The sequence below is a fragment of the Brevundimonas sp. Leaf168 genome, from assembly GCF_001423685.1.
Taxonomy (GTDB): Bacteria; Pseudomonadota; Alphaproteobacteria; order Caulobacterales; family Caulobacteraceae; genus Brevundimonas; species Brevundimonas vesicularis_C.
The window spans coordinates 1-56,108 of record NZ_LMOY01000014.1 but is presented as its reverse complement, the minus strand read 5'-3'; the positions used below and the strand labels follow the sequence as shown (position 1 = coordinate 56,108).

General features: G+C 65.4%; 54 protein-coding genes, 1 tRNA gene and 1 pseudogene. 21 read left to right on the top strand and 35 right to left on the bottom strand.

Going from position 1 to position 56,108, the window contains the following annotated elements; translation table 11 throughout:
• Positions 1-49 precede the first annotated feature (49 nt).
• Positions 50-502 carry a ribonuclease HI gene (gene rnhA, locus ASF81_RS14560; protein WP_039247494.1) on the top strand — a complete coding sequence of 151 codons (453 nt, stop codon included), beginning with the start codon at positions 50-52 and terminating at the stop codon, positions 500-502.
• Here the strand turns inward: rnhA and ASF81_RS14555 are convergent.
• From ASF81_RS14555 to kdsA, 7 genes are all read right to left on the bottom strand, one after another.
• Positions 499-1,896, bottom strand: a complete 1,398-nt coding sequence (locus tag ASF81_RS14555) for an MFS transporter (protein WP_055810003.1) — start codon at positions 1,894-1,896, stop codon at positions 499-501. The two genes, rnhA and ASF81_RS14555, sit on opposite strands and share 4 nt — an antisense overlap.
• 30 nt (positions 1,897-1,926) lie before the next feature.
• Positions 1,927-2,385 (bottom strand): NfeD family protein, encoded by a 459-nt coding sequence (locus ASF81_RS14550; protein ID WP_055809999.1) that lies wholly within the window; start codon positions 2,383-2,385, stop codon positions 1,927-1,929.
• Between the two features lie 17 nt (positions 2,386-2,402).
• Positions 2,403-3,392 (bottom strand): SPFH domain-containing protein, encoded by a 990-nt coding sequence (locus ASF81_RS14545; RefSeq protein ID WP_055809997.1) that lies wholly within the window; start codon positions 3,390-3,392, stop codon positions 2,403-2,405.
• Positions 3,393-3,467: 75 nt separating this feature from the next.
• Positions 3,468-4,559 (bottom strand): DUF3089 domain-containing protein, encoded by a 1,092-nt coding sequence (locus tag ASF81_RS14540; RefSeq protein WP_055809994.1) that lies wholly within the window; start codon positions 4,557-4,559, stop codon positions 3,468-3,470.
• Positions 4,559-5,548 carry an ADP-glyceromanno-heptose 6-epimerase gene (gene rfaD, locus ASF81_RS14535; RefSeq protein WP_055809991.1) on the bottom strand — a complete coding sequence of 330 codons (990 nt, stop codon included), beginning with the start codon at positions 5,546-5,548 and terminating at the stop codon, positions 4,559-4,561. The genes ASF81_RS14540 and rfaD overlap by 1 nt, the downstream gene beginning before the upstream one ends.
• Before the next feature lie 8 nt (positions 5,549-5,556).
• Positions 5,557-7,011, bottom strand: coding sequence for a D-glycero-beta-D-manno-heptose 1-phosphate adenylyltransferase (gene rfaE2, locus ASF81_RS14530; protein WP_055809988.1), 1,455 nt, complete (start codon positions 7,009-7,011; stop codon positions 5,557-5,559).
• A gap of 18 nt (positions 7,012-7,029) precedes the next feature.
• The gene (gene kdsA, locus ASF81_RS14525; RefSeq protein WP_200932985.1) at positions 7,030-7,908 is read right to left on the bottom strand and encodes a 3-deoxy-8-phosphooctulonate synthase; all 879 of its coding nucleotides are present in this window, start codon (positions 7,906-7,908) and stop codon (positions 7,030-7,032) included.
• Positions 7,909-8,019: 111 nt separating this feature from the next.
• Between kdsA and ASF81_RS14520 the strand changes: the two genes are divergently transcribed.
• Genes ASF81_RS14520 through sseA form a run of 3 tightly spaced genes read left to right on the top strand, consistent with a single transcriptional unit; the run spans position 8,020 to position 11,551 of the window.
• Positions 8,020-9,477: a deoxyribodipyrimidine photo-lyase gene (locus tag ASF81_RS14520; RefSeq protein WP_082503590.1), complete on the top strand. Its 1,458-nt coding sequence runs from the start codon at positions 8,020-8,022 to the stop codon at positions 9,475-9,477.
• A gap of 32 nt (positions 9,478-9,509) precedes the next feature.
• Positions 9,510-10,730, top strand: coding sequence for a cyclopropane-fatty-acyl-phospholipid synthase family protein (locus ASF81_RS14515; RefSeq protein WP_055809978.1), 1,221 nt, complete (start codon positions 9,510-9,512; stop codon positions 10,728-10,730).
• Positions 10,727-11,551 carry a 3-mercaptopyruvate sulfurtransferase gene (gene sseA, locus ASF81_RS14510; protein WP_055809975.1) on the top strand — a complete coding sequence of 275 codons (825 nt, stop codon included), beginning with the start codon at positions 10,727-10,729 and terminating at the stop codon, positions 11,549-11,551. The genes ASF81_RS14515 and sseA overlap by 4 nt, the downstream gene beginning before the upstream one ends.
• 2 nt (positions 11,552-11,553) lie before the next feature.
• Here sseA and ASF81_RS14505 read toward each other — a convergent pair whose 3' ends face one another.
• Positions 11,554-12,876, bottom strand: coding sequence for a dicarboxylate/amino acid:cation symporter (locus tag ASF81_RS14505; RefSeq protein ID WP_055809972.1), 1,323 nt, complete (start codon positions 12,874-12,876; stop codon positions 11,554-11,556).
• A gap of 33 nt (positions 12,877-12,909) precedes the next feature.
• Positions 12,910-13,977 carry an amino acid ABC transporter substrate-binding protein gene (locus ASF81_RS14500; protein WP_055809969.1) on the bottom strand — a complete coding sequence of 356 codons (1,068 nt, stop codon included), beginning with the start codon at positions 13,975-13,977 and terminating at the stop codon, positions 12,910-12,912.
• Between the two features lie 104 nt (positions 13,978-14,081).
• Between ASF81_RS14500 and metC the strand changes: the two genes are divergently transcribed.
• From metC to ASF81_RS14480, 4 genes are read left to right on the top strand one after another with little or no spacing between them, the layout of a single operon-like run.
• Positions 14,082-15,260 carry a cystathionine beta-lyase gene (metC, locus tag ASF81_RS14495; RefSeq protein ID WP_055809966.1) on the top strand — a complete coding sequence of 393 codons (1,179 nt, stop codon included), beginning with the start codon at positions 14,082-14,084 and terminating at the stop codon, positions 15,258-15,260.
• A gap of 23 nt (positions 15,261-15,283) precedes the next feature.
• Positions 15,284-16,630 carry an O-antigen ligase gene (locus ASF81_RS14490; protein ID WP_055809963.1) on the top strand — a complete coding sequence of 449 codons (1,347 nt, stop codon included), beginning with the start codon at positions 15,284-15,286 and terminating at the stop codon, positions 16,628-16,630.
• Positions 16,605-18,689 carry a toprim domain-containing protein gene (locus ASF81_RS14485; RefSeq protein WP_055809960.1) on the top strand — a complete coding sequence of 695 codons (2,085 nt, stop codon included), beginning with the start codon at positions 16,605-16,607 and terminating at the stop codon, positions 18,687-18,689. Before ASF81_RS14490 ends, ASF81_RS14485 begins: the two co-directional genes overlap by 26 nt.
• A 48-nt stretch (positions 18,690-18,737) precedes the next feature.
• Positions 18,738-20,150 carry an FAD-binding oxidoreductase gene (locus ASF81_RS14480; RefSeq protein WP_055809957.1) on the top strand — a complete coding sequence of 471 codons (1,413 nt, stop codon included), beginning with the start codon at positions 18,738-18,740 and terminating at the stop codon, positions 20,148-20,150.
• 18 nt (positions 20,151-20,168) lie between these two features.
• Here the strand turns inward: ASF81_RS14480 and parC are convergent, their stop codons facing one another.
• Positions 20,169-22,370, bottom strand: a complete 2,202-nt coding sequence (gene parC, locus ASF81_RS14475) for a DNA topoisomerase IV subunit A (protein ID WP_055809955.1) — start codon at positions 22,368-22,370, stop codon at positions 20,169-20,171.
• A gap of 133 nt (positions 22,371-22,503) precedes the next feature.
• On the opposite strand from parC, the gene ASF81_RS14470 reads away from it, so the two are divergent.
• The gene (locus tag ASF81_RS14470; RefSeq protein ID WP_055809952.1) at positions 22,504-24,234 is read left to right on the top strand and encodes a cytochrome c biogenesis protein DipZ; all 1,731 of its coding nucleotides are present in this window, start codon (positions 22,504-22,506) and stop codon (positions 24,232-24,234) included.
• On the opposite strand, the gene recO is transcribed toward ASF81_RS14470, so the two are convergent.
• The 14 genes from recO to folK all read right to left on the bottom strand — a co-directional run bounded on the left by recO (position 24,231) and on the right by folK (position 35,665).
• Positions 24,231-24,962 carry a DNA repair protein RecO gene (recO, locus tag ASF81_RS14465; RefSeq protein WP_055809949.1) on the bottom strand — a complete coding sequence of 244 codons (732 nt, stop codon included), beginning with the start codon at positions 24,960-24,962 and terminating at the stop codon, positions 24,231-24,233. The two genes, ASF81_RS14470 and recO, sit on opposite strands and share 4 nt — an antisense overlap.
• Positions 24,962-25,438: a nuclear transport factor 2 family protein gene (locus ASF81_RS14460; RefSeq protein WP_055809944.1), complete on the bottom strand. Its 477-nt coding sequence runs from the start codon at positions 25,436-25,438 to the stop codon at positions 24,962-24,964. Before ASF81_RS14460 ends, recO begins: the two co-directional genes overlap by 1 nt.
• Before the next feature lie 47 nt (positions 25,439-25,485).
• Positions 25,486-26,724, bottom strand: coding sequence for a serine hydrolase (locus ASF81_RS14455; protein WP_235559388.1), 1,239 nt, complete (start codon positions 26,722-26,724; stop codon positions 25,486-25,488).
• A gap of 15 nt (positions 26,725-26,739) precedes the next feature.
• Entirely contained in the window at positions 26,740-27,687 is a 948-nt protein-coding gene (gene era / locus ASF81_RS14450; protein ID WP_055809937.1) for a GTPase Era, read from the bottom strand.
• Positions 27,684-28,394: a ribonuclease III gene (gene rnc, locus ASF81_RS14445; protein WP_055809934.1), complete on the bottom strand. Its 711-nt coding sequence runs from the start codon at positions 28,392-28,394 to the stop codon at positions 27,684-27,686. The genes era and rnc overlap by 4 nt, the downstream gene beginning before the upstream one ends.
• Positions 28,394-29,287 (bottom strand): signal peptidase I, encoded by an 894-nt coding sequence (gene lepB, locus ASF81_RS14440; protein ID WP_055809931.1) that lies wholly within the window; start codon positions 29,285-29,287, stop codon positions 28,394-28,396. The genes rnc and lepB overlap by 1 nt, the downstream gene beginning before the upstream one ends.
• A 55-nt stretch (positions 29,288-29,342) precedes the next feature.
• Entirely contained in the window at positions 29,343-29,744 is a 402-nt protein-coding gene (gene acpS / locus ASF81_RS14435; RefSeq protein ID WP_055809927.1) for a holo-ACP synthase, read from the bottom strand.
• Positions 29,741-30,481: a pyridoxine 5'-phosphate synthase gene (locus ASF81_RS14430; RefSeq protein ID WP_055809924.1), complete on the bottom strand. Its 741-nt coding sequence runs from the start codon at positions 30,479-30,481 to the stop codon at positions 29,741-29,743. Before ASF81_RS14430 ends, acpS begins: the two co-directional genes overlap by 4 nt.
• Positions 30,482-30,485: 4 nt before the next feature.
• Positions 30,486-31,070 (bottom strand): orotate phosphoribosyltransferase, encoded by a 585-nt coding sequence (gene pyrE, locus ASF81_RS14425; protein ID WP_055809922.1) that lies wholly within the window; start codon positions 31,068-31,070, stop codon positions 30,486-30,488.
• 50 nt (positions 31,071-31,120) lie between these two features.
• A complete protein-coding gene (locus ASF81_RS14420; RefSeq protein ID WP_055809917.1) occupies positions 31,121-31,879 on the bottom strand; it encodes a TIGR00730 family Rossman fold protein in 759 nt (252 codons plus the stop codon).
• On the bottom strand, positions 31,876-34,035 hold the full coding sequence (locus ASF81_RS14415) for a bifunctional (p)ppGpp synthetase/guanosine-3',5'-bis(diphosphate) 3'-pyrophosphohydrolase (RefSeq protein WP_082503589.1): 2,160 nt from the start codon (positions 34,033-34,035) through the stop codon (positions 31,876-31,878). Before ASF81_RS14415 ends, ASF81_RS14420 begins: the two co-directional genes overlap by 4 nt.
• 134 nt (positions 34,036-34,169) lie before the next feature.
• On the bottom strand, positions 34,170-34,529 hold the full coding sequence (gene rpoZ / locus ASF81_RS14410) for a DNA-directed RNA polymerase subunit omega (protein ID WP_017504892.1): 360 nt from the start codon (positions 34,527-34,529) through the stop codon (positions 34,170-34,172).
• Positions 34,530-34,613: 84 nt separating this feature from the next.
• Entirely contained in the window at positions 34,614-35,051 is a 438-nt protein-coding gene (locus ASF81_RS14405) for a cupin domain-containing protein (RefSeq protein ID WP_055809912.1), read from the bottom strand.
• Positions 35,052-35,095: 44 nt separating this feature from the next.
• Positions 35,096-35,665 (bottom strand): 2-amino-4-hydroxy-6-hydroxymethyldihydropteridine diphosphokinase, encoded by a 570-nt coding sequence (folK, locus tag ASF81_RS14400; RefSeq protein WP_055809908.1) that lies wholly within the window; start codon positions 35,663-35,665, stop codon positions 35,096-35,098.
• Between folK and ASF81_RS14395 the strand changes: the two genes are divergently transcribed.
• Positions 35,664-36,200: an NYN domain-containing protein gene (locus tag ASF81_RS14395; protein ID WP_017504890.1), complete on the top strand. Its 537-nt coding sequence runs from the start codon at positions 35,664-35,666 to the stop codon at positions 36,198-36,200. The two genes, folK and ASF81_RS14395, sit on opposite strands and share 2 nt — an antisense overlap.
• Positions 36,197-36,835 (top strand): uracil-DNA glycosylase, encoded by a 639-nt coding sequence (locus ASF81_RS14390; RefSeq protein ID WP_055809905.1) that lies wholly within the window; start codon positions 36,197-36,199, stop codon positions 36,833-36,835. The genes ASF81_RS14395 and ASF81_RS14390 overlap by 4 nt, the downstream gene beginning before the upstream one ends.
• A 3-nt stretch (positions 36,836-36,838) precedes the next feature.
• On the opposite strand, the gene smpB is transcribed toward ASF81_RS14390, so the two are convergent.
• Both smpB and dapA read right to left on the bottom strand, forming a co-directional pair.
• Positions 36,839-37,312 (bottom strand): SsrA-binding protein SmpB, encoded by a 474-nt coding sequence (smpB, locus tag ASF81_RS14385; RefSeq protein WP_055809902.1) that lies wholly within the window; start codon positions 37,310-37,312, stop codon positions 36,839-36,841.
• A complete protein-coding gene (dapA, locus tag ASF81_RS14380; protein WP_055809899.1) occupies positions 37,312-38,196 on the bottom strand; it encodes a 4-hydroxy-tetrahydrodipicolinate synthase in 885 nt (294 codons plus the stop codon). Before dapA ends, smpB begins: the two co-directional genes overlap by 1 nt.
• A 125-nt stretch (positions 38,197-38,321) precedes the next feature.
• Here dapA and ASF81_RS14375 point away from each other — a divergent pair, with 125 nt between their 5' ends.
• The gene (locus ASF81_RS14375; RefSeq protein ID WP_200932983.1) at positions 38,322-40,382 is read left to right on the top strand and encodes a lytic transglycosylase domain-containing protein; all 2,061 of its coding nucleotides are present in this window, start codon (positions 38,322-38,324) and stop codon (positions 40,380-40,382) included.
• Here the strand turns inward: ASF81_RS14375 and ASF81_RS14370 are convergent.
• The 4 genes from ASF81_RS14370 to ASF81_RS14355 form a co-directional block, all read right to left on the bottom strand.
• Complete coding sequence (locus tag ASF81_RS14370) at positions 40,376-41,131, bottom strand: ABC transporter ATP-binding protein (protein ID WP_055810067.1); 756 nt, start codon at positions 41,129-41,131, stop codon at positions 40,376-40,378. The two genes, ASF81_RS14375 and ASF81_RS14370, sit on opposite strands and share 7 nt — an antisense overlap.
• Complete coding sequence (locus ASF81_RS14365; protein WP_055809894.1) at positions 41,128-42,117, bottom strand: iron ABC transporter permease; 990 nt, start codon at positions 42,115-42,117, stop codon at positions 41,128-41,130. The genes ASF81_RS14370 and ASF81_RS14365 overlap by 4 nt, the downstream gene beginning before the upstream one ends.
• Complete coding sequence (locus ASF81_RS14360) at positions 42,114-42,839, bottom strand: ABC transporter substrate-binding protein (RefSeq protein WP_255353895.1); 726 nt, start codon at positions 42,837-42,839, stop codon at positions 42,114-42,116. Before ASF81_RS14360 ends, ASF81_RS14365 begins: the two co-directional genes overlap by 4 nt.
• A gap of 68 nt (positions 42,840-42,907) precedes the next feature.
• Positions 42,908-43,537 carry a TetR/AcrR family transcriptional regulator gene (locus tag ASF81_RS14355; protein WP_055809882.1) on the bottom strand — a complete coding sequence of 210 codons (630 nt, stop codon included), beginning with the start codon at positions 43,535-43,537 and terminating at the stop codon, positions 42,908-42,910.
• Between the two features lie 120 nt (positions 43,538-43,657).
• On the opposite strand from ASF81_RS14355, the pseudogene ASF81_RS15505 reads away from it, so the two are divergent.
• The 4 genes and pseudogenes from ASF81_RS15505 to ASF81_RS14340 all read left to right on the top strand — a co-directional run.
• A pseudogene (locus tag ASF81_RS15505) lies at positions 43,658-44,569 on the top strand (glycosyltransferase); the annotation flags it as partial.
• Between the two features lie 118 nt (positions 44,570-44,687).
• The gene (locus tag ASF81_RS15500; protein ID WP_235559385.1) at positions 44,688-45,059 is read left to right on the top strand and encodes a hypothetical protein; all 372 of its coding nucleotides are present in this window, start codon (positions 44,688-44,690) and stop codon (positions 45,057-45,059) included.
• Positions 45,060-45,077: 18 nt separating this feature from the next.
• The gene (locus tag ASF81_RS14345) at positions 45,078-45,989 is read left to right on the top strand and encodes a class I SAM-dependent methyltransferase (RefSeq protein ID WP_055809880.1); all 912 of its coding nucleotides are present in this window, start codon (positions 45,078-45,080) and stop codon (positions 45,987-45,989) included.
• Positions 45,986-46,783, top strand: a complete 798-nt coding sequence (locus tag ASF81_RS14340) for an RNA methyltransferase (protein ID WP_055809877.1) — start codon at positions 45,986-45,988, stop codon at positions 46,781-46,783. Before ASF81_RS14345 ends, ASF81_RS14340 begins: the two co-directional genes overlap by 4 nt.
• On the opposite strand, the gene ASF81_RS14335 is transcribed toward ASF81_RS14340, so the two are convergent.
• Positions 46,780-48,057 (bottom strand): MFS transporter, encoded by a 1,278-nt coding sequence (locus ASF81_RS14335; RefSeq protein WP_055810065.1) that lies wholly within the window; start codon positions 48,055-48,057, stop codon positions 46,780-46,782. The genes ASF81_RS14340 and ASF81_RS14335 overlap by 4 nt on opposite strands.
• A 56-nt stretch (positions 48,058-48,113) precedes the next feature.
• A complete protein-coding gene (gene hrpB, locus ASF81_RS14330) occupies positions 48,114-50,540 on the bottom strand; it encodes an ATP-dependent helicase HrpB (protein ID WP_055809874.1) in 2,427 nt (808 codons plus the stop codon).
• A 145-nt stretch (positions 50,541-50,685) separates the two neighbouring features.
• Between hrpB and ASF81_RS14325 the strand changes: the two genes are divergently transcribed.
• Positions 50,686-52,260: an amino acid permease gene (locus ASF81_RS14325; RefSeq protein ID WP_055809872.1), complete on the top strand. Its 1,575-nt coding sequence runs from the start codon at positions 50,686-50,688 to the stop codon at positions 52,258-52,260.
• 121 nt (positions 52,261-52,381) lie between these two features.
• On the opposite strand, the gene ASF81_RS14320 is transcribed toward ASF81_RS14325, so the two are convergent.
• A tRNA-Leu gene (locus ASF81_RS14320) sits at positions 52,382-52,466 on the bottom strand.
• 153 nt (positions 52,467-52,619) lie between these two features.
• On the opposite strand from ASF81_RS14320, the gene ASF81_RS14315 reads away from it, so the two are divergent.
• Positions 52,620-53,543 (top strand): helix-turn-helix domain-containing protein, encoded by a 924-nt coding sequence (locus ASF81_RS14315; protein WP_055809869.1) that lies wholly within the window; start codon positions 52,620-52,622, stop codon positions 53,541-53,543.
• An 89-nt stretch (positions 53,544-53,632) separates the two neighbouring features.
• Here ASF81_RS14315 and ASF81_RS14310 read toward each other — a convergent pair whose 3' ends face one another.
• Complete coding sequence (locus ASF81_RS14310) at positions 53,633-53,914, bottom strand: hypothetical protein (protein WP_055809866.1); 282 nt, start codon at positions 53,912-53,914, stop codon at positions 53,633-53,635.
• 539 nt (positions 53,915-54,453) lie between these two features.
• On the opposite strand from ASF81_RS14310, the gene ASF81_RS14305 reads away from it, so the two are divergent.
• Genes ASF81_RS14305 through ASF81_RS14295 form a run of 3 tightly spaced genes read left to right on the top strand, consistent with a single transcriptional unit; the run spans position 54,454 to position 55,845 of the window.
• Positions 54,454-54,690, top strand: a complete 237-nt coding sequence (locus ASF81_RS14305) for a hypothetical protein (protein ID WP_055809862.1) — start codon at positions 54,454-54,456, stop codon at positions 54,688-54,690.
• A 1-nt stretch (position 54,691) separates the two neighbouring features.
• Complete coding sequence (locus ASF81_RS14300) at positions 54,692-55,138, top strand: hypothetical protein (protein WP_055809859.1); 447 nt, start codon at positions 54,692-54,694, stop codon at positions 55,136-55,138.
• Positions 55,138-55,845 (top strand): SOS response-associated peptidase, encoded by a 708-nt coding sequence (locus tag ASF81_RS14295; RefSeq protein WP_055809857.1) that lies wholly within the window; start codon positions 55,138-55,140, stop codon positions 55,843-55,845. The genes ASF81_RS14300 and ASF81_RS14295 overlap by 1 nt, the downstream gene beginning before the upstream one ends.
• A gap of 25 nt (positions 55,846-55,870) precedes the next feature.
• Here ASF81_RS14295 and ASF81_RS14290 read toward each other — a convergent pair.
• A partial coding sequence (locus ASF81_RS14290; protein ID WP_156363295.1) for a DUF1810 family protein occupies positions 55,871-56,108 on the bottom strand: 238 nt, incomplete at its 5' end.

Genomic DNA, 56,108 nt, shown 5'->3' with positions numbered 1-56,108 from the left:
AGGCGCAGTGATGGCCCCGCGCCAAGGGAGGCTGTAGGTCTGCGCGACCATGAGTCCCTCCGATCACGTCATCATCCACACCGACGGCGCCTGCAAGGGCAATCCGGGCCCCGGAGGCTGGGGCGCCGTGCTTCAGGCCGGTGGTGGCCACGAGAAGGAACTGTGGGGCGGCGAGGCAAACACGACCAACAACCGCATGGAGCTGATGGCCGCCATCATGGCGCTGGAAGCCCTGAAACGGCCCTGCAAGGTCGAACTGCATACAGACAGCAAATACGTCATGCAGGGGATTACCGAATGGATGCGCGGCTGGAAGGCGCGCGGTTGGCTGACGGCCGACAAGAAGCCTGTGAAAAACGCAGAGCTGTGGCAGCGGCTGGACGCCGCGCGCCTGCGTCACGACGTAAAATGGCGGTGGGTGAAGGGCCATGCCGGCCACGAACTGAACGAACGCGCCGACCAACTGGCGAATCGCGGTGTCGCGGAACTGCCCCGGCGCTAGACCGCCTCGACCTCCTTGTCCGGCTCGGCTGGACGTCGGCGGACCCGCGATCCGCTCATCACCGCGCCAAACAGGGCCGTGACGGCCGCGATCTGGAACCCGTGACCGACGCCGTTGATCGGCGCGGCCGACAGCAGGAAAGCCACCACCACGGCGCCCAGGGATTGCCCGACGACCCGCGCCATGCCCAGGGTGCCGCCCGCTGCGCCGGCACGATTTTTCGGGGCCTCCGACAACATGGCGCGATTGTTGGGCGACTGGAAAAATCCGAAGCCCGCGCCGCAAAGGGCCATGCGCCAGATGATGTCGAAATGGCTCGAATTGGCATTGAGAAAACTGAGCGCCATCAGGCCGCAAGCAAACAGGCTAAGGCCGATGGCGCCCAGCACGCCCGCCGAATAGCGATCAGACAGATGGCCGGCCAGCGGCGCTGCGATCATGGTCGCCAGTGGCCAAGGCGTCATAAGCAAGCCGGTCTGGACCGCCGTAAGCCCCAACGCTCCCTGGAGAAAGAAGGGCAAGGCCACGAACGCCATCATCTGAGCGGTGAAGGATATGACCGATGTTGCGACCGACAGGCTGAACATTGGTCTCGCCAGCAGGTCGAGGGGGATCAGCGGCGACGTCCGTGAGCGCTCGTGGCGAATCAGCAAGATCCCGGCTGCCAGCCCTGCCCCTGTCAGACCGAAACCCAAAACGGCCGCTTCGCCATGCGCCAGCGATTGAAGGCCGGTGATCAGCAGGCCAAACGCGGCGGCGTTCAGCGCAGCCCCGACCCAATTCAGCTTTCGCGGCTGAAGTCGGTTGTGCGGCAGGGTGAAATCCGCCAGCGACACCGCTATCAGGCCCATCGGCACATTCAGCGCAAACAGCCAGCGCCAGTGTCCGACAGCCAAGATAGCGCTGGCGATGGTCGGCCCCGCCGCCGCCGCCAGCGAAACGATCACCGCGTTGATTCCGACTGCGCGACCCAGCAGTCGCTGCGGATAGGTGTAACGGACCAAGGCTCCGTTGACGCTCATGATGCCCGCTGCACCGAACCCCTGAACAACGCGGGCGAGGCTGAGCGTCTCGATGGAGTTGGCGAACACACACGCGCTGGAGGCCAGGGTGAACACGGCCAGCCCCGCCTGCGACACACGCCGATAGCCAACGATCTCGCCCAGCGACGCCAGTGGCAAAAGAGCGACCACGATGGCGATCTGATAAGCGTTGACAATCCAGATCGAGGCGGCCGATGACGCCTGTAAATCCTGCGCGATCGACGGCAGAGCGACATTAGCGATCGCGCCATCCAGAACGGCAAGCGTGATGCCCAAGCCGATGGACACAATGGCCCAATAGCGCCTAGGTGTCGGCAAGCCGTCAGTGACGGCGTTCTGGGGTTCTGTCATGCCTGACGAACGCCGATGCGACCGTTGCGTTCAGACGGGTGATTGCACCGTCAGCAAAGAGCCGTTCACGCGCATCACGACGACATCCTGTCCTTCGACCGGCGCCTCGCCCACGATCTCCGCCGGCCATTCGGCGCCGGAGATAAAGACGCGACCGCGGCCCGAAACGAACGTTTCGACCACCCGCGCCCGTTGGCCGACCAGACGGCTGTCGCGATCATTGATGTCGGGACCGTTGGGATTGGCTTTGGAGATCAGACGGCGGGACAGCAATGTGGCGATGACGGTCAGAACCGCGAAGACGGCCACCTCGCCCGGCAGCCCCAACCGCACGCCCGCCGCCGTCATGACCGCGACAACGCCGGCCGACACAGCGGGCCAAAGCAGCCATTCGGTCGAGAACATCGCCTCGACCGCCAGCAGCAGAACCCCGATCGCCAACCAAATCCAGAACGGCTGGGCGACATAGAGATCAGCAAGCGACATCATCGGTCAGCCTCCTTCGATCAGGCCGAGGGTGAAACGGAGCCCCCGGCGGGGCGGCGGGGCGGCGCAGGCCGCACGGGCGGCGTCGCGCCCGAGTTCTGGTCCTTGGCCAGGCTGACCATCTCGCCGATGCCGGCGATCGTGCCGACCAGGGCGCCCATTTCGGCGGGCACGATGACGGTGCGTTGCTGCGGGCTGCGGGCCAGTTCCGCGAAGGCCTCGACGTACTTCTGAGCCACGAAATAGTTGATGGCGTTGACGTCCCCGCGGGCGATGGCTTCCGACACCATGGCCGTGGCGCGGGCCTCGGCTTCGGCCTCGCGCTCGCGCGCCTCGGCGTCGCGGAAGGCGGCCTCCTTGCGACCCTCGGCCTGAAGGATGGCGGCCTGTTTGGCGCCCTCGGCGCGGGCGATGGCGGCGGATTTCTCACCGTCGGCCTCGGTGATGACGGCGCGACGTTCACGCTCGGCCTTCATCTGGCGAGCCATGGCATTGGTGATGTCGGTCGGCGGGGTCAGGTCCTTGATCTCGATCCGATTGACCTTGACGCCCCACGGCTCGGTTGCGGCATCGATGACGTGCAGCAGGCGCGTGTTGATGCTGTCACGCTGGCTCAACACCTCGTCCAGTTCCATCGAACCAACCACGGTCCGCAGATTGGTCATGCACAGCTGCGAAATCGCATAGGGCAGATCGTCGACGCGATAGGCGGCGCGGGCGGAATCCATCACCTGGATGAAGACGATGCCGTCGACCTTCACCATAGCGTTATCCTTGGTGATGACCTCTTGGGTCGGCACGTCCAGCACCTGTTCCATCATGTTCATGCGGCGGCCTACCCTTTCCACGAACGGGGTCAGGAAGCCGATGCCCGGGCTCAGCGTCTTCGTGTACTTTCCGAAGCGTTCGACTGTGAATTCACGGCCTTGCGGCACGATCTTGATCACGCTGATCAACAGCACGATGGCCAGCAGCAGCACGACGCCGGCGAAGATGGTGGTCACGTCCATTCAGATCCCTCCCTGACGCGGCAAGCCTACCCGCTGCGCGCGAGCGACGCCAGACAAACCGGGAGGACAGCCGCCTTAAAGGCCGCGCTTGGCCCGCCAAGCCGCCAAACGCACGCTGACGTCACGTTCGATGTCGCCATAGAACAGGTTGTAGGGCACGATCTTGCGTCGGTCCGCCCAACTGCCGCCTGCCGTCAAAAAATCGGCGTCTGGCGCGCTATGCCACAACAGGCCGCCACGACATTCCGTGGAGATCAGCCGACCAGTGAGAGCCGGTCGGGCGCCCCATTCCAGGCCGGTCGCATTGGTCGCGCCGCTGTGCTGACGCGCCGCGGCACGCGGCTGGCTCGCAGCACCCGTGACCGGATTTACGCAGACGGGGTCAGTAGACAGGCTTACCAGATCGCCGCGATCGTCCCATTCCAGAGCGCGTCTCAGCTTGCGCCGTGCGCCTGGTTCGTCGCCGTCCTGCACCGACGCCCAGGCCACGATACATCCCGTTTGGTCGGCCGTGTCGCAGGGAGAGATCGCCTGCCGGAACATCTCGCGCCCGACCAGGGTCTCGATCAGATAGGCGGCGACAAGCCTGTCCTTCAGCGCCGGACTGGCGCGGAGCCGGTCGCGAACGAGACGCGCCGTCAGTTCCCCGCCCTGTTCGACGCCGGCGATCACGATCGGGCCGGCAGGATGCTGTCGCAGCCACAAGTCGAAGGCGGCCTTCACATCCTCATAGGCGAAGGCGCGCGCTTCACGGGCGTCGTCTCGCAAGGTCAGGCGCGTGTAAAGGCTGGCTTGGCGATACAGCGGCGCGCTTACCCTTCCTTCCCGAGCGAAGGGCGACGCATAGTTGGGCAGCACGACGCGTCGCATATAGGCGTTGGCCCGCGCATCGTCGATCGGCCCATTCCACTCGGCGCCACCATCGAAGGTGGTCGGCATGACGAAGAAGACCGCCGCCTGGTTGGGCGCGCCCTGGTCGATCAGCGCCCAGGCGGATGTCTTTCTATAGTCGGGTGCAGGCGGCGGCTTGTAGGTCTGGAACGGCACCTGCGGGTCCAGCCCGGCCCTCAGAATGTCGCCGCTCCACACCGCAACGGCGGCCGTCAGCACGAAGACGGCGGCGAAGCCTGCATATCCGACCCATTGCCTGAAGGTCAGCCGACGCATCAGCGGTACGGATCAGCCGTGGCGAGGAAGTCCTGCACATAGCGCCGCACGCCCTCTTCCAACGGCGTGGATTGACCCTCGAAGCCTGCGGCGCGGATGCGATCCATTCGGGCTTCGGTGAAATACTGGTAGCGGTCGCGGATCGACAGGGGCGTATCGACATAGTCGATGGAAGGCGTCTTGCCGGCGGCCTCGAAGGTGGCGCGGGCAAGATCGGCGAACGACCGCGCCTGGCCCGAGCCGGCGTTGAATATGCCAGAGACCTGCGGCGACTGGAGCAAAAACTCGATGATATCGACCACATCGTCGACGTAGACGAAGTCTCGCATCTGGCCGCCATCCGCATAGTTCGGATTGTGCGACCGAAACAGGGTCACGGTCTCGCCTGCCGCGACCTTGGGCCAGATTTGAGCCACGACCGACTTCATTCCGCCTTTGTGACCTTCGTTCGGGCCATAGACATTGAAGAACTTCAGCCCCGCCCACTGGGGCGGCGCCTGACCCCGATCCGCCTGCCGAACAGCATACTGGTCAAACAGCATTTTCGAATAGCCATACGCATTTAGCGGGCGAAGCTGCGACAATGAGTCTGCATCGTCATCGTCGTTGAAGCCCGTCTCGCCGTCGCCATAAGTGGCAGCGGAAGACGCGTAGATCATCCGCGAGCCTCGAATTGCGCACCAGTCCCATAGGTCGCGCGACAGGGTGAAGTTTGTCCGCAGGATGAGGTCAGCGTCCGGCTCGGTCGTCGAAGAAATCGCGCCCATGTGCACTACTGCCTCAATCCGCTCGGCGTGGCGCTCCATCTGTTCGAACAATTCTTCGGGCGACCAGAAGTCAGCGATCGCGTGTTTGGCCAGGTTCTTCCACTTGGCCAGGTTGGCCGTCTCCAACCGATCGCAGACGACGACATCATAGGCGGTCTCGGCTGTCAGCCGCGCAACGATGTTTGAACCAATGAAACCGGCGCCGCCGGTCACGACGATCATTCTCGGCGTCACTGAGCGCTCCCTGTCATCTTCTCGATCGTTCGCGTGGTCGAATAGCCATCCTTGAAATCCGCCAGCTTGACCTCGCCGCCCCAGCTTTCGACCAGATCGCCGCCCACGACGCCCTCTCGCGTATAGTCCGAGCCCTTGATCAGAATATCAGGACGCAGCCGTTCGATCAGGGCGATGGGCGTCGGGTCGTCGAAACTGGTGACGCGATCGACGCTGGCCAGCCCGCCGATGACGACGGCGCGACTGTCCAGATCATTCACCGGTCGCCCTTCGCCCTTCAGTCGTTTGACCGAGGCATCGGTGTTCAGCGCCACGACCAGGCGATCGCACCAGCTGCGCGCCTGCGCCAGATAGGCCACATGGCCGCGGTGCAGGATGTCGAAACATCCATTGGTGAAACCGACCTTCAGGCCCTGACGTCGCCAGCCCTCGACCTCGACCGCCAGTTCGTCGATCGGCGTCACCTTGGATACCGCAGCGGTGGCGTGCTGGCTCAGCTCGGCTTCGATCAGCTCGGCGGGTGTGATAACCGCCGTCCCGGCCTTCCCGACAACCACGCCAGAGGCCAGGATGGCGAACTCGACCGCCATCTCCAGCGACGCACCCGCGCCCAGCGCCAACCCAATGGCGGCCAGGCCTGTATCGCCGGCGCCAGACACGTCGAAGACCTCGCGCGCCCGGCCCGGGAAGTGCTTCACGGGTTCACCGCGCCGCGCCAGGCTCATCCCCTTGCCCGCACGGGTGACGATGATCGCCTTGGCGGTCGTGGCGGCCAGCAAGGCGGCCAGCGCCGTCTCGACCTCGGGGTCCGTACCGACCGGCAGGCCGGTGGCGCCGGCCAGTTCCGACGCATTGGGCTTGATGACATCGACGGCGCCGTAGCGGTCGAAATCCCTTCCCTTTGGATCGACGACGACCGGCGCACCAGATTTCTTCGCCGCGTTCAGCGCCGAAGCCAGGAGCGCATCGCTGACGACACCCTTGGCGTAGTCTGAGAGCAAGTAGACCGAGGCATCAGTAAACGCGTCCGAATCGTGGATCGCGGTCGGCGCAGCCTCGTCATCCAAACGCAAGAGCTGTTGGCCGCCCGAAACGAAGCGTGTCTTTACGATTGTGGACGCGCCTGCCGGCCTCGCCACGACGTCCTCGATGTGCGGTTCGGCGGCGATAAGAGCGGTCAATTCCGCGCCAGCCACGTCGTCGCCGATCACGGCGCCCAGCCGCGCCACCCCACCCAGAGCCGCAATATTGCGCGCGACGTTGCCGACGCCGCCCGGCATGGCGACGGTTCGGCTGGTGCGGAGCACAGGGATCGGCGCCTCGGGCGAGATGCGGCTGACCTCGCCGTAGACGTAGCGATCCAGCATCAAGTCGCCGACGCAGGCGATCTTCAAGCCGCGCACGCGCTCCAGCAGGCTTTGCAGGGCACCTAGGTCCAGGGTGTCAGACATGGGTCCGACCTAGAGGATTCAGGCGGCGTGCGCCACCGGCGCCTTGGCCCCGATCTTGATGGCCAGGTCGTCGAAGGCGATCAGTTCGGCGGCCAGGGCCTCGAATTGGCTCAGCGGCACCATGTTTGGGCCATCCGACGGCGCATTATCCGGGTCCTGGTGCGTTTCCATGAAGACTGCATCAACACCGACGGCCACCGCCGCGCGCCCTAGCACCGGCACGAACTCGCGCTGACCGCCCGACGACGCGCCCTGCCCGCCCGGCTGCTGAACGCTGTGGGTCGCATCGAACACGACGGGGCAGCCGATCTCGCGCAGCACCGGAAGCGCCCGCATATCGCTCACGAGAGTATTGTAGCCAAAGCTGGCGCCGCGTTCACAGGCCATGACGTTGGGATTGCCGGCGCCGACCACCTTGGCGATGACGTTCTTCATGTCCCAGGGAGCCAGGAACTGACCCTTTTTGATGTTGATCGCCTTGCCGGTGGCGGCGGCGGCCAGCAGCAGGTCGGTCTGGCGGCTGAGGAAGGCCGGGATTTGCAACACATCGACGACCTCGCCGACCGGACCACACTGAACCTCGGAGTGGACGTCCGTCAGGGTTGGCAGGCCGGTCACCTCGCGAATCTCGGCGAAGATCGGCATGGCGTCTTTCAGACCGATGCCCCGCGCGGCGCTGGCGCTGGTCCGGTTCGCCTTGTCGAAACTGGTCTTGTAGATGATGCCGACGTTCAACCGCTCGCCGATTTCCTTCAGGGCATGGGCCGTCTCCAGCGCGTGCTGGCGGCTCTCCATCTGGCAAGGACCGGCGATGAAAGCGATTCTTGCGCCGCCACCGATGACGACAGGCGTCCGAAGACCTTCGGACAACGTAATGACAGCGTTGGGTCGGCTCACGAGGCGGCTCTTTCGACGTTCGGTGTTGTGGAGGCGGCTTTTGCCGCAGCTATTGGGCCATCAGGTGGCGCTCTGAAGGGATGAGCGCAAGTTATCACGGAGTTCGCCCGCGTGGCCACCAAACCTGTCATCCTGTGGTTTCGCCGCGATCTGCGACTGCATGACAATCCCGCCCTGAACCACGCGGCGGAGACGGGGCGACCAATCCTGCCCGTCTACATTCTAGACGAGCATTTCGAGCGGCCGATGGGCGCCGCGTCGCGCTGGTGGCTCGACAAGTCGTTGAGGGCGCTGGATGCCGCGCTTCAATATCGCGGTTCGCGCCTGATTCTGCGCAAGGGCAATGCGCTGAGCCAGCTTCAGGCGCTGATCGCCGAAACCGGCGCCAACGTTGTTTTTATGAACCGCCTGTTCGAACCAGAGGCGTTTGAGCATGACGCCGAAATCGCCCATACGCTCAAGGCGGACGGCGTCGAATGCCGTGGCTTCAATGGCGCCCTGCTCTGCCGCCCGGGCGAGGTGCTGAACGGTTCGGGCCAGCCGTACAAAGTCTTCACGCCGTTCTTGAGAGCTCTGCTGGCCACGGCCGAGGCGCCGGCTCACACAACGGGACCTCGCCAGATACAGACGCCCGAAACGGTTCAATCCGACGACCTCGACGGCTGGAAGCTGCATCCCCACCGTCCGGATTGGTCCAAGGGCTTCGACTGGACGCCGGGGGAGGATGGGGCCTCGCAGGCCTTATCCAGGTTCATACCATCCGGCCTGAAGACCTATGCGAAGGATCGCGACTTTCCCGACCGGCAAGGCGCCAACAGCCGCCTGTCGCCGCATCTTCACTGGGGCGAGATCAGCCCTTGGCGGGCGATAGACCGCGCCCGACAGGAAGCCAAAGACGGCAAGGTGTCATCATCGGAGGCCGACAAATTCATTGCTGAGATCGGCTGGCGCGAGTTCTCGGCGCACCTGCTGCACCATTTTCCCTACATCACCGAGCGCGCGTTCCGTCCCGAATATGACGCCATGCCCTGGCGTAAGGACGACGCGAGCCTCAGGGCGTGGCGACAGGGGCGGACCGGATACCCGTTGGTGGACGCCGGGATGCGTCAGCTCTGGACGACGGGGTGGATGCACAATCGGGTGCGAATGGTCGTCGCCTCCTTCCTGATCAAACATCTGCTGGTCGACTGGCGCGAAGGCGAAGCCTGGTTCTGGGACACGCTGGTGGACGCCGACCGGGCCAGCAATGTGCAGAACTGGCAGTGGGTCGCAGGGTCGGGCGCAGACGCCTCCCCCTTCTTCCGCATTTTCAATCCCATCACGCAGGCCGAAAAGTTCGATCCCGACGGCGGCTATGTCCGTCGGTGGGTGCCGGAACTTCGCCGCCTGCCCGACCCCTGGCTACAGTCGCCCTGGACCGCACCCGCTGAAGTGCTGCGTGACGCCGAAATCGTTCTAGGGCGCGATTACCCCAAGCCGATCGTCGAACATGAGAAGGGCCGCGCCCGGGCGCTTGCTGCCCTGAAGACCGTTTCCGGTCGCGGCGACGACCACAGCGACCGTGATTGACCCCCTTTGTATTCCGCGTTGAAAGTCAAAAAATGAGCGTCGCACACGCCGATATCGAAGCCGTCGCCAGCCGAACACCGCGCGTGTTCGCTATGATGCTGCGGCTTCTGGCCACCAACTGGACCTTCGGCCGCTTGACGGTGCAACTGCCCAATGGTGAGACCCATGTGCTTCAAGGCAAGCAGCCGGGCCCCAGCGGCATAATGACGGTGCGCGACTATCGGTTCGCACGCCGCGTACTCGCGGCCGGCGATATCGGCTTCGCCGAAGGCTATATCGCGGGCGAGTGGGACAGTCCGCACTTGGCCGGTCTGCTCGAAACCCTGGTGGACAACTACGATCACATCCGGCGCCTGTTCGACGGCAACCTGATCATGTGGGTGGTCAACTGGCTGAGCCACCGCACCAATCGTAACAGCAAGACCGGGTCGAAGAAAAACATCCATGCCCACTACGATCTGGGCAACGCCTTCTATTCCCAGTGGCTGGACGGCACGATGACCTATTCATCGGCCCGCTTCAGCCGCGATGGTGAGGCACTGGAGGCGGCGCAGCGCGAGAAATACGCCGCCTTGGCCCGAATGATGGATCTTCGGCCGGGCATGTCGGTGCTCGAAATCGGCTGCGGCTGGGGCGGCTTCGCCGAGTTTGCGGCGCGCGAGATCGGCGCCAACGTCACTGGGATTACGATCTCCAAAGAGCAGCACGATTTTGCTCGCCAGCGCATGTTCAACGCGGGTCTTAGCGACCGCGCCGATATTCAACTGATCGACTACCGCGATGTGCAGGGTCGATTTGATCGGGTGGCGTCCATCGAGATGTTCGAGGCTGTGGGCATGGAGTACTGGCCCGCTTACTTCGGCAAGGTGCACGACGTCCTTCAACCTGGCGGCAGGGCCGGGTTGCAGATCATCACGATCCAGGACGACCTGTTCGACGAATACAATGCCCGGACGGATTTCATCCAGAAGTACGTCTTCCCCGGCGGCATGCTGCCCTCCGAAGACCGGCTGGCGCCAGTCGTCTCGAAAGCCGGACTGTCATGGCAGTCGGTGGAACGGTTCGGCCTCGACTACGCTGCGACGCTCAAGCTTTGGGATGAGCGTTTCCAGGCGTCCTGGGGCGAAATCAGCAAGCTTTCCGGCTTTGACGAAAGATTCCGCCGGCTCTGGCACTTTTATCTGGCCTATTGCGAGGCCGGATTCCGCTCTCGCCGCACCGACGTCATCCAACTGAGCCTGTCTCGCCCATGAGCCCGCTGATTTCGACGACGGACCTCGCCGCGAGATTGGCCGCGCCGGACTTGCGGATCGTCGATGGCAGCTGGCACCTGGACGGCCGCGACGCGCGCGCCGATTTTGAACAGACCCATATCCCTGGCGCCGTCTTTTTCGATCTGGACGCCATATCGGATCGAGGTAGCCCCCTGCCCCATATGATGCCCACGCCAGAGGCCTTTGGCGCTACCGTTGGGGCGCTGGGCCTCTCCGTCGACGACCAGATCGTCGTCTATGACACGGCCGGATTGTTCTCGGCGGCGCGCGTCTGGTGGATGCTGAAGACGATGGGCGCGACGAGGGTTCAGGTGCTCGACGGCGGCCTGCCGCGCTGGCGTGACGACGGCCTGCCAACCGTCTCCGGGCCTTCAGTCGCAGATGCAAAAGACTTCCATGCCAAGATCACGCTCGATGCTGTCGCCTCGTTGGATGACGTGCGCGCGGCCTTGGCCCAGGACGCCCAGGTCGTGGATGCGCGCGCCGCACCGCGTTTCAAAGGTGCGGCGCCCGAACCTCGCGCCGGTGTTCGCATCGGCCATATGCCCGGCGCGCGCAATCTCCCCTATGGTCGCTTGCTAAACGACAATGGCACTATGAAGCGTGGCGCGGCCTTGGCGCAGGCCATTGCGGACGCTGGCGTGGATATCAGCCTACCCGTGATCACGACCTGCGGATCCGGAGTGACCGCCGCAATACTGACGCTGGGCATGGCCGAACTCGGTCGTTCGTCGCGGCTTTATGACGGTTCCTGGGCTGAATGGGGCGCCCGAACGGACACCCCCGTCGAAACCGGCTGAGATCAGCCCGGCGGCGCCACGGGGACGACATCGTCGGCGTCGATCGGCTCGTCTTCCTCGCCGCGCGAAACGACAGTCGCCAGAACCAGGTCGCCCGTGACATTCAGCGTCGTGCGGCACATGTCCAGGAAGCGATCCACGCCCAGGATCAGGCCGATGCCCTCCGGCGGTACCTTCACCATCACCAGGATCATCGCCACGACCGGTAGCGAACCGGCCGGCACGCCCGCCGTACCGATACCGCCAAGGATGCAGACCAGCATGACGATGATCTGCTGCGTGATCGTCAGGTCGATGCCGAAAAACTGAGCCAGAAACAGCACCGTCACGCCTTCAAACAGGGCCGTGCCGTTCTGATTGGCAGTGGCGCCGACCGTCAGGACGAAGCGGGCGATCTTACGCGGCAGCTTCAGCTCCTGCTCCGCCGCCTTCAGCGACACCGGCAGAGACGCGTTGGATGAAGCGGTCGAGAAGGCCACCACCATCGGCTCGCGCACGCCCTTGAAGAATGCGATCGGCGACCGGCCGCCAAGGATCCAGATCACCAGCGGATAGACGACGAACATGTGGATCGCCATCGCGCCCACCGCGACGCCGACATAGGCCGCGAGGCGCACCAAAAGGTCCCAGCCGAACAGGGCCGCCAGGTTGAACATCAAGCAGGCGATGGCGATGGGGGCCAGTTTGATGAAGAGGTTGATCAGCTTCATCGTGACTTCGAACATGCCCTCGATGACCTGCTGCAAGCGGTCGGTCGCAGGCGACTTGGCCATCACCAGGCCGATGCCGAAGAACAGAGCAAACACCATCACCGGCAGGATCTGGTTCTCGGAGGCCGCGGTGAAGACGTTCGACGGGATCAGATCCAAGAAGAAATCACCCAACTGGATGGTTTCGGGCGCGCCGCTGACGATGCCGGCCGCGCCGTCACGTCCCTGGTCCAGCAGTTGCTGCGCGAGGACCGGGTCCACGCCCCTTCCGGGCTGGAACACATTGACCATCACCAGGCCGATAACCACCGCGATGGTGGACACCAGAATGGTCAACAACAGGGTCTTGATTCCCGCCCGTCCAAGCGAGCTCAGATCGCCCATCTCGGCCACGCCGACCACCAGGGCCGAAAACAGCAGCGGGATCACCATCATGAACAGCAGGCGAAGGAAGATCTGGCTCAGCGGTCCGGTGACGTTGTCCGTCAGCCAGACCACCCAGGCCGTATCCGCTCCCAGCGTCAGATTGACCAGCAATCCCCCGATCAGACCGACCGCGAAACCGATCAACATCAGCCAGTGCAGCGCAAGGCCGCCGCGTTTCGTCTCGGTCATCTGTCCCCCAGGAAGCGATGCAAGCATCGGCGCTTATCGGATCGGCAGGCCATAGATCAAGCCGGCCGGGCGCGCGTTCCATTGTGCGTTCAAACCGCGCGCCAGGTCGAGCGCCGATTGCGACCCCAGATTCCGCTCGAAGATTTCGCCATAGTTTCCGACCGCACCCACGGCGTCCTTGGCCCAGGCGTTCGACAGCCCCAGCATGGGTCCGAACTCGCCCTCGGCACCCAAAAGACGTCGCACGCGTGGGTCCGTCGTCGTCTTGAACTGATCTTCGGCATTGGCCTTGGTGACGCCGAGTTCCTCGGCCAGCATCAGGGCGTTCAGAGTCCAGCGGACGGTCGAGGCCCAGCGTTCGTCGCCCGCCTTGACCACCGGCCCCAGCGGCTCCTTGGACGCCACGTCGGACAGGATCACATGTTCGTTGGGATTGGTCAGCACGGTCCGCGCGGCGGCTAGCGCAGAGATGTCGGCGCTGAAGGCGTCGCAATCTTCACGGCCATAAGCGTCACGCGCCGCCTCTTCCGTCTCGAACACGACGGGCCGATATTCGATGCCGCGAGACCGGAAGTAGTCAGCGGCGTTGGCCTGGGATGTCGAACCCGACTGAACGCAGACCCGCGCGCCCGTCAGTTCTGTCGCACTGTTCAGGTTCAGCGAACGCCGGACCAGGAAGCCCTGGCCGTCGTAATAGTTGACGCCGGCGAAGACGAACCCTTCGCCCGCGTCGCGGCTCATCGTCCAGGACGAGTTGCGCCAAAGCACATCGATGCGGCCGTCGTTCAGCGCCGTGAAACGATCCGACGCCGACAGAGGCACGAACCGCACCGCATCGGCATCGCCCAGCACCGCCGCCGCCGTCGCGCGACAGAAGTCCACGTCGAAGCCGCGCCACTGGCCGCGATTGTCGGTGTAGGCAAAGCCGACCAACCCCTGATGCACGCCGCAATTCAGGCGACCGCGGCGCTTGATGGCGGCCAGCGTCGGGCTTTTTGCGACCGCAGTCGAAGACGCTTGCGCGGGCGTGGCGGGGCTGGTTTCCGGTGCAGGGCTGGCGTCCTTGCGCCCGCAAGCCGTCGTCATCAGCACAACGGTCATCGCTCCGATCGTCCAGCACCGCATCGCGTTCCTATCCCTCGCCGCTTGCGCCCCGGTGGCTTTAGAGGCCTTTAGGGACCGATCCGCAACCCATCGGAGGGGCCATGTCGCTGCTTTCGGACCGCACCCGCCTGATCGCCGCCGCCACTCGACGCGGCCAGGGCCGCCGCGGCGTCAATCCGCCGATCGAACGCGCCTCGACAATGTTGAGCGATAGCGCGGCCGTCATGCGCGACGAGACCGACGGGCCGACCTATGGCCTCAGCGGCGGCAGCGCCGCCCGCGATCTTCGCCGCGCCCTGGCCGATCTGGAGGGGGCAAAGGACGCCTTTCTCGTTCCGTCGGGTCTTGCGGCCGTCACGGTTCCGCTACTGGCGCTTTTGAGACCAGGCGACGAGGTGATCACAACGGACGCCGTCTATGGTCCGACGCGCCGGTTCCTGAGTCGGTATCAATCGGCCCGCGGCGTCACGACCCGCTTTTTGCCCGCAGACGCAGACGCGCAGACTGTTCTGGCCGCCATCGGCGAACGCACCCGGTTGGTGCTGATGGAGTCGCCAGCCTCCCTCACATTCGAAATTGTCGATGTCACCGCCGTGGCCCAGGCCTGCCGCGCGCGAGGCGTCCTGACGGTGGTCGATAATACCTGGGCCGCCGGCCTGGCCTATCGTCCGCTGGCCCATTGCGTGGATGTCAGCGTTCAGGCCGTCACCAAATATGTCGGCGGTCATTCGGACGTGCTGATGGGCAGTATCGCTTCAAACGACCCCGCCTGCCTGCGCGCCATCGGCGACGCCATCGAAGACCTCGGCTGGCATGTGTCGCCCGACGACGCCTGGCTGGCGCTGCGCGGCCTGCGGACTTTGCCGCTGCGGTATGCCGAACAGGCGCGGTCAGGCTTGATCGTGGCGGAATGGCTGCAAGCCCGGCCCGAGGTTTCCCGCGTCCTCTACCCGCCCCTGCCCGGCTCGATCGGCCATGACCTGTGGCGGCGAGATTTCACCGGCGCCGCGTCCCTGATGGGCGTGGTCACGAAGGGCGGCGACAGGGCGGCGGGCGAGGCGTTGCTGAACGCCCTGACCCTGTTCGGCCTGGGCTATTCCTGGGGCGGGTTTGAGAGCCTGATCACTCACGAAACCCATCAGATGGCCTACCGCAACCAGCCGCCCGGGCTTGAGGGCGAACTCATCCGACTGCATGTCGGTTTGGAAGACCCCTCAGAACTGATCGCCGATCTGGAACGAGGTCTCGCCGCCTTCACCGCCGCGCTCACGGTTCCTTAAGCGACGCAAAGGACTGTGCGCCCGTGCGTGAACCGCCCGTTCATATCCCGGATGATTCTCCGCCGCTGTGGGAACAGTGGGCGGCCGGCTTCGTCGTCTTCATGCTGACCGGCGCCCTGATCGCACCCGTCATCGCTCCGACCCAGGTCGAGACGCCGATCCTGCGGTTCATCTGGTTGCCGGTCTATGCCGTCATCGCCGGCCTGATCGTCTTTCGCTTCGACAAGGTCATCCGCGCCTGGCCGGCATGGCTGATGATGTTCGCCCTGGTCGCGCTGTGTTTCGTCTCAAAATACTGGTCCATCGACCCCGAGGTCACTGAACGCCGCGTCATCGCCATGGCGATCAACAGCGCCTTCGCCATCTATCTGGGCGCCCGGTTCCGAGACGACGCCCTGCCGCGCGTCCTGATGTACACCTGTCTGGTGATGGCGGTCGGCAGCCTGATCATGGTGTTCGGCTATCCGAAGGTCGGGGTGCACCAGTTCGACAACGCCGGCCTGTGGCGCGGTCTCTGGTACGAGAAGAACCAGATGGGGCTGGTCATGGTGGTAGGCGCCGTCTCCGCCGCAGCGACCCTGGCCGCCGATCATATCGCGGGACGCAGCCATCGGTTCTGGATCTGCCTGCTGACATTGGGCCTCACCACGCTCTTGGTGCTTGCCACCCAGTCCAAGACGTCGCTTCTGTGCTGGGGCTTGGGCCTGGGCATGATCGGCGGATGGTGGGCGTTGAAACAGGGCGGCGCCGTCATCACCGTCATCGGCATCTGGCTTGCCGTCATCGTTGCGGCGGGCGCAACCTGGCTGTGGAACTCCGACTCCGCCGCAATCCTCGAGGCGCTGGGCAAGGACCCGTCGCTGACAGGCCGCACCCTGATCTGGGAAGCCCTTATGCGGAAGGTCGCCGAGCGCCCCTGGACCGGATATGGCTTCAGCGCCTTCTGGGGCGTGGACTCGATCCCTGCGCGCGAAATCCGCATCGAGACCCAATGGCCCGTCCCCTCCGCCCACAACGGCTGGATCGATCTGCTCGTGCAACTGGGCTGGCCCGGTGCGGTGGCGGTAGGGGCCATCATGGCACTCTCTGCGATCTTCGTCATCGCGCGCACGAACGGGCTCGGTGCGCGCGAAGGCTATTGGAGCATCGCCTATCTATCCGCCTTCACCGCTTTGAGCCTGTCAGAGAGCGTCCTGCTGACCCACGCTAACCTGCCGTGGATCCTGATGTTGGCGATTATGGCCCGCTCCGTGACCTTCGATCCGGCCCCGGTTCGTGCGCCGCTTGCTCGACCGGCCTCACGGGCCTACCAGACCCGGTCCCGAATCGCCTCAGACTATGTGAATGGCCGCCGACCTCTTCGCTTTTGACGACGAACCCGAAGCTCGCAAACCCGAGCCGCCCAAGCCTGTTGCGGTGACCCCGCCTGCGGCTGCGTCCGTTATCGCCCCAACCCCCGCGCCGCCACCTGTTCAGGCCACAGCTACGACGGCGGCCGCCACCGGCTATTCCGCCTCATCCATCGAGGTGCTGGAAGGGCTTGAACCCGTTCGCAAACGCCCCGGCATGTATATCGGCGGCACCGACGAGCGCGCCCTGCACCACCTGTTCGCCGAAGTCCTGGATAACGCCATGGACGAGGCGGTGGCCAAACACGCCAAGCTGATCACCGTCGATCTGGACGCCGACGGCTATCTGTCGGTGCGCGACGACGGACGCGGCATCCCGGTCGATCCGCATCCGAAACATCCCGGCAAGTCGGCGCTGGAAGTCGTCATGACCGTCCTCCACTCCGGCGGCAAGTTTTCCGGCAAAGCCTATGAAACCTCAGGTGGTTTGCACGGCGTCGGCGTCTCGGTCGTCAACGCCCTGAGCGAAAGCGTCGAGGTCACGGTCTGGCGCGACGGTTTCGAATGGAAACAGGCCTTCAGCCGCGGCCACGTCCTGGCCCCGATCCAGCAAATTGGCCCGTCCAAGAAGCGTGGCACCTTGATCCGCTTCAAGCCCGACGACGAAATCTTCGGTATGGGCGCGGCCTTCAAGCCCGCTCGTCTATTCCGCATGGCGCGGTCAAAGGCCTATCTGTTCCGGGGCGTCGAAATCCGCTGGACCTGCGCTCCGGAGCGGATCACCGACGCCACACCGGCGCAGGCCAGTCTGCACTTCCCCGGCGGCCTCGCCGACGCCTTGATCGACCGCATCGGTCAGATGGAGACAGTCACCCCGACCTTCGCCGGCCGCGCCGAGCGCCAAGGCGAAACGGGCGCCTTCGAATGGGCCGTCACCTGGTCGCCGATCGGCTTTGGTGAATCGGACGGCTTCATCCAGTCCTACTGCAACACCGTCTCCACGCCCGATGGCGGCACGCACGAGGCCGGCTTCCGCGCCGCCTTGGTCAAGGGTCTGAAATCCTACGGCGAACTGACCAATGAGAAGCGCGCCGCGATCATCACGGCCGAGGACGTCATCGCCAACGCCGGGGCCCTTATCAGCGTCTTCATCCGCAATCCCGAATTCCAGGGCCAGACCAAGGACCGTCTGTCCTCGCCCGAGGGGGCGCGCATCGTGGAGCAGCTGCTGCGCGACCCGCTGGACCACTGGCTGACCGAGAGCCCCAAACAGGCCAACGCCCTGCTCGGCTTCGTTGTAGATCGCGCGGAGGATCGGCTACGTCGCCGTAAAGACAAGGAGGTTCAGCGCGCCGCCGCCACCCGCAAGCTGCGCCTGCCCGGCAAGCTGTCGGACTGCAGCCGCCAGTCGGCCCAAGGCACCGAACTCTTCATCGTCGAAGGCGATTCGGCGGGCGGCTCGGCCAAACAGGCGCGCGACCGCACCACCCAGGCGATACTGCCCCTGCGCGGCAAAATCCTCAACGTCGCTTCCGCCACCGCCGACAAGCTGCGCGCCAATGTCGAACTGTCCGACCTAGCCCTGGCCTTGGGCGTCCAGCCCGGCAACCGGTTCAATATCGACGACCTGCGCTATGAGCGGATCGTCATCATGACCGACGCCGACGTGGACGGCGCCCACATCGCGGCCCTGCTGATCACATTCTTCTATCGCGTCATGCCCGAGACAATTCGCCAGGGCCGGGTCTTCATGGCCTTACCGCCCCTCTATCGAATTTCGGCCGGTCCCTTGAGCGAATACGCCCGCGACGACGCCCACCGCGACGAACTGCTGGCGACCGTGTTCAAAGGCAAGAAAACCGAGATCGGCCGGTTCAAGGGCCTGGGCGAAATGATGGCCTCCCAGCTGAAGGAGACCACCATGGATCCGAAGAAGCGCACCCTGGCCCGCATTACGGTGCCCGACGCCGAGGCCAGCATCGAGGACCTAGTCGAACGCCTGATGGGCAAGCGCGCCGACGCGCGCTTCCAGTTCATTCAGGAAAACGCTCAGTTCGTGAAAGAAGAACTCGACGTCTAGGGGCCTCGCCGCCCTTCCAACGCAAGGCGACCCCTGACAAAAGGGGGCATGCAGACGCCCGCCCCCTCCGCCACCGTGCTTGACGAACTGAAGGCCGCGCTCGGTCCGGGCGGCTGGACCCAGGATCCTGATGTCATCGCGCCGCATCTGACCGAATGGCGCAATCGCTGGACGGGCAATACGGCGATCCTGTTGACCCCGCGTTCGACGGAAGAGGTTGCGCGCGCTGTGACGATCTGCGCTCGAGAGGGCGTCGCCATCACGCCCCAAGGCGGCGGCACCGGCTTGGTCGGCGGACAGATCCCCTTCGGCGAGGTCCTGCTGTCGACCCGCAAGATGCGCGCCGTCCGCGATGTGACTCCGCTTGACGACGCCATGACGGTCGAAGCCGGCCTGACCCTGCTGGAGGCGCAGCAGGCGGCGACAGCGGCCGGCCGCTATTTCCCGCTCAGTCTTGCAGCCGAGGGCTCAGCCACCATTGGCGGCGTCATCTCCACCAATGCCGGGGGCACCCAGGTTCTTCGCTACGGCATGATGCGCGACCTGGTCTTGGGTCTTGAGGCGGTCATGCCCAACGGCGAAATCTTCCGGGGCCTGAAGCGGCTGCGTAAGGACAACACCGGCTACGACTTGAAACAGCTGCTGATCGGCGCCGAGGGCACATTGGGCGTCGTGACCGCCGCCACGCTGAAACTCTTCCCCATCATGCGCTCGCGCGCCGTAGCGGTGGTCGGGCTGGAAACAGCCGCCGCCTCGGTCGAACTGCTCGCCCGCGCCAAGGCCGAGACGGGCGGCGGGGTGGAGGCCTTCGAACTGATGAAGCGCCTCGGCATGGAACTGGTGCTGAAGAACATTCCCGACACCCGCGAGCCGCTGGACTCGGCGCCCGATTGGTACGTTCTGATCGAGATCGCTTCGGGCACGCCCGGCGGCGCCGAGGCCCAGATGGAGGCGCTGCTCGAGGTTGCCTTCGAGGAAGGCCTGATCACCGACGCCGCCATCGCCCAGAACGACGCACAGCGCGCCGCCTTCTGGCGTCTGCGTGAAGAACATTCGGCGGCCCTCAAGCCCGAGGGCGGCGGCTGGAAACACGACGTCTCCGTCCCCATTAGCCGCATCGCCGATTTCATCGACGAAGCCTCGGCCGCCGTCGAACGCTTCCACCCCGGCGCCCGCATCTCGGTCTTCGGCCATGTCGGCGACGGCAATCTGCACTACGACATTCTGCCGGGCGTCGGTCAGGACATTCCCGCCTTCATCGGCCGCTGGAAGGAAGGCTCGCAAGTGGTTCACGATGTTGTCGGAGCCTACGACGGCTCGATTTCGGCCGAACACGGTCTGGGTCGGCTGAAGACCGAAGAGGTCAAGCGCTACAAGTCCCCGCTCGAGATCGGAACCATGGCCGCCATCCGCCGCGCCATCGATCCCAAGCGCATCATGAACCCGTCAGTTCTGTTCTAGAACTGACGGGCGGGTCGCCTATCTGAACTTCCGCAGGCCTCTTGGGCCTTGACGACCGGTGCCGGCGCGTTTGCCCAGCCAGTCTTTCCAGTCGGGCCAGTTGCGACGACGTCCGCCGCCGTCGGCCCATTCCGGTCCCGTCTCTGCGTTGAAGACGGTGATGTCGGCGAGGCCGCCCTGTTTGAAGCTTTGCAGCTTTACACCCTTGCCACGTCCCATTTCGGGCAATTCAGCGAGAGGGAAGATCAGCGTCTTGATGTTCTCGCCGATGGTCGCAACGTGATCTCCGGTCACCCGCAGCACCGCCAGCATTTCGCCGTTAAGCACCTGCTTGCCGCCGCGCTTCTGGGCCAGGGTATCGTCTTCCGGCGCAATGAAGCCGTATCCGGCCTTCGATGCGATCAGCAATTTGCCGCCCGGCTGATGCGCCAGCACGTTGATGATTTCGGCCTTCTCGTCCAGATCGATCATCAGGCGCAGCGGCTCGCCATGCCCGCGTCCGGACGCCAGCTTGTCCGCGCCTATGGTGAAGATGCGCCCGTCCGACGCCGCCACCAGCAGCTTGTCGGTCGTATAGGCCGGGACGAGGTAGGCGAGTTGGTCGCCTTCCTTGAACTTCAGCTCCGACGGATCCTCGACCTTGCCCTTGGCGGCGCGGATCCAGCCACGTTCCGACAAGATGACGGTGATCGCCTCGCGCGGGATGAAGGCCTCGGGCGCGACGAAGGCGGACGTGTCCACCGCCTCGGCGATCGTCGTTCGGCGCGGAGAGATCAGCGCCTTGCGCACGGCCTCAAGTTCCTTGGAGATCGCCTTCCACTGTTTGCCTTCAGACGACGTCAGCGCTTTCAGGTTGGCAAGTTCTTCGGACAGGGCATTGAATTCCTTTTCGATCGTCATCTCTTCCAGACGCGCCAACTGACGCAGTCGGGTGTCCAGGATGAAGTCGGCCTGAACCTCCGTCAGGCCGAACCGTGCGATCAGGACGGCCTTGGGCTGCTCTTCCTCACGAACGATGCGGATCACTTCGTCCAGGTTTAGGAAGACGATACGCAGGCCTTCCAGCAAGTGCAGGCGCTTCTCGACCCGCTCGATCCGCCATTGCGAACGACGGTTCAGCACCTCGCGCCTGTGATCCAGGAAGGCGCGCAGGCAATCCTTCAGACCCATGACGCGCGGCGTGCCGCTGGCGTCCAGCACGTTCATGTTGATCGGGAAGCGGACTTCCAGATCGGAAAGCTTGAACAGGCTTTCCATCAGCATTTCAGGCTCGATGGTGCGGTTCTTGGGCTCCAGGATGAGGCGGATATCCTCGGCCGACTCGTCGCGCACATCGCCCAGCAGCGGCGCCTTCTTGTGCTCGATCAGGTCCGCCAGCGCCTCGATCAGTCGCGACTTCTGCACCTGATAGGGCATTTCGGTGACGATGATCCGCCACACGCCGCGCCCCAGGTCCTCGGTTTCCCAGCGCGCGCGCAGGCGTACCCCGCCCCTGCCCGTCTCATAGGCGTCCAGGATCGAGGCATGACCCTCAACCGCAACGCCGCCGGTCGGGAAGTCGGGGCCCGGTACATGCTGCACTAGGTCTTCGGTCGTCGCGTCCGGCCGCTCCAGCAACAGTTGGCAGGCGTCGATCAGTTCGCCGAGATTGTGCGGCGGGATCGAGGTGGCCATGCCGACCGCGATGCCGGACGAGCCATTGGCCAGAAGGTTTGGGAAGCCCGCGGGAAGGACGATCGGCTCCTCGTCCTGGTCGTCGTATGTAGGCCGGAAGTCGACGGCGTCCTGATCGATGCCGTCCAGCAGCAGGACGGCGGCGGGCGTCAGCTTGCACTCGGTGTAGCGCATGGCCGCCGCGCTATCGCCGTCGATATTGCCGAAGTTCCCCTGACCGTCGACCAGCGGATAACGCTGGGCGAAATCCTGGGCCAGGCGCACCAGGGCCTCGTAGATCGAGGCGTCGCCGTGCGGGTGGTATCCGCCCATCACCTCGCCGACGACCTTGGCGCATTTGCGCGCCGCCGCCTGCGGGTTCAGCCGCATCTGATGCATGGCGTAGAGGATGCGCCGGTGCACGGGTTTGAACCCGTCACGCACGTCCGGCAGGGCGCGATTGGTGATGGTCGACAGGGCGTAGGCCAGATAGCGGCGGCTGAGCGCCGTCTCCATCGGCTCGTCGATGATGCGGCCGCCTTCCGGCGGCGGGGCGTGGATCGTCATGGCTCTGCGAATCGGGGATCGGAAGCGGGAAGTCTAGCCCGTAAGGCGCCAGATTGGGGGATAAGCGCGCTGGGGAGTCACCAAACTGCTCCGCCGTGCGTATGTGAGAGACACACCCTCATCAGGCCGCGCCATGATCCTATTCCTGCTGTCCTATCTCGCCGGCGTTCTGACCATCGTCAGTCCCTGCATCCTGCCGGTTCTGCCCTTCGTCTTCGCGCGAGCGGATCGGCCGTTCATCCGCAACGGTCTGCCGTTGTTGGTCGGGATGGCCGTGACCTTTGCGGGGGTGGCGACGCTGGCGGCGCTGGGCGGCGGCTGGGCGGTTCGGGCCAATGAGGTCGGGCGCTGGATCGCCCTGGCCGTCATGGCGGTGCTGGGCGTCAGCCTGCTGTTTCCGGCCGTGGGCGATCGCCTGATGCGGCCGTTCGTGGCGGCGGGGTCCTGGCTGACCGATCGCGCCGAGCGCCAGGGCGGCGATCAGGGCGACGTGCGCTCGTCCCTGCTGCTCGGCGTCGCAACAGGGCTGCTCTGGGCGCCGTGCGCCGGACCCATTCTGGGCGTGATCCTGACGGGCGCAGCGCTTCAGGGCGCCGGCGTCGGAACGACGGTTCTGCTGCTGGCCTATGCAGCAGGCGCGGCGACATCGCTTGGCCTGGCCCTGCTGGTGGGCGGTCGCGTGTTCAAGGCCATGAAGGGCGCGTTGGGCGTCGGCGAATGGGTGCGGCGCGGCCTGGGCGTTCTGGTGCTGATCGGCGTGGTCGTGATTGGCCTGGGTGCGGACACGGGACTGTTGACCCGGATCTCGGCCGCCAGCACGGGCCGGATCGAACAGGCGCTGCTGGGCGGGATCGGGCGCGGCATGCCGACGAACCAGGCCCCGGCCGATCTGGCAAATCTGCCCGTCGAAGGGGTGATGCCGCCGCTGACCGGGGCGACGACCTGGATCAATACCCCGCCGCTCACGACCGAGCAGCTGAGGGGCAAGGTGGTTGTTGTCGATTTCTGGACCTACTCCTGCATCAACTGCATCCGCTCCATCCCCTACGTCCGCGCCTGGGCTGAGAAGTATAAGGATCAGGGTCTGGTGGTGATCGGCGTACACACGCCCGAGTTCGCCTTCGAGAAATCCGAGGCCAACGTCCGCCAGAACATCCAGCGGCTGGGCATCACCTATCCGGTCGCCATGGACAATGAGTTCGCCATCTGGCGGGCGTTCAAGAACCAGTACTGGCCCGCCCACTACTTCATCGATGCCAAAGGACAGATCCGTCACCACCACTTCGGCGAAGGGGACTATGCGGGCTCCGAACGCGTGATCCAGCAACTTCTGAAGGAAGCGGGCGCCGCGAACGTCGCCAGCAACGTCGTCACAGTCCAGGCTGAGGGCGCAGAGGCCGCCGCCGACATGGCCCAGGTCGAATCGCCGGAGACCTACGTCGGCTATGGCCGCGCCGAGAACTTCCGCTCGCCCGGCGGCCTGGCCAACGACGTGATCAAGGACTATGTCGCCGCGCCGCTGAAACTGAACGATTGGAGCCTGTCGGGCCGCTGGCGCGTGACGCGTGAGCATGCCGACCTACAGGCGGCCGGTGGCCGTATCGCCTTCCGCTTCAAGGCGCGCGATCTCCATCTGGTCATGGGGCCCAGCAAGCCGGGCGCACCCGTCCGCTTCCGTGTCCTGATCGATGGCGCGGCGCCGGGCGCGAACGCCGGCAGCGACATCGACGCCCAAGGCCTCGGCCGGGTCGACGGCGAGCGGCTGTACCAACTGGTCCGGCAGACGGGCGCGGTGCGCGAACGGACGTTCGAGGTCGAGTTCCTGGATCCCGGCGTGCAGGTCTTCGCCTTCACCTTTGGTTAGAGGCGGCCGGCGTCGCCCAGCTTGTCCAGCATCCACACGCGCGCAGGCGGCAGGGGCTTGTTCTGCGGGTGGAAGACGAACTGCTCCAGGAAATGCCCCGTCAGGTCGAACCCGGCCCGGACGTCGCCCTCGATCAGACCCGATTGGGCGCCCAGCATGAAGGGCGGAAGGGTCAGCATCTTGTCGGCATAGGGCGCGCCGGCGTCACGACTGACGGCCCGGCCCGTGCGCGGGCTGACGTAGATCAGGTCGTCGGCCGTGCCGGTTGCGGCGCATTTCGACAGGTCCAGGCCGAAGCCCAGGTCTTCCAAAAGGCCCGCCTCGAACCTGACGAAGATCGCAGGCCAGACCGCAGGCATTTCGAATGCCGCCATCAGCGCCTCGAACGCCAGAAAGACGCCGGGATGCGGTTCACGCTCCGGCAACGCGCCTTGGGTCACACCCGCCGCCGCCGCCAGCCCGTTCAGCGCCAGGGCGTCGTCGAACAGGGCGCTGGGCCCCTCGCCTACCGGCTCCAGCCGCACAGCGCCGAGGTGATCCGAGGTGCGGGCGCGGTAATCGGCCACGACCCGCGCGCCCGCCTGCAAGAACGGCTTCATCTTGCGCGATGCTCCGCCCGCCACATAGGCCAAACGCCGGCCGTGGCTCTCCGTCAGCAGATCGACCACGGCGCCCGTGTCGCCGTGGCTGCGCGCCGACAGGACGAACGCCTCTTCGTGGAAGTCCATCAGTCCGCCGGACCTTGAGCGATCACCCCGACCACGCTCTTGGCCTTGTCGTTCGGCACGGTGAAACTCAGCACATATTGCTCGATCTTCCAGCCATTGTCGGTCAGCCGCAGCACGCCTGAGCCGCGCGTCAGGCCGTAGGCGTCGTTGTCCAGCAACTCATCGAACCAGACGATGCAGCGGCAATCGCCCGGCGCCAGGGTCGCCACTCGGTCATGCGGGCGATAGGTCCAGCCTTTCCCTTGCGAGAAATAGGGCGTGGCGTAGGCGCGAAACTGAGCCAGCGACCAGCGCTCGGTCGCATCCGTGCCGATGAACCGGGCGTCAGGCGTGAACAGACCGAAATAGGCGTCGCCGTCCGCTCGCGAGGCCGCCGAGTGCATTCGGTCGAGAACGGCGCCTGCCTCGACGACCGGATCGCCCGCAGCCTGCGTCGGCGCAGCGGAAAGGACGAGAGCGGCAAGAAGAGCGATCATGGTCCCGTTCTACTCCTGTTCCCCTCGCCGGGAAACAGTCGGACGCATCAGCGCGCCAGCGTGGTCGGAAACTCGTGGCCCAAGGCCTCGGCCATCGCCTGCTGGCTGATCAAGAAGACCTGGTCACGCAGGTGATAGTTGTTGGACAGGACGATCACCGTCACGTCGGCGTCCGGCTGATAGAGCATCAGGTTGCGGAATCCGCCCCAGCTGCCGGTGTGGTAGATCTGGCGGTCCTGGAAGCTGGGCCGCACCTGATCGCCAAGACGGTTGGCGAAGATGCCAAAACCCCAGTCCCGACGCGGATGGCTGCGTTCGTTCGGTTTTGTGTCGGCCGGCGCGTGATCGGCCAGCATCTGTTGATAGCTGGCGGGGGTCAGCAGGCCGCCGCGGTGCAGCGCCCTTTGCCAGACCAGCAGATCGTCCAGCGTCGAATAGACCGCGCCGGCGCCCGCCACGATAGAGGTGTTGGCGTTCGGCTGGGCCGCCAGACCGCCGGGGAAGTTGGCGTAGCCCATGATGACGCGGTGATCGCCGCCATCGAGATCAAGCCCGCTATCCTTCATGCCGAGAGGCTTGAAGAAGGTCTCGCGCATATAGGTCTGAAAGGGCTTGCCGCTGGCCTTTTCGACGATGGCGGCGGCCAGATTGAAACCGGCGTTGTCGTACTGAACCTTGGCTCCCGGCTCAAACTGAAGACCGAACCGTTTCGAATCCTCGGTCAGGTCGTCCAGCGTCGCCGGCGTCGTGCGGCGCATGCCCCAACCGGGCCGCGCCATCAGGTCGGGAATGCCCGAAGTATGCGACAGAAGATGGCTGATGCGGATGGGCGCCCAGGCCTGCGGACAGGGCTGGATCCATTTGCAGACCGGATCGGAGACATTCAGCTTGCCCTCGTCCTGAAGCTTCAGGATCGCCGTCGCCGTGAACTGTTTGGAGATCGAGGCCAGGCGGAAGCGCGAGCCCAGCGCAAGCGGCCGATTTTGCTCGTAGTTCGCCTTGCCATAGACCTGGCGGAACAGGACCTTGTCGCCCTTGGCCACCAGAACCGCGCCCATGAAGCGGCCTGAAGCGGCTTCGCGATCCAGGCGCGCCGCCAGCTGCGGCAGGTCCTGAACCACGACCAGGGGAGGTCGTGGCGGCGCATCGGCGCGCTGGGTCGCCAGTTCCACATCGGTCTTGGGCGCCACGGCCGTGGCGATGCCGCCCCAGACCGCGCCGCCAAGGATCAGCGCCCCGAGGACGCCCAGAACGAGCCGGGGATGCCCCCCGGCGGTACGCGGCACATCAAACACAGGAACTCAGACGTCGAAATCCAGACCGAACTGGGCATAGAGGGCGCGGCTGTCCTGCCATTTCGGATCGACCTTGACGGTCAGGAACAGATGCACCTGACGGCCGAGGATTTCGTTGAGCTCCTCGCGCGCCTTCTGTCCGATCCATTTCAAGGTCTGGCCACCCTTACCCAGGACGATGGGCCGCTGGCTCTCGCGCTCGACATAGATGGTCTGCTCGATCCGAGCCGAGCCGTCGGCGCGATCCTCGAAACTGGTGGTCTCCACCGCCGCCGAATAGGGCAGCTCCTCATGGACGCGCAGGTAGACCTTCTCGCGCGTGATCTCCGCTGCAAGAACCCGAACCGGCACGTCGGCCGCCTGATCCTCGGGATACAGCCACGGCCCCTTCGGCATGGAAAGGGCCAGACGCTGCTTCAGATCCTCGACGCCGTCGCCATTGGCCGCCGAGATCATATACACCTCGGAATAGACGCCGCTTTCGAACAGCTTCTGCGATAGCGCCAGCAGGGTGTCGCGGCGCATACCGTCGATCTTGTTCAGCGCCAGAACGACCTTGGTCCCGGTGGCCTGCAGGTTGACGATAATGGTCTCGGTGTCCTCGGCCGAGCGACGATCGGCCGCCGTGCCCTCGCGGCCTTCGGCGTTGATGTGCGACTGGGCGTCGATCAGGTGAACGACGATGTCCGCATCTTCAGCGCCGCCCCAGGCTGAAGCGACCATGGCCCGGTCCAGGCGACGACGTGGCGTGAAGATGCCGGGCGTGTCCACCAGCACGATCTGGGCGTCGCCTTCCATGGCGATGCCGCGCACGGGGAAGCGCGTCGTCTGCACCTTTTGCGTGACGATCGACACCTTGGAGCCGGTCAGCCGGTTCACCAGCGTGGACTTGCCGGCGTTGGGTGCGCCGATGATGGCGGCAAAGCCTGCGCGCTGGTTTTCGATATCGGTCAAATGACGCCTTCACGTTTGAGGAGAGCCGTTGCGGCCGCCTTCTCCGCCTCCTGACGCGAACGCCCTTGCGCGGTCAAGGGCTGCACGTCCTGCACGGACACTTCGACGGTGAATGTGGGCGCATGATCCGAACCCGTCCGATCGGCGACGCGATAGGTCGGCAGCGGTCTGCCCTGCCCCTGCGCCCATTCCTGAAGCGCCGATTTCGGATTGGTCACGGTGCGGGACGGCGGCGCCGACAGTTCGTCGGACCAGGCCCGTTCGAATACGGCCTTGGCGGCATCCAGCCCGCCGTCCAGATAGACGGCCGCCAATATGGCCTCGACCGCATCGGCGATGACGCCGGCCTTGCGGCGCCCGCCGGTCTTGGTTTCGCCGGGCGATAGCCGCAGCGCAGGCCCAACGCCCAGGGCTTCGCCCACGCGGGCGCATGCGCCCTTGTCGACCAGGGCGTGCAAGCTGGACGAGAGTTGGCCTTCATCCGCCGTCGGAAACTGAGCCGACAGGCGCTCGGCGACCAGCAGACCCAGCACCCGGTCGCCCAGGAACTCCAGCCGCTCGTTGTCGCGTGGACCGTGGATGCCGACCGGCGCGCCCTCGCCCACGCTGGCGTGTGTCAGGGCGCGCTCCAGCAAGGCCTTGTCCTTGAACCTGTGTCCCAGGCGCGTCTCCAGCGCCGCGACCGCTTCGGCTCTCAGATTAGCCATCAATGGAGGACGTTGAAGAACCGGTTCAGCCGCACGTTGAACCAGCTGACGGGGTTCCACAGCGACGATCCGGGCTTCCAAGAGAACAGGATGATTTGCGCCTTGCCGACCAAGTTCTCGGCCGGGACCATGCCCACGCCGCTGGACTGTTCGACTCGGCTGTCGATCGAGTTGTCGCGGTTGTCGCCCATCATGAAGTAATGTCCAGCCGGGACCTCATAGACGGGGGTGTCGTCCAGATCGTTTCCAGGACCGAAGTCTTGGGTCATGAAGCTCTTGCCTTCCGGCAGGGTCTCGCGGACCTCCGTCACCGGGCGCGGGCCGAAGATGTCGTTGATCTCCTGCTCGCTGACCACGACGTCCTGCACCGGCTTGTCGTTGATATACAGCTTGTTGGCGATCATCTGGATGCGGTCGCCGGGCAGGCCGATCACGCGCTTGATGAAGTCGGTCTTGTTGTCACGCGGCAGTTTGAACACGACGATGTCGCCGCGCTTGGGCGCCGAGCCCATGATCCGCCCGTCGAACAGCGGCGGGCTGAACGGGATCGAGTGTTTGGAGAAGCCGTACGACCACTTGGAGACGACGATATAGTCGCCTTCGTACAGGTTCGGCTCCATCGAGGCCGAAGGGATGGTGAAGGGCTGGAACAGGAAGATGCGCAGCACCATCGCGATCACCAGGGCGAAGACGATGGTCTTGAAGATTTCGCCGGTCTCACTGGCCGCCGAGGTTGCCTTGTCGCCGCCCTTGGGCGTCTTGGCGTAGACCTTCTGGTTCGCCGTCGTCGGCTCCTGCACCGACTTGACCGGAGCGTCCGCCTCCGAGGCCGCAAATCGTTCTTCGGGGGTGGCGTCGCGATTGGCGTCGTCGGGCTTTTGGTCTTCGCTCATGCGATCAGGCATCCTCGCCGCGTCCGCGCGGTCATCGCGCACGCCTATAACCTGATTACGACTGCGGCAAGGCTTCGATCACGACGAAGGCGAGCGCATAGGGATGTTCGTCGCTCAGCGTCAGGTGGATTTTCGCCTCGTGTCCGGCTGGCGTCAGACGCGCCAGATGCTCAGCCGCATGGCCGGTCAACGCCATCGTCGGCTGACCCGAACGCAGGTTCACCACCCCCATGTCGCGCCAATAGACATCGGCGCGCATCCCGGTGCCCAGGGCCTTGGCGCAGGCCTCCTTGGCGGCGAACCGTTTGGCGTAGCTCCAGGCCGGGTCCGGTTTCCGATCCGAGCGGGTGCGTTCCAACTCGGTGAAGCAGCGGGTCTTGAAGCGATCGCCGAACCGATCCAGCGACGCCTGGATGCGTCGGATGTCAGATAAATCTGCGCCGACGCCGATGATCATTTGGCCGCATCCATCGCCGCTCGCATCCGGCGGATCGCCCCGTCCAGGCCGATGAAGATCGAGTCGCCGATCAGGAAATGACCGATGTTCAGCTCGCGGATTTCCGGAATCGCCAGCATTCGCGGAGCCGTGTCGTAATCCAGCCCGTGGCCCGCGTGGACTTCCAGCCCCAGGACATCGGCCTGGGCGGCGGCCGCGGTGAGGCGTTCGAACTCGACTTCCCGCTCTGCCGGATCAGTCAGGTGGCAGTAGCGACCGGTGTGGAACTCGACCACCTGGGCGCCGACGGCGGCGGCGGCCTCGACCTGCGCTTCGGACGGTTCGATGAACAGGGAGACCCGGATGCCGACGTCCGCCAGCGTCTTGACCACGGGCGCGATGCGCGCCTCGTGGCCAGCCACCGCCAGACCGCCCTCGGTCGTGACCTCCTCGCGCCTCTCGGGCACCAGACAGGCGGCATGCGGCTTGTGACGCAGGGCGATGGCTAGCATCTCGGTGGTCACCGCCATCTCGAAATTCAAAGGCTTGCCCGCTCGCGCACACAGGGCGCTCAGCACGTCGATATCGGCGTCGGTGATGTGGCGGCGATCTTCGCGCAGGTGGGCGGTGATTCCGTCGGCCCCGGCCGCCAACGCCGCCTCGGCCGCGCGCGCAGGATCGGGGTGTGTGCCGCCGCGTGCGTTTCGCACCGTGGCGACGTGGTCGATGTTGACGCCCAGCCTGACCCGTTCGCGCATGGCTCTACTTCGACAATCTGCGGCTGCCGGGATCTTCCACCGGAAGGGCGGCCAGTTCAGGCGGAAGAGCGTCGGCTGGGTAAGCGGGCACGTCCAGCGACGCCAGGGCGATCAGCGGTACTCCCACATCCGCCTTGCCGCCCGAGCGATCGACGATACAGGCGGCGGCGATCACCTCGCCCCCGGCGGCTTGGATGGCGGCGATGCATTCGCGCGACGACAGCCCGGTCGTGACGATGTCCTCGACCATGACCACGTTTTCACCCGGCTCGACCGAGAAGCCGCGACGCAGTTTGAACGCCCCGCCTTCGCGCTCGACATACATCGAACGGACCTTCAGATGTTTGGCTGTCTCATAACCCGGGATGATGCCGCCCACGGCCGGCGAAATGGCGACATCGACGGGGCCGACCGTGGCCGTGATCTTGTCCGCCAGCGCCTTGCACAGCCGCTCGCAGCGCGCGCCGTCCATGAAGACCAGATTCTTCTGCAGGAAGACCGGGCTGTGCAGACCCGACGACAGGACGAAATGGCCTTCGCGCAGGGCGCCGGCGTCGCGAAACTCGTTGAGGACGTCTTCAGTGTTCATGACAGGGTTCTAGACCCGGATCGCGCGCGGATGAACCCTGCGGCGACGCTTCATTCGATGTTTTCGTTCGGCCGAAGCCCGCGCGAGAGCAGTTCAGCCCAGACGCCCTCCGCGTCCTCGGCGAAACCGATCAGGTCCAAATCCGACGGCGCGATCATTCCGTGCTCGACCAAGGCGTCGAAACCGATGACAGAGGTCCAGTAGGCCTTGTCCACCAGAACGACCGGAACCGGCGGCGCCTTCTTCGTCTGGCGCAGGGTCAGCATTTCGAACATTTCGTCAAAGGTGCCGAAGCCGCCGGGAAACACCACCAACGCATTGGCGCGCATCGCCAGATGCATCTTCCGCATCGCGAAATAGTGGAAGCGGAACGTCAGCTCCGGCGTCGAATAGGCGTTCGGCTCCTGCTCATGCGGCAGGGTGATGTTGAAACCGACGGACGGCGCGCCCGCGTCGACGGCCCCGCGGTTGGCGGCTTCCATGATGCCCGGGCCGCCGCCGGTGGCGATGACATTGTCGCGGGGTTCGCCAACTCGACCGCGCAGCGCTCCGCCGCGCTCGGACGCCAGTCGACCAAAGGCGCGGGCCTCTTCATACCAACGGTGCCCTTCGCGGATGCGCGCGCTGCCGAAGACGACGATGGTCGAGCGCACGCCCCAGGCCCTCAACGCCTCCTCAGGCTTGGCGTATTCCATCAGGAACCGCACGCCACGCATCGAATCGCCCAGCAGGAAGTCCTGATCCATCGCCGCCATGCGATAGGACGGCGAGGCCATCTGCGCCGCGTTCGGTTTTACCGGGTCACTCATTCGCCCCGCGCGCGCTCGACGGAGTCGACCGACGGATTGGCCCTCAGCGCCGCGATGATCATGGTCGCATGCTTGGCGTCTTCGACCTCGACGTCCACGTCCACGTCGAAGAAGTCCTGCTGACGATGCGCCATCGACAGGTTGATGATGTTGCCGCCGGCCTCGCCGATCAGGGTCGTGACCTGACCCAGCACGCCTGGCGCATTTCGGATCGTCGCGCGAATACGGGCGGCGGCGACCGCGTCCGTCTCGGCCTGAGGCGTCCATTGCAGGTCATGCCAGACCGAGTCGTCATCGGCGAAGGCGGCCAGGGTCTGGCAATCAATGGTGTGGACGGTCAGGCCGGATTCGGGCTCCAGAATGCCGACGATCCGGTCGCCCGGAACGGGCGTGCAGCATTGGCCGAAATGAACCGACACGCCCGGCGTCAGCCCCCCGCCGCGCACGAACAGCCGCGCCTTCTCGCCCTCGATGCGCTGCTTCTCGGGCCCAGCCTTCAACCGCCCCTTCAGCGCGGGGAACAGGATTTCGGCCGCCGTCGTCGGCGACAACCGTCCGCGTCCCAGGCCTTCGAACAGATCGTCGTCGCTCGCGACCGCCAGCAGTTCCAGAACCGGCTTCAACGACACGTCGGTCAGGGTCTTGTCGACCCGGCCCAGGGTTTGATCCAGCGCGACGCGACCCAGCTTGATGAATTCCTCGCGCTCGGAGGTGCGGATATGGCGGCGAATGGCGGAGCGCGCGCGGCCCGTGACCGTCAGACTGCGCCAGTCGGCGGGCACTTCGCGCTTGGAGCCCCGAATGATCTCGACCACGTCGCCGTTCTGGAGCGGCGTGCGCATGGGCTTCAACTCGCCATTGACCTTGACCCCGACGGCGGTGTCGCCGACCTCGGTGTGGACGGCATAGGCGAAATCCAGCGGCATTCCCCCGCGTGGCAGGGTGACCAGTTGGCCCTTCGGCGTGAAGACGAAGACCTGGTCCAGATACATTTCCAGCTTGGCGTGCTCGACCCAGTCCTCGCCGCCCTCGCCATGCTCGATCACCTGAACCAGGTGGCGCAGGTTCTGGAGCGGGTCACGCCCGCCGCCCTGTTCCATCGCCTCGCGGTCAAAGCCGTAGGAATGGTTCTTGTAGCGCCAGTGGGCGGCGACCCCGTCCTCGGCGATCCGGTCCATGTCCTCGGTGCGGATCTGCATCTCGATCCGCAGCCCCCGGGGGCCGACGACGGTCGTGTGCAGCGAGCGATAGTTATTAGACTTGGGCGTCGAGATGAAATCCTTGAACCGCTCGGGCACCATCGGCCATTCGCGGTGGATCACGCCCAGCGCCCGATAGCAGTCGTCCTCCGCCTCGACGATCACGCGGAAGCCGTAGATGTCGGACAAAGACGAAAAACCGACCGACTTGCGCTGAAGTTTGCGCCAGATCGAATAGGGCGTCTTCTGTCGGCCATAGACATTGGCCTTCAGACCCGCTTCGGACAGGACCCGCTCGACCTCGCTCGCCACCCCGTCGATGGCGCGACCATGCTCCAGCTTCAACGCCTCCAGCCGCCGCTCGATGGCGGTCTTGGCCGTTGGGTTCAGATGGGTGAAGGCCAGTTCTTCCAGCTCGGACGCGATCGAGTGGATGCCGATGGACCGTCCCAGGGGCGCATAGACTTCCAGCGTTTCGCGGCTGATCCGCTCGCGCTTCTCCGGCTTCACGAACTGGAGAGTGCGCATATTGTGTAAACGGTCAGCCAGCTTGACCAGCAGCACCCGCACGTCCCGACTGATCGCCAGGATGAACTTGCGCAGGTTCTCGGCCTGGCGCGTGTGTTCGGCCTGAAGCTCCAGCCGCGACAGCTTGGTCACGCCCTCGACCAAGACAGCGACCTCTTCGCCGAACATGCCGGCGATGTCGTCGCGCGTCGCCGACGTGTCCTCGACCACGTCATGCAACAGGGCGGTGACGATGGTGGCGGTGTCGAGCTTATAGTCGGTAAGGATCCCCGCGACCTGGATCGGGTGGGCGAAATAGGGATCGCCCGAGGCTCGCAACTGCGAACCGTGCATTTTCATCGCATAGACGTAGGCGCGGTTAAGAAGCGCTTCGTCGGCGGTAGGATCATAGGCCTTAACGGCCTCGATCAGCTCAAACTGACGCAGGATTGGCGCGCGCTTAGGCTGCGGCGCCGGATCGACGAGCGCCGTCTGAGGCTCGTTTTTGTTTGCAGCTTGGGGCGCCGGCGGAACCGTCTCGGTCCGCGCCGGCAGGATAGTGACGCCAGGGGCTCCCTCGGGCGTCAGTACCGCTCCTCCTGACCGCCGTCGCGGTCGCTTTGCAGGGCGCGGATCAACTCCGCCTCGGCCATGTTCATGTGCTGCGGCGAGGCCAGCAGGGCGACCGTTTCCGCCTCGTCCTCGGCTTCCGTCCGCTCATCGACGCGTTGCAGCGTGGTGATGATGGTTTCGCGCAGTTCGTCCGGCACGACGGTGTCGTCGGCGATTTCGCGCAAGGCGACGACAGGGTTCTTGTCGTTGTCGCGGTCGATCGTCAGGGCGGCGCCGTTGGCGATGCTGCGGGCGCGGTGGCCAGCCATCAGCACCAGACCAAAGCGGTTCGGAACCTTCTCGATGCAGTCTTCGACGGTAACGCGGGCCATGGAATTCCTCGAACGCGGGGGAGAACCGCGTCAAATACAGATGAGGACGGGTTTTTGCAACGCCACAGGGGCGGAAGTTGGGCGTCAGTCGGTCCGACGCGCCAACGGGTAGGCGATGATCAGCACCAGATCGTCCTCGCCCATCTGCTGAATGCCGACATTGCCGCCATCGTAAAGATAGGCTGTGTCGCCGGCCTTCATCCGGGTCGTCACGCCGTCCGTGGTGACATCTCCTTCCCCGCTGACGACATGATAGACCTCGTCGTGCGCGATGACGTGCAGCCCGATAGACGATCCTGGATGCATGATGCGCTTTCTGAACTCCATCGATCGGTTCGGTGCCATGCCCGAAATTCGATAGGCCGTACTCATCCCCATGCCGTTGTGCGGTGGCGGCTGGCGCACCATCGTGTCCGCCTCATGAATCACCAGACCCACGCCCATCGGCGGTGAAGCTGGTGCAGGATGCAATTCCTGAACTGACGTTGACAAAAGCACGGCGGCGAAGGCGAGGCTGAGCATGACATGTCTCCCGGTGTCAGCCGGATCAGCTCACGAACAGTTGCCTACTTCAATGGGTGCGCATCGCGACCGACCGACGCGGCTTGGCCTAGATTTTCGGCGCTCGCGCGCTTGGTAGGGTGCACCCAGCTCGGCGCGATCTCGGCGATAGGGCCCATGACGAACCGGCGCTCGGCCGCGCGGGGATGGGGCAGGATCAACCCCTGCAGGTCACCGCTCAATCGTCCGTAGGCGATCAGGTCCAGATCCAGTGTCCGCGGCGCATTGCGCACCGACCGCTCGCGGCCGAACGCATCCTCGATCCGGCCGAGCGTCTCCATCAGCATATGCGGATCATGGTCGGTGCGGACGATGACCACGCCATTCAGGAAGGCTGGATCATGCGGATCGGGCCAGGCCTGGGAAGACCACCACGATGAGCGTGCGACGACATCAATCCCTTCGCTGCGAAAACGTGCGAGCGCCGCCTCCAGCGCTTCGGTGCAGGAAGACCATGCCCCCTTGTCATTGCAGCCCAGGGCCACGATGACTGCATCATTCAGGTCGAACCCGTCATCGATTCCGACGGCGACCGAGCGATCCGATTTTTCATCTCTTTCGACGGCTTCGACCATGTTTCATCCCACCGACCGGCTGGCGATCTTCATCGACGGCTCGAACCTCTACTCCGCCGCCCGCGCCCTGCAGCACGACATGGACTTCCGGCGGATGCTCGACTGGTTCCGCGAGAGGTCCATCCTGACCCGCGCGTATTACTATACGGCCGTGGTCGAGGGCGAAGAATTCTCGCCGGTGAAGCCGCTGGTCGACTGGCTCGACTACAACGGCTTTTCGGTCGTCACCAAGCCGGTGAAGCGGTTCACGGACAATAGCGGCCACAGCCGGATCAAGGGCAATATGGATATCGAGATCGCGGTGGACATGCTGGAGCTGGCGCCGCACATCGACCATGCGGTGCTGTTCTCGGGCGATGGCGACTTCCGGCGAGTGGTCCAGGCGATCCAGGCCAGGGGCGTGCGGGTCACGGTCATCTCGACCCAGAAGACCCAGCCGCCGCATATCGCCGACGAACTGCGTCGTCAGGCCGACGCCTTCCTGGACCTGAACGATCTGATGGCCGACTTCGGCCGCCCGAAGGCCGCCCAATGACCTTGACGCCCGAACCGCCCCGCGACTGCCCCCTATGCCCTCGCCTGGTCGCCTATCGTCAGGAGAACGCGCGTCAGAATCCAGACTGGTGGAACGGGCCGGCCGCCTCGTTCGGCGATCCGAACGCGCGCCTGCTGATCGCCGGCCTTGCGCCCGGCCGTACCGGCGCCAACCGGACGGGACGTCCCTTCACCGGCGATCACGCCGGCTGGCTGTTGTACGACACCCTGAAGAAGGCCGGCTTTGCACAGGGCCGTTACGATCCTAACGGCGACGATGACCTGACGCTGACGGACTGCATGATCACCAATGCGGTCCGGTGCGCCCCGCCCGGGAACAAGCCTCTGCCGATCGAGGAGACGACCTGCCGTCCCTTCCTGATCGACCGGCTCAAACTGCTGCCGAATCTGAGAGTGATCGTGACCTTGGGCGACGTTTCACGCCGCAACATCCTGAAAGCGTTCGGACGGCCAGCGTCAGCGATGCCGGCGGGTCATGGGGCGCAGGGCGAAGCCGGCGGCTACGTGATTCTGAACAGCTATCACTGCTCCCGGCTGAACACGAACACCGGTCGCCTGACGCCGCAGATGTTCGGGGAAATCTTCGCGCGCGCCCGAACCCTGATCGAGGCCTGAGCCTCAGCCCTTGTCGCGCATCAGGCGGGCCTTGTCGCGCTGCCAGTCGCGTTCGGCCGAAGCCTCGCGCTTGTCGTGCAGCTTCTTGCCCTTGGCCAGAGCGATCTCCAGCTTCGCCTTGCCTGCATCGTTCAGGTAGAGCTTCAGCGGAATGATGGTCTGACCGTCGCGCTGGACCGCCCCCATAAGCTTGTCGATCTGCTTTCTGTGCAGCAGCAGCTTACGCGGTCGGCGTGGCTCGTGGTTGAAGCGGTTTGCCTGCTTGTACGGCGGGATATCGGCGTTGATCAGCACGATCTCGCGCCCCTCCACCGCCGCATAGCTTTCGGCGATATTGGCTCGGCCGTCGCGCAGCGCCTTGATCTCGGTGCCCAGCAGCTGGATCCCGGCCTCGATATTGTCTTCCAGGAAATAGTCGAACCGCGCGCGGCGATTTTCGGCGATGACCTTGGATTTCGATTGCGGCTTGGGGGCCATCAGATGACGCCCGCCGCCGCCATGGCGCGGTCGATGAAAGGTTTGACCGCATCGGAGGTCGGCGACAGTGGCAGACGCGACTCCTCATTGCACAAGCCGAGCTTGGCCAGGGCGTATTTTGTCGGGGCGGGCGAGTTGTCCAGGAACAGCGCCTTGCACAAACTAATCAGTCGGTCCTGCCAGTCGCGTGCTGTCGCATAATCTCCGGCGGTCATCGCATTGTGCAAGGCGACCATGGCCTCCGGCGCGACATTGGACGCCACCGAGATCAGGCCGACGCCGCCATGGGCGTGGTAGCCGAGATAGCTGGGGTCGTCGCCCGAGATCAGGTCGAACTGGCCATCGATGTTTGCGCGCATCCAGCTGACGCGGCTCATGTCGCCCGTGGCGTCCTTGATGCCGACGATGTTGGCGTGGGCCGCCAGCCGCGCCACTGTCTCATTGGACAAATCGGCCCCCGTGCGGCCCGGCACATTGTAAAGCAGAATCGGCAGTTGAACCGCGTCGGCCACCGCTTCGAAATGGGCCGCCATGCCTGCCTGGGACGGGCGAATGTAATAGGGCGTCACGATCAAAGCCCCATCCGCGCCCACCGTCTTGGCGTGGCGGGTCAGGTCGATGGCCTCCTTGGTATAAGGCGATCCGGTACCGGCGATGACGGCGATGCGCCCGGCCGTCAGACGCACGCACAGTTCGATGACGTGCTTGTGTTCATCTAGGTCCATGCTGGCGCCCTCGCCCGTCGTGCCCATCGGGACGACGCCGTGAACCCCTGCGGCGATCTGACGCTCGAGCAGTTTGGCGAATGCGGCTTCGTCCACGTTTCCGTCACGAAGTGGTGTGATCAGGGCGGTGATCACGCCCTTGAACAAGGGGGCGTTCATGAGACTAAGCTGGCCTGCGTGGGGAGTGACGATGGACGGATGTTCATCGCCTTTGCAATGAGCGCGGGACGTTAGGTCGCCAGCGGCTCCGCCGCAACCGGGATTGAATGGGAACAGGACAGATCATGATCGCGACCAGTCTGGCGGCGGCCCTCGCCGTCCTTGCGCCGAACCCGCAGGACGTCCTGCCTACCCAGCCTGTGCCCTATGCTTCGGCGTCCTCGTCCGTCCCCGGCTATTCGGCGACCTATCAGGGCCGCGTGCTGAGCGATCAGGACACGGCGCTGTTTCGTCAGGGGCTGGCGGCGGCCCGTGCGCGCGATGTGTTCGGCGCCCAGTCCGCTATGTCGCAGATCAGGGACGCCTCGGCTCGCAAGCTGGTCGAATGGGCGCTGATCGACACCTCGGGCGAGCAGTTGCCCTACTCGGACCTCGCGCGCGGTCAGGCCGATCTGGCGGGATGGCCGCGCGGCGAATCGCGACGCGCCGCCGCCGAAAAGGTGCTGGACCGGTCCGGCATGGGCGCGGACGCCGCCTTGGCCCTAATGTCTGACGGAAAGCCGACGACGGTCGAGGGGGCCATCGCCTACGCCTCCGCGCTGCAGCAGCGCGGCCGCCAGGATGAGGCCCGCGCCCTCGTCCGCGACTGGTGGCGCACCCGCTCCTTCGATGACGCGCCGCAGTCGCGTATCCTCAGCCAATGGGGCTCCTGGTTGACGCCCGCCGATCACGAGGCGCGGCTGAACATGCTGCTGCTAGGTCCGCACGGACCGGCGACGCGTAGCATGATCAATCTGGTCTCGCCCGATCGCGCCGCCATCGCCAACACGGTGATGACCCTTCGCTTGGCCTACAGCCCCGACGCCGTCATCGCCAATCTGACGCCGGCCCAGGCGGCCGATCCGGCGGTCGTGCTGGAGCGTGTTCGCCTGCTGCGATCGCAAAATCGCCAGTCCGAAGGCTTTGCGCTGCTGGCCAATCTTCCGCCGGCGCCAGGCCATACTACCGGCGACAACACCCTGTGGAGCGAGCGCCGCAACTACTTCCTCGACGCCCTGCAACAGGGCAACTGGCGCGCAGCCTATGACGCCATGAACGGCCACGGCTTCACCTCGGGCGACCGGATGGTGGACGCCGAATTCTTCGCCGGCTGGGTCGCCCTGACCAAGCTGAACCAGCCCGAGGTCGCCGCCCGCCATTTCGAGGCTCTGCGCACCGCCTCATCCACGCCGATCACTCAGGGCCGCGCCTACTATTGGCTGGGTCGCGCCGCCGAGGCGCGCGGCGAACGCGACGCCGCCCTCGCCTACTATCGCAACGGCGCCCAGCATTGGCAGACCTTCTACGGTCAGCTAGCGGCCGAGAAGGCGGGCTTGACCACCCTTCAGCTGCCGGGGGAACCTGTGCCTTCACAGGCGGACATCGCCCGCTTCGAAGGCAATGAGATCGTCCGCGCCACGCGGATTCTGGGCGAGACCGGCGAGATGAGCCTGCTGCGCGTTTTCGCCTATCAGCTGGACAATGACCTGCCGACCATCAACGACCTGGCCCTGCTGATGGACCTGTCGCGCGGCTATGGCGAAGGCTTCACCGCCATGATGGTGGGGCGCGCCGCCAGCCAGCGGGGCTTCGTCATGCCCGAGCGGATGTATCCCGTCCGCGTCCCGCCCCAGGTCGCCGGCGCCGCACCGCTGGAGTTCACCCAGGCGATCACGCGTCAGGAATCCAGTTTCGATCCCCGCGCCCGCTCCGGCGCCGACGCGCGCGGCATGATGCAGTTCCTGCCGTCCACCGCCTCCGGCGTCGCCCGCCGTCTGGGCATGAGCTATTCCGCCGAGCAGTTGTGGGATCCCGACTACAACATGACCCTGGGCAGCTATCACCTCGGCGAGCTGATGGCCGCGAACAACGGCTCCATGCTCCTGGCGACGGTTGGCTACAACGCTGGACCGGCCCGCCCCAGCCAGTGGATCGCCCGATGCGGCGACCCGCGCGGCGATGCGATCAAGACCATCGACTTCATCGAGTGCGCGCCCTTCACCGAGACGCGCAACTATATGATGCGGGTGATGGAAAACATGGCGGTCTACAAGGCGCGCCTGAACGGCGGCACGGCGCCGCTGACGCCCTCGGCCGACATCTCGCGCGGATCGGCGGCCGGCGCGCGGCCCTATATCGCCTACTGAGCCCGGCGGGCCGCCAGCAGCGGCCCGTTCGGCCCCTCGATCCACTCGCCGTCCAGCCCGAAGACCTGGCGCAGGACGGCGGGCGACAGCGCCTGGATCGGTGGGGCGTCGGCGACCACCCGTCCCCGATCCAGCACAACGATGCGATCCGCCACGGTTGCAGCCAAGGTCAGGTCGTGAAGACTGACCAGCACCCCTGCCGCGTCGCCAGCACGCGCCCTCAGGCGCTCCAGCACCAAACGCTGCGCATCCGGGTCCAGCCCCGCGATCGGCTCGTCGGCCAACAGCAGCGGCGCATCGACGACAAGGGCTCGCGCCAGCAGAACCCGGGCACGCTCGCCGCCTGACATCTCTGCAACGCCGCGGTCCGCCAGATGACCAGCGCCGACTTCGTCCAGAGCGGCTCGCGCGCGCATCAGCGCATCCGCGCCTGACAGGAAAGGCGCGCCGAGCGCCGCCACCTCCACCGCCGGCAGATTCCAGGCGATGCGCCGGTCCTGCGGCAGATAGGCGACGCGTTCCGCCCGCTGGCGATGGGACAGATCGACGATGTCCGCGCCGCCCAACCTGATTTGTCCGCCGGTCGTCTCCAGCAGGCCCACAGCCGCGCGGATGGCGCTGCTCTTGCCCGCCCCGTTTGGTCCGCACAGGGCCACGACCTCGCCCGCCGCGACCGACAGGCTCACCCCGTCCAGCACAATGGCCTTGCCCAAGCGTGCTTGAACCGTCTGCAGCGACAACAGGCTCACAGCCGCCACTCCCGCGCTGCGCGCCAGGCGATCAGAGCGAACAGGGGCGCGCCGATCAGGGCGGTGAACACGCCCAGCTTAAGCTCCTGATCCGTCGGCGTCAGTCGCGCCAACAGGTCCGCGACGATCAGCATCAGCCCGCCGGCGAGCGCCGAGGGCGCCAGAATTCGCTTCGCATCACCGCTAACCGCCGCGCGCACCAGATGCGGCGCCGCCAGGCCGACGAACCCGATGACGCCCGCCACCGCCACGGCCGCCCCTGTTGCCAGGGCCGCCGCGATCAGGGCGAAGGCCCGCAACCGTCCCATATTCAAGCCCGACGCCGCCGCACCGTCGTCGCCTAGGGTCAGCATCCGCAGACCTGTGCCCGACAAGGCAGCAAAGCCCCCCGCGACGATGACGGCCGGCGTCACCCAGGCCACATCGACCCAGCTTCGGTTCTGCACCGATCCCAGCAGCCAGGACATGACCTCGGCCGAGGCGATGGGCGACGGCGACAGGTTGAAGATCAAGGCTGTCGCCGCGCCTGCGAAACTGGACACCGCCACTCCGAACAGGATCAGGGCCTCGGGCGCCCGCATGGCCCTGGACGCCACGATCAACAGTGCGCCCGCCAGCGCCGCGCCCGCCAAGGCCGACACCTCGACGAGTCCCGGCACGGCCGCAGCGCCAAGGACGATCGCCAGCGCCGCGCCCAGGGCCGCCGTCGCCGACACGCCCAGTACGCCGGGATCGGCTAGCGGATTGCGCAACAGCCCCTGCATCACCGCGCCTGCCAACCCCAGGGCCGCGCCGACGACCAGGGCGCAGACCGCGCGCGGCGCTCGCACCTGCCATAGCACCTCGGCCGGACCGGATGTCGGATCGCTGAAGGCAGCCGCATACTGATCGACGCTGAACGCCGTCTCGCCGGCCAGCACCGCTAAGGCCAGCGCCGCGACGATCAATCCGGTCAGAACCAGGCACAGCCGAACTGTTCTGTTCACGGCCGCCCCTTGGCCATCATCTCAACCGCATCGGCGGCGAACCAGGCCGGGCAGGTCAAGGTCGCGGCGGGCAGGCGCGCCGCCGTTCGACCCTCGGCCGCTCGCGCGACAACCGGATGCCGCCCCGGTCCGCGCAGGTCGGCGCGCAGCTGATCGAAGAAGCCGAGCACAAATCGCACCGGAGGATTCATCGCGATCCGCTCGACGCTGAGTGCGCCAAAACCGGGCGCGGCCGACAGATTTGAAAATCCGGCCGCCCGCATCATTGCATCGATCAGCGTGCCTGGCCCCGCGGTGAAGCCCCCCGAGGTCAGATAGACTGCCCCCGGCGCCTCAGCCGCGCGCTTCACCGGCGCCGCTTTGGCCAACTTCCCGTCCATCTGTCGCTCTAACGCCTGTCCGCGCTCAGCCTGTCCCAGATCCCGCGCCACAGTCCGGATATTCCGTCGTACGCCCTCCAGATCAATCGCATCATCGATTGTGACCACCTTGACGCCGCGCTGCGTCAGCGCGGACAGCAGGCGCAATTCGCCGCCCCAGTAGCGCACCACGACGTCAGGCTGAAAACCCACGGCGGCCTCGAGCGTCGGACGCAAACGCTTGTGACCGACCGCCTGCTGACGCAGCCAGGCGTCAGGATCGTCGGCGCGCGGCGATAATGCGATGTCTGAATCCGGCGCTAGAGCCAGCACATATTGGTCGGCGCACTGGTCCAGCGCCATGATCCGCAAGGGCCTGGCCTGAGCCGTGCTGCTGAACGCAAGAGCCGCCAAGGCGACGCAGATATGCTTCATCCTTCGATCAGACCGGCGAACAGGGCGTCCAGGGTCGTGCGAACCAACGCCCGTCGATCCGACCACGGAAAATAGGGCTTGGTGATCATGAGCGACACGATCCCGTGCGCCGCAGCCCAGATCGCCTGGGCGATCGTTGCGGGATCCCCCTTCATGCGTCCGGCCGTCACGGCGTCGCAGACGGTGGCTTCCAATGTCGTGAACAGGCTGGAGCCCAGTTCGCGCGCCGCGTCCTGGGCGCCCTCTCGCGCCTCGACCGGCCGTGTCAGATAGATCAGCCGATAGGCGTTGGGATGGGCGAAACCGAAGTCGATATACCCCTCGATCATCCGCCGCAGCCGCTGCTCGGGCGGCGCGGCCTCATCGGCGACGGCGGCGTTCGACGCGATCAGACGGGCGAAGGCGTCGCGACAGATTTCCTGCAGGATCGCGCCCTTGTCCGGGAAATGCATATAGAGCGCCGTCGATGACAGCCCGACCTCGTCCGCGATCTTACGAATCGTCGCGCCCTCATAGCCGCGTTCGACGAAAATGCGCTCGGCCGCCGCCAGGATTTCGCCCCGGCGTGAATGGCCTTCGCCCTTGGGCTTTCGGGTCGTGCGCGAGGCGTTCGAAAGTTCAGACAAGCCGCTGCTCCGGGTGAGGCGCCCTGAATAGCGACAATCCGTCCCGGACGCCAACCGACTTGCAGAACAAGGTTGTTTGAAATAGCGATTAGGGGTTGTGGCGCTTTGGGGGCGGATGCGGTGAAGGATTGGGCGCATCCGGGGATCAGGCCCCGCAGAAATGGCGCCTCACGACGCACGTGGAGCGGTTTCCAGGTCACGACCTTGATCCTGCTTACGCTGACATCCGCCGTGGCGCTAATCCGCTGGCCCCAAACCGCTCTCACCGTCGCCCTGGTGTTGTTCCAAGCCGCGTTCGTTGTGTGCGCGCTGTGGAAGGCCGTCATCGGTATCGCCAGCCTGCGACGCCCCGCGCCTGTTCCGCGTCCGATCGAATGGCCGCGCTACACCATTCTGGCGGCGCTTTATGATGAGGCGGCTGTGACCTCGCAGTTGATCGCCAACCTCGGCCGGATCGACTATCCGGCGCACAGGTTGGAGGCGTTCATCGTGCTGGAGGCGCATGATGAGGTCACACTGGCCGCAGCCCAGGCGACGCCCAAACCGCCGTGGCTGAAAATCCTGATCGCACCGCCGGGCAGCCCCCAGACCAAGCCGCGTGCTTTGAACTACGCCTTGGGTCACGCGCGGGGCGATCTGGTCACCATCTATGACGCAGAGGACCGACCGCATCCGCAACAGCTTCGCCAGGCGGCGGCGCGTTTCGTCGCCCAGCCCCGGCTGGGTTGTCTTCAGGCGCCGCTTCGCATCCGAGGATCCGGCAAGCCTGGCTCCTGGTTTCTGGATCGGCAGTTCGCCTTTGAATATGCGGCCCTGTTCGAAGTGACTTTGCCGGGCATGGCGCGGCTCGGCCTGCCCTTTCCGCTTGGCGGCACAAGCAATCACATCCGCATGACGGCGCTGCGTGGCGCAGGCGGCTGGGATGCGCACAATGTCACCGAGGACGCCGACCTGGGCTTTCGCCTGTGGTCGATGGGCTGGAAGCTCGGCGTCATCGACAGTCCGACGTGGGAGACGCCGCCGGGCGCGATGGACCGGTGGCTGCCCCAGCGCGCCCGGTGGCTGAAGGGTTATATGCAGACCTGGGGCGTGCATACGCGGCGTCCCAACGCCTTGGGCCGGCGCGGAATCTTGTCGCTGGTCATGACCTTTGGGCGCGGCGATCCTTTCGGCGGCCGCCCATGCCCCGACGCTGGCCTGGCTGGTTCTGGCTATCGCCGTCTGGGCTCTGTCCGGCGTCTTGCCGCCTTTGCCCGGAGGCTCGCTAGGCGTGCTGGCCCTGGGCGTCATCGCCGCCTGGAAGAGCTGCGCGGTCGGAGCACGACGCGCCGGGCTCGATTATCGGCTGGGCGATGTGCTGGCTGCGCCGGCATACTGGGCGCTGCTCAGCCTCGCCTTTGTCCATGCAGCCTGGCGGCTGGCGGTCGAACCGCACGTCTGGGACAAGACCCCGCACGATCGCGACGATCAGATGCCGGAATTGACGGTCGTGGCGCTGGACGCTGGACGCGAGGCGGCCTGAGCGCCTATCAGCCCGACGATGGCGCCCGTCCTTTCCAAAACTCCCGAAACGCTCGTGACCTTCGGCTGGTCCGACTATGCCCTGCTGGACAGCGGCGACGGCAGGAAGCTGGAGCGGTACGGCCGCTACACCGTCGTTCGGCCCGAGCCGCAGTGTTTCTGGTCGCCCCGCGATCCGAAAGCCTTCGAAAGCGCGACAGCGACGTTCGATCCGCAGCAGGAAGAGGAAGACAGCGGTCGCTGGCGGTTCGACAAGCACGGCCCCATCGACGCCTTCCCTTTGAAATGGCGCGATGTGAAGTTCACCGGCCGCTTCACCCCCTTCCGCCACCTCGCCTTCTTCCCTGAACAGGCGGCCAACTGGGAATGGCTGGACGGACGGGTGCGTGACTTCGCACGTTCGGCCGGCCGCGCGCCGAAGATACTGAACCTGTTCGGCTATACCGGCGTCGCGAGTCTGGCTGCGGCCGCCGCAGGCGCCGAGGTCACTCACGTCGACGCGTCCAAGAAGTCGGTCGCCTACGCCCGAGAGAACGCCGAGCAGTCGGGCCTGGCCCAACATCCGATCCGGTGGATTGTCGAGGACGCGCGCAAATATGTCGCGCGCGAAGTTCGTCGCGGCTCGAAGTATGACGGCATAGTCCTGGACCCGCCCAAATACGGGCGCGGCCCTACGGGCGAAGTCTGGCGACTGTTCGAGGACATGCCGGGCCTGCTCAAGGACTGCGCCTCTCTGCTGGCGGACGATGCCGACTTCCTGCTGCTGAACGCCTATGCGGCCCGCGTTTCCGGCCTGTCCCTGGCGCATCTGATGGTCGAGGCGACCCAGGATCGCGGCGGCCGGGTCGACTGGGGTGAACTGGCCCTGTCCGAAGACGGCCCAGACGCCCGCGCCATCGGCCTGTCCTTCTTCGCGCGGTGGAGCCAATGACCGAACGCGTTATCACCTCCCTGACCAACGACACGGTCAAGGGCGTCCGCGCCCTGCATATGCGCAAGGAACGCGACCTGACCGGCACCTTCCTGGCCGAAGGCCTGAAGTTCATCGGCGAGGCGCTGGACCAAGGACGCGCGCCCCGGATGCTGCTGGTCGGCGAGGGCGCTCGTCCCCATCCGTTGCTTGACCGCGCCAAGGCCGCCACGCTCAAGGCCGGCGGCGATATCATCGTCGTCACCCACGCCATCCTCGAAAAGATCAGCCGCCGCGACAATCCGCAGACCGTGCTCGGCGTGTTCGAACAGGCCTATGCCCCTCTCGACAGTCTGAACCCCGCCTCGGCTCCCTGCTGGGTCGCGCTGGAGCAGGTGCGCGATCCGGGCAATCTGGGCACCATCATCCGCACGGCGGACGCGGCCGGTTGCGGCGGAGTCATTCTGATCGGCGATTGCGTCGATCCCTATTCGGTCGAGGCCGTGCGCGCGACCATGGGCTCGGTCTTCGCCGTTTCGATCACCAAGACGACGCCCGAAGCCTTCCTGACCTGGCGCAAGCGCTGGCCCGGCAGCGTCGTCGGCACACGACTCGACGCCAAGGTCAGTCACCGCTCATCCGTCATGCAACGGCCGTCGCTGATCCTGATGGGCAATGAACAGGCGGGCCTGACCGACGATCTGGCCGCCGCCTGCGACGTCAACGTCAAGATCCCGATGCGCGGCCGCGCTGACAGCCTGAACCTGGCTATCGCCACCGGCATCATGGTCTATGCCGCGACGGATGAAGCCTAGCGCTTCTCCTCCGGCGCCACGCGGCCCATGCCCCACAGGGCCGCGATGGTGACCAGGGCCGAAATCGCCAGATAGCCGCCGACGGCTCCCGGCCCGAATCGCTCGGCCAGCTTCAGCGCGACATAGGGCGCAAGTGATGCGCCCAGGATGCCCGCCAGATTAAAGGCCATCGACGCGCCGGTGTAGCGCACCGCCGTCGGGAACGGCCGCGCCATGGCGGCACCGATGGGGCCATAGGTGCAGCCCATCAGGGCGAACCCCAGCGCAAAGAAGATCAGCAGGCCGCTGAGGCCGCCCCCGAACAGCGGCGCGAACAGAAAGCCGAACAGGCCGATCCCCACGGACGAGGCGATCAGCACCCTGACCTGCCCGTATCGATCCGCCAGCAAGGCTGTCACGGGGATGAAGGCAGCGAAGAACAGCACGCCGATCAGCTGGATGGGCAGGACATCGGCCCGGGCTAATCCCATCCCTGTCGTCGCCCACCCCAGGGCGAAGACGGTCATCAGATAGAACAGGGTGAAGGTCGTCACGCCGCTGAAGGTGCCCAGAACCAGCGCCGCCTTGTGATGGGCGAACAGGGTCACGGCCGGCGCCTTCACGCGCTCGTCGCGATCCACGGCCTTCTGGAACTCGGGCGTCTCGGTGATCTTCAGCCGCACCCACAGGCCGACGAACACCAGGATGGCGCTGGCCTGGAACGGAATTCGCCAGCCCCAGCCCTCGAACGCGGTCTCGCTCATCGTCGACGTCAGAACGATGAAGGATGTGGTGGACAGGATGAAGCCGATGGGCGCGCCCAGTTGGGGGAACATGCCGAACCAGGCCTTCTTTCCGGGCGGCGCGTTCTCTGTCGCCAGCAACACCGCCCCGCCCCACTCGCCGCCCAGGCCCAAGCCTTGTCCAAATCGACAAAGAGCCAGCAGCAAGGGCGCCAGCAGGCCGACCTGCTGGTGCGTCGGCAACAGGCCGATAGCCACCGTCGAAAGCCCCATGGTCATCAGCGCCGCAACCAGCGTCGCCTTGCGTCCCACTCGGTCCCCGAAATGCCCAAAGGCCAGGGCGCCGATGGGCCGCGCGAAGAAGGCGATGGAGAAGGTCGCGAACGACGACAGCAGCGCAGTACCCGGATCCTCGCCAGGGAAGAACAGCGTCGGGAACACCAGGACGGCCGCGGTTGCGTAGATGTAGAAGTCGAAGAACTCAATCGTCGTGCCGATCAGGCTGGCGAACAGCACGCGGCCGGTGGAGTTCTTCGGCAGGACGTCGGACATCTTCTTCTCCCGGTTGTCCCAGCGATGCCCGTTTCCCTCCCGCCGCGTCAAGGCGATCAGGCGCCGCGCGGCTTGACCCGGTTCGTCGCTTGCGCCTCGGCCGGGTTTTCCGGCCACGGATGACGGGGATAGCGGCCGCGCATCTCCGCGCGCACCGCCGCCCACGAGCCTGACCAGAAGCGCGGCAAGTCCTTCGTCACCTGCACCGGCCGTCGCGCCGGCGACAATAGGGCCAGGGTCAACGGCACGCCGTCGACGGTCGGATGCGTCGTCACGCCGAACAGTTCCTGCACCCGAATATCCACGCGCGGCCCGCCCTCGGCGGCATAGTCGATGTTCGCTGAGCCCAACGGCGTGACCAGACGCGGGGGCGCCAGCTCGTCCAAACGGCGTTGCAGGTCCCAAGGGATCAGCCCGCGCAAGGCCTCGGCCAGACGACCGTCAGCGATCCCATCCAGCGATTTCGCCCCTTCCAGCAGGGGCCACAGCCAGTCCTCACGCGCCGTCAGCAGGGCGTTGTCCGACATGTCGGGCCAGGCTGTGTCGCGCGCGTGCAGGAAGGCCAGACGTGCGCGCAGTCCCGACGCCTGCTCGCCCCATTTCAGCGCGCTCAGCCCATCCGCCTCGATCTCGGCCCGAAGGGCGGCGGTCAAGGTCTTCGCATCCGGCGCGCCGACGATCTTTTCGTCCAGCACGATGGCCCCGATGCGTCGAGAGCGCCGGATCACCGAGCGCCCCGACGGTTCGCGCGCCAGCCGGTCCTCCGTCGAGATCAGGCGCGCCAGATCGCTGTCGATCTGGTCCGCCTCCAGCGCCGCCGCCAGTCTCACCCGGTCGCGCGTGTCGCCGCCGCCGAGTTCGGCGATCGCCAACCAAGGCTCACGCGCCAGATGGTCGGTCGCCTCCAGCACGGCCCCTCGCCCACTAGCCAAAAGGAATTCACCCGCCTTGCCCCGCGCCTTTGCGATCCGCTCGGGAAAGGCCTCGGCCAACAGCAGTCCAGGATCGATCGTCCGTCCCGATCCGCCGCCCGCGGCGCGCGCCCAGCGCTCCGCCAGTTTGATCGAATCGCGCGCTCTCTGCGTCCGATCGCGCTCCAGCCCGATCAGGCGATCCGCCAGGTCAATGCTCGATCCGCCCAAACCCGGCTCGCTCAGCACCGCCGCGATCCGTGCGCCCGTCATCGCGTTGCCGGCGTCGGACGCCACAGCCAGCATGTGGGCCAGCCGCGGCGACAGCGGGATTTTCGTCAGGCGCAGCCCGTGTTTCGACAGTCCGCCATCGGCATCCAGCGCACCCAACCGTGTCAGCACCTTGCGCGCCTCGGCCATGGCCCCAGCTGGCGGCGGGTCGAGCAGGGCCAGCCCCTCCGCCGAGCGTGCGCCCCACCGGGCCAGGTCCAGGGCCAGCCCGGTCAGGTCCGCCTCCTGGATTTCCGGCCGTTGATGCGGGACCAACCCGCGCGTCTGTTCCTCATCCCACAGGCGGTAGCAAACGCCCGGCTCGGTGCGCCCGGCCCGGCCGCGCCTCTGTTCCGCGGAGGATCGGCTGACCTTGACCGTCGCCAGCCGGGTCAAACCGCTGGAGGGTTCGAATCGCGGCACGCGCGACAGGCCGCCGTCTATCACGACCCGCACGCCTTCGATGGTCAGACTGGTTTCCGCGACCGAGGTCGCCAGCACCAGCTTGCGCCGCCCCACAGCCGCCGGTTCGATAGCCCGGTCCTGTTCGGCCCGGTCCAGTCCGCCGTACAGGGGCACGACATCGATGTTCGGTAGCCGCAGCCGCTCGTTCACAAGCCGAGCGACCCGATGGATTTCACCCTGCCCTGGCAGGAAGACCAGCACCGACCCCGTCTCCTCGCCCAGCGCTGTCAGGCAGGCGCGCGCCACCGCCTCTTCGAACCGTTCGGACGGATTGCGGCCCAGATACCGGGTCTCGACCGGCCAGGCCCGTCCCTCGGCCTCGATCACCGGCGCGCCGTCGAGCAGGCGCGAGACCCCGACCACATCCAGCGTCGCGGACATGACCAGCAGCCGCAGGTCCTCGCGCAGCAGCTTTTGCGTGTCTCTCGCCAACGCCAGCCCGAGGTCGGCGTCCAGGCTGCGTTCATGGAATTCGTCGAACAAGACTGCGCCCACGCCGTCCAGCCCCGGATCGTCCAGAATCATTCGCGTGAAGACGCCCTCGGTGATCACCTCGATGCGTGTGTTCGGGCCGATCCTGCTCTGCAGTCGGGTGCGATAGCCTACCGTCCCGCCCGGCTGCTCGCCCAGAGTCGTCGCCATCCGGTCTGCCGCCGCCCGTGCGGCCAGGCGTCGCGGTTCCAGCACCAGCACCTTGCCGTCCAGCCAGGGCTGATCCACAAGGGCCAGTGGCACGACCGTCGTCTTGCCCGCCCCCGGCGGCGCCGCCAGCACGGCCGTATTGCCCGCGCTCAGGGCGACTTTCAGCGGTTCCAGAACGGCGTGGATGGGCAGCATGCGTCGCCTCTAGCCTGCCGACGTGTGATCACGAAAGCGTCGTCGCGCCTTAACCACCCCGTCATGCGCGTTGCGCGCCGCCTCATCCGTCGCTAGCGTCCGCCCCAAGCAGCCGAGGGGCTGCATCAAAACGTGGGGGTATTTTATGTGGCGCGTTAAGTCGCTCGACGCGATCCTTGCCACGGCCGAGAAGAAGTCGCTTCACCGGTCGCTTGGTCCTATTCAACTAACGCTTCTGGGGATCGGGGCCATCATCGGCACCGGAATTTTCGTCCTGACCGCTTCGGCCGCCCAAAAGGCCGGACCGGGCATGATGATCAGCTTCGTCATCGCCGGCGCCGTCTGCGCGGTCGCAGCGCTCTGCTACTCCGAACTGGCGTCGATGGCCCCGGTTTCGGGCTCGGCCTACACCTACACCTACGCCGTGATGGGCGAACTGCTGGCCTGGACGGTCGGTTGGGCGCTGATCCTGGAATACGCCGTGGCGGCGTCGGCCGTGTCGGTCGGTTGGTCGGGTTATGTGCTTGGGCTGATAGAGAACGGGTTCAAGTTCGACTTCCCCGACCTCCTGTCCGCCGGGCCGACCTGGTCGATGAACGGCTTCATCCCCACGCCTGACTTCTCGGCCGGGATCGTCAACATTCCCGCCATCGTCGTAGCCCTGCTGGTGACGGCTCTGCTGATGGTCGGCACCACGGAATCGGCCCGGGTCAACGCAATCCTGGTGGCGATCAAGGTCGTCGCCTTGACGGTCTTCATCATCATCACCCTGCCGGTCATCAAGTCGGCCAACCTGTCGCCGTTCGCTCCCAATGGCCTCTTCGGCCAATACTCGGGAATGGGCATCGTCGGCGCCGCGGCCTCGATCTTCTTCGCCTATGTCGGCTTTGACGCCGTTTCGACGGCGGCCGAAGAAACCAAGAACCCGCAGCGTAACGTACCCATCGGCCTGATCGGCTCGTTGGCCATCTGTACGGTCTTCTATCTGCTGGTCGCGCTCGGCGCCGCCGGCGCCATCGGCGCGCAGCCGGTTCTGGGCGCCGCCGGTGAAGCGGTCCAGCCGGGCTCGCCCGCCTTCGTCGCCGCCTGCACCCTGCCCGCCAACGCCGAAATGCTGGTCTGCTCCAACGAGGCCCTGGCCCACGTTCTGCGTGTCGTCGGTCACCCCCAGATCGGCAACGCCCTGGGCACCGCCGCCTTGCTGGCCCTGCCGTCGGTCATCCTGATGATGATCTTCGGTCAGACCCGCATCTTCTTCGTGATGGCGCGCGACGGCCTGCTGCCGGAAGGCCTGACCAAGATCCACCCCAAGTGGAAAACGCCCTATATCGTGACCGCCGCCACCGGCATCGCGGTCGCCATCGCCGGTGCCCTGTTCCCGGTGGGCCAACTCGCCGACATCTCGAACTCGGGCACCCTGTTCGCCTTCTTCATGGTGTCGATCGCGGTGCTGGTGCTGCGGGTCAAGGATCCGAACCGTCGCCGTCCGTTCCGTACGCCGCTGATCTGGGTGTTCGCGCCCCTGTCGGCGTTCGGCTGCGCCTTCCTGTTCTGGAACCTGCCGCACGACGCCAAGATGGTGCTGCCGATCTGGGGCGGCATCGGCCTGGTGATCTACTTCCTGTATGGCTACCGCAAGAGCCACCTGGGTCGTGGTCTGGTCGAGGTTCACGAAACGGACCGCGACGTCCCGCCGCCACCCGTGCCGCCGATCAGCTAGGGCCAAACCGGGCCTGTCGCACCAATCACGGCAGGCCCATCTATCGGCCTCAAGTAGCCGGCAAGGGCGATAGGCCAAGAATAAAGAAAGGCCCCGGATCGCTCCGGGGCCTTTTTTGTCTTGGTGCGGATGAGAGGACTCGAACCTCCACGCCTCTCGGCGCTGGAACCTAAATCCAGTGCGTCTACCAGTTCCGCCACATCCGCATCGAGGTAGGACGGGCCTTCTAGGGGCGTTTCATCGTTGCGGCAAGAGCCAACGAACCGGAACAAACAGGGTCTGTGCGACACAATCCGGAGGGACCGCGTCACAAAATCCCCCACACTCTGTTCCGCAAGCGTTCACGGTGCGACTTGCTCATGTCTGACCGTTTCACCGCCAACAAGCTCGCGTGGCTGGAGCAGGTGCAGGATGATGGTGAGCTGAGCGCCACAGTTTTCGCGGTCGCGTTCGGCATCGCCCGCCACTTGAACCGCGAAACCGGCGATGCCTGGCCCAGCCAAGCCACCCTCGGCGAGATGGCCGGTGTGTCCGATCGTCAGATCAGAAAGCTGCTCAAGATCCTCCACACCCAAGGGCATCTCGATATCCAGACGGGAGGTTTCCATCGGCCCGATAGGTACCGACTGATCCTAAAAGACCGGAACTCCAGTTCCAGTCATGACCGGAACCACAGTTCCGCCCTTACCCCTCAAGACCGGAACTCCAGTTCCAGAGAGACCGGAACTCCAGTTCCGCCTAACCCTTTGAGAGAACTCTTTGAAAGAAGTGCTGCGCTGTCTCGTGACGAGGAGAGCGAAGCCGACCGCATTTTCGCGATGATGCCGAAGGGCTCGGCGAGCAGATCGAACAAGTCCAAGATCCGCGAAGCCGTGGCCAGCATCGTGAGCGAGGGAACCCCTGCTCTGTCGCTCCGGATCGCCGTCGGTGCTTTCGTGGCGGCCTCCCCTGACGCCAAGGACCAAGACGGGCGGTTCATGGGGGCGGCCCATACGTGGCTCACCGAGAAGCGAGGCTGGGAAGCCTACCTGCCATCGGCCGACGATCTGTTCTTGAGAAGCCGGCCCCCTGCTGAGGTGCAATGGTTCCATCGCGTCAGGTCCTGGCAGCACAGCCCCGGCTATTGGCGCATGAAGCAGGACGACTTCGGTCCTGAGCCCGATTCGCCGAATACCCGCGTACCCCAGGCCGTACTGGCCTATTGCCTCGAGAACACACCACCACAGCCACGGCCAGCCAATGACACACACCGGCTTAACCAGAAGCGGATCCGATGGCAATGAAAGAGAATGCGCCGCCGGAACACGCCAGCCCGATCAGCTATTCGGTGCGGCTCCCTGCCCTTTCGCGAAGCAGTCGGGCTTCGTTGAGCTCAGTCAAATCTGAAAGCCTCAAAAAGGGCCGCCATACGAATATCGTCTGGGATTTCCGATCTGGGATGGAATGGACGTTCTCCCAACCGACCGAACACGATCTCGGCAGCTTGGCCCGCAACTTCTCTTGCCTGCCGAATGTCGCTTTCGCTCATCGTTCTTTTCGCCATCGCCAAGGTGAGGCTCAAAATCATCATTGTCTGATAGCCGGCCTGCTTAGCAGACCACTCCGTCATGTCAGGTGAGTAAGCGACCAACGCGTCCGACACGTGTTCGCTCATTGTCTTTCCCAGCCGCTTGGCTTGATTTTCCGCCCGACGGTAAACGTCATATTCGATGTAGGCTTGTATGCGCGGGCGTCGCGTAACCACTGATTTTCTCCCTAGGGGTGGATCGTCAGCAACCCACTTAATTGACTGATTAGACGCGGTAAATAGACATAGCGATGTTGTGGGTCACTTGTGACCCATTTTGCGCCCGGGTTTTAATGTTAAAATACAGTGACTTGGACCCAACGCAGGTGTGCGTAATGTGTGCATCATCCCTCACAGGATGATTTTCCTATCGGCCCCTTTGGGGTGAATTCGTTTTTGCCAACGATTTGATTTGTGTGAACGCTAGGCTTCGCTCGCCTTTAGGCGCTCATGAAAGATGGAAGATTTTCAAGCGTGGCCATGGGTGGAACAAATTTCGCGGTCGGGGACGGCAGACCCCATCGGGTGCCGTACAAGTCGTGCGCTTACTCAGACTGGTCCCATGCGCGGTCGCGACTCCACATTCGCCGGCCTGCGTGTCAGGGTTCGGCCGGGAGGACCGACTGATGGCGACACGCAAGACCCTCGTCAGATCACGCGCCGGCGTTCGGCTTCAACACATCGAACATCTGGCGCGGCAGCAGGTGGTCCAGTCGTCCTGGCGGCTTTCAACCCTGCGCCAAAACCCGCCCCGCTCATTTGCGGATGAGATGGAAGCGGAGGACGCCTTTGACATGGAGGTCATCGCTTCGCTCACCGATCCCCTTATCATGGACATGCAGCGTCGCGGACTGATCGACTGAAATGGCGGCCAAGCTGAAGGTCTTCACCTGGTCCGACGGCTTTCATGCCTTCACCGTCGCCACCACCTCGCGACCCAAAGCGTTGGAGGCCTGGGGCTCAAAGCAGGATCTGTTCGCAACTGGCCTGGCCAGTCAGCTTTCCGGCGGACCGGATTACGAGGCCGCCCTGGCCTCTCCTGGCGAGGTCATCGAGAGGGGCCTCGCGATCGATGTCGGCAAGATCGGCAAGGCCAAACCCGCCAAACCTCGGGGACCATCCAAGGCGAAGGCCGCCAAAATTGAAAAGCTGCAGGCGGCGCTGGCCGATCTGGATGAACGCCATCAGGCGGTAAGGGCTGATTTCGAAGGACAACAGGCCGCGCTAAGCCAGGCGCGTCAGGAGGCGGAGGTGACCTATGAGGCGGAGCGCAAATCCCTGGCTGCGGCTCTGAAAAAGGCCAGAGCCTGATGTGCAACCTGTACCGCCAGCGCTCCGGCCCCCAGGCCATATTGGATGCGGCGAACGCGATGCGATCGACCGTCGGCAACCTCGCGCCGGGCGACATCTATCCTGACTATCCGGCACCGATCGTGCGCTGGGAGGGCGCAGAGCGCATACTCGCTTCGGCGCGCTGGGGCTTGCCGTCGTCCAAAAAGATGATCTTCGACAATGCGACGAAGCGCGCCGACAAGCTGCGCGCCAAAGGCGGCGAGGTCGACTTCCAGAAGATTCTGGAGTTCGAGCCCGACAGCGGCACGACCAACGTCCGCAACACCCGGTCCAGCCATTGGCGGCCACATCTGGCGCCGGCATCCCGATGCCTGGTGCCCTTCACCGCCTTCAGCGAACCTGGCCGAGACGCCGCCGGCAAATACCGACCCGTCTGGTTTAAGCTCGCGGGAGACGAGCCCGAGCCCCTGGCCTTCTTCGCCGGCATTCACGTTCGGGCCCACACCAGCGTGCGCAAGATCAAGACCGGCATGGAGACGATCGACGTCTTCGCCTTCCTGACGACCGACCCCAACGCCGAGGTCGGCGCGGTGCACCCCAAGGCCATGCCGGTGATCCTGACGCAGTCCGACGAGATCGAGGCCTGGATGACAGCTCCGTGGGAAACGGCCAAAGCGCTGCAGCGGCCGCTGCCCGACGGCGCTCTGTCAGTTATCGACACCTGAACCGCGTAAAGCGGCCGATCGTTGATTAAAGACGATCCGATCCCGTTCTGGCGGTCGACACAAGGTCTGCGGTCAACGGATCAGGCGAAAGGCCCCAGCGTGCAAGCGCCGCGTCGAACACGGTTGGATCGGCCGCCACGGCGGCGAACAAGGTCATCGACGAGCGGAATTTGAGGTCATCGGGCGATCCGAACAGCTGAAGCACCGACGCCACCGGCGCCGTGCTCGCGGTTTGGGCTGCGCGGATGAGACGCGCCCCTAAT

Excerpts from the sequence above, each read along its gene's own strand:
- ASF81_RS14345 (WP_055809880.1), top strand. The coding sequence starts at position 45,078 with ATGGCGCCCGTCCTTTCCAAAACTCCCGAAACGCTCGTGACCTTCGGC.
- ASF81_RS14360 (WP_255353895.1), bottom strand. The coding sequence starts at position 42,839 with ATGGCGCTGGACCAGTGCGCCGACCAATATGTGCTGGCTCTAGCGCCG.
- dapA (WP_055809899.1), bottom strand. The coding sequence starts at position 38,196 with ATGAACGCCCCCTTGTTCAAGGGCGTGATCACCGCCCTGATCACACCA.
- ASF81_RS14555 (WP_055810003.1), bottom strand. The coding sequence starts at position 1,896 with ATGACAGAACCCCAGAACGCCGTCACTGACGGCTTGCCGACACCTAGG.
- ASF81_RS14305 (WP_055809862.1), top strand. The coding sequence starts at position 54,454 with ATGGCGACACGCAAGACCCTCGTCAGATCACGCGCCGGCGTTCGGCTT.
- ASF81_RS14395 (WP_017504890.1), top strand. The coding sequence starts at position 35,664 with ATGTTTCATCCCACCGACCGGCTGGCGATCTTCATCGACGGCTCGAAC.
- ASF81_RS14550 (WP_055809999.1), bottom strand. The coding sequence starts at position 2,385 with ATGATGTCGCTTGCTGATCTCTATGTCGCCCAGCCGTTCTGGATTTGG.
- ASF81_RS14430 (WP_055809924.1), bottom strand. The coding sequence starts at position 30,481 with ATGCGCGAACGGGTCAGGCTGGGCGTCAACATCGACCACGTCGCCACG.
- metC (WP_055809966.1), top strand. The coding sequence starts at position 14,082 with ATGTCGCTGCTTTCGGACCGCACCCGCCTGATCGCCGCCGCCACTCGA.
- ASF81_RS14505 (WP_055809972.1), bottom strand. The coding sequence starts at position 12,876 with ATGACCGAGACGAAACGCGGCGGCCTTGCGCTGCACTGGCTGATGTTG.
- sseA (WP_055809975.1), top strand. The coding sequence starts at position 10,727 with ATGAGCCCGCTGATTTCGACGACGGACCTCGCCGCGAGATTGGCCGCG.
- ASF81_RS14470 (WP_055809952.1), top strand. The coding sequence starts at position 22,504 with ATGATCCTATTCCTGCTGTCCTATCTCGCCGGCGTTCTGACCATCGTC.
- acpS (WP_055809927.1), bottom strand. The coding sequence starts at position 29,744 with ATGATCATCGGCGTCGGCGCAGATTTATCTGACATCCGACGCATCCAG.
- rfaD (WP_055809991.1), bottom strand. The coding sequence starts at position 5,548 with ATGATCGTCGTGACCGGCGGCGCCGGTTTCATTGGTTCAAACATCGTT.
- ASF81_RS14310 (WP_055809866.1), bottom strand. The coding sequence starts at position 53,914 with ATGAGCGAACACGTGTCGGACGCGTTGGTCGCTTACTCACCTGACATG.
- parC (WP_055809955.1), bottom strand. The coding sequence starts at position 22,370 with ATGACGATCCACGCCCCGCCGCCGGAAGGCGGCCGCATCATCGACGAG.
- ASF81_RS14420 (WP_055809917.1), bottom strand. The coding sequence starts at position 31,879 with ATGAGTGACCCGGTAAAACCGAACGCGGCGCAGATGGCCTCGCCGTCC.
- rpoZ (WP_017504892.1), bottom strand. The coding sequence starts at position 34,529 with ATGGCCCGCGTTACCGTCGAAGACTGCATCGAGAAGGTTCCGAACCGC.
- ASF81_RS14390 (WP_055809905.1), top strand. The coding sequence starts at position 36,197 with ATGACCTTGACGCCCGAACCGCCCCGCGACTGCCCCCTATGCCCTCGC.
- ASF81_RS14540 (WP_055809994.1), bottom strand. The coding sequence starts at position 4,559 with ATGCGTCGGCTGACCTTCAGGCAATGGGTCGGATATGCAGGCTTCGCC.
- ASF81_RS14315 (WP_055809869.1), top strand. The coding sequence starts at position 52,620 with ATGTCTGACCGTTTCACCGCCAACAAGCTCGCGTGGCTGGAGCAGGTG.
- folK (WP_055809908.1), bottom strand. The coding sequence starts at position 35,665 with ATGGTCGAAGCCGTCGAAAGAGATGAAAAATCGGATCGCTCGGTCGCC.
- ASF81_RS14545 (WP_055809997.1), bottom strand. The coding sequence starts at position 3,392 with ATGGACGTGACCACCATCTTCGCCGGCGTCGTGCTGCTGCTGGCCATC.
- ASF81_RS14340 (WP_055809877.1), top strand. The coding sequence starts at position 45,986 with ATGACCGAACGCGTTATCACCTCCCTGACCAACGACACGGTCAAGGGC.
- ASF81_RS14375 (WP_200932983.1), top strand. The coding sequence starts at position 38,322 with ATGATCGCGACCAGTCTGGCGGCGGCCCTCGCCGTCCTTGCGCCGAAC.
- ASF81_RS14335 (WP_055810065.1), bottom strand. The coding sequence starts at position 48,057 with ATGTCCGACGTCCTGCCGAAGAACTCCACCGGCCGCGTGCTGTTCGCC.
- ASF81_RS14480 (WP_055809957.1), top strand. The coding sequence starts at position 18,738 with ATGCAGACGCCCGCCCCCTCCGCCACCGTGCTTGACGAACTGAAGGCC.
- rnc (WP_055809934.1), bottom strand. The coding sequence starts at position 28,394 with ATGGCTAATCTGAGAGCCGAAGCGGTCGCGGCGCTGGAGACGCGCCTG.
- ASF81_RS14485 (WP_055809960.1), top strand. The coding sequence starts at position 16,605 with ATGGCCGCCGACCTCTTCGCTTTTGACGACGAACCCGAAGCTCGCAAA.
- rfaE2 (WP_055809988.1), bottom strand. The coding sequence starts at position 7,011 with ATGTCTGACACCCTGGACCTAGGTGCCCTGCAAAGCCTGCTGGAGCGC.
- recO (WP_055809949.1), bottom strand. The coding sequence starts at position 24,962 with ATGGACTTCCACGAAGAGGCGTTCGTCCTGTCGGCGCGCAGCCACGGC.
- ASF81_RS14460 (WP_055809944.1), bottom strand. The coding sequence starts at position 25,438 with ATGATCGCTCTTCTTGCCGCTCTCGTCCTTTCCGCTGCGCCGACGCAG.
- ASF81_RS14325 (WP_055809872.1), top strand. The coding sequence starts at position 50,686 with ATGTGGCGCGTTAAGTCGCTCGACGCGATCCTTGCCACGGCCGAGAAG.
- pyrE (WP_055809922.1), bottom strand. The coding sequence starts at position 31,070 with ATGAACACTGAAGACGTCCTCAACGAGTTTCGCGACGCCGGCGCCCTG.
- rnhA (WP_039247494.1), top strand. The coding sequence starts at position 50 with ATGAGTCCCTCCGATCACGTCATCATCCACACCGACGGCGCCTGCAAG.
- ASF81_RS14295 (WP_055809857.1), top strand. The coding sequence starts at position 55,138 with ATGTGCAACCTGTACCGCCAGCGCTCCGGCCCCCAGGCCATATTGGAT.
- lepB (WP_055809931.1), bottom strand. The coding sequence starts at position 29,287 with ATGAGCGAAGACCAAAAGCCCGACGACGCCAATCGCGACGCCACCCCC.
- hrpB (WP_055809874.1), bottom strand. The coding sequence starts at position 50,540 with ATGCTGCCCATCCACGCCGTTCTGGAACCGCTGAAAGTCGCCCTGAGC.
- ASF81_RS14405 (WP_055809912.1), bottom strand. The coding sequence starts at position 35,051 with ATGCTCAGCCTCGCCTTCGCCGCCGTGCTTTTGTCAACGTCAGTTCAG.
- ASF81_RS14300 (WP_055809859.1), top strand. The coding sequence starts at position 54,692 with ATGGCGGCCAAGCTGAAGGTCTTCACCTGGTCCGACGGCTTTCATGCC.
- ASF81_RS14515 (WP_055809978.1), top strand. The coding sequence starts at position 9,510 with ATGAGCGTCGCACACGCCGATATCGAAGCCGTCGCCAGCCGAACACCG.
- ASF81_RS14500 (WP_055809969.1), bottom strand. The coding sequence starts at position 13,977 with ATGACCGTTGTGCTGATGACGACGGCTTGCGGGCGCAAGGACGCCAGC.
- smpB (WP_055809902.1), bottom strand. The coding sequence starts at position 37,312 with ATGGCCCCCAAGCCGCAATCGAAATCCAAGGTCATCGCCGAAAATCGC.